The sequence below is a fragment of the Methylophilus sp. genome (assembly GCF_035460085.1).
Taxonomy (GTDB): Bacteria; Pseudomonadota; Gammaproteobacteria; order Burkholderiales; family Methylophilaceae; genus Methylophilus.
Window position 1 is genome coordinate 1 of the sequence record NZ_DATHWZ010000022.1, and the last position, 57671, is coordinate 57671.

The following is a 57671-nucleotide window of genomic DNA, read 5'->3' on the forward strand; positions in this document are numbered from 1 at the left end:
CAAAATAAGGGAGAAGGGAGCGACTGTCTGAATCCCGCGGTGGCCTGCGTTTTGTGCAGGCCGCTAGGATGAGTTTCGTGACCGCTTATTTTGACGAGCAACGCAGGATACAAGCGGAAGCTAGGGTGCCCTTTCTTTTGGTTACTTGTTCTTTGGGCAAGCAAAGAAAAGTAACTCGCCTAGGGGCGAAAAGGAATGGTGAATATATTAAGAAATGCGTATTAAGAGCTTACCGAACACGCAAAATTAGCTTTTCGATTGAAATTAAGCTAAGCATGAATCTCGCCGGGATTCTGGCCTCCGCCAGAATGACGACATTTTATGTTGGTCGAGCTGACTTAAGTCAGTCGATGCGCAGCGTGCACCATATTTGTACAAGCATTTTGTTGCGCAGGCTGTTTTGTACGAAACTCAAGCTAACCACGCCGCTGATACACCATATCACTATACTGCAACCCTTTTTCCGAAGTGTTCGCCTGTTTCGACACCAGCTCCCACTCCCCCATATCCAGTTCGGGGAAAAAAGCATCTCCCTCTACCTTCACAAACACCCGGGTAAGGTATAAACGTGTCACCTGCGGCAATCCTTGCAAATACAATTCCGCACCACCAATCAGGAACGGCTCATCATCCCCCGCACAAGCCGCCAGCGCTTCGGGTATCGAATGCACAACCTTTGCCCCATCTACCGTATATGCCAGATCACGCGTCACCACCACCGTCGTCCGTCCTGGCAGCAAACGCCCCAATGATTCAAAGGTTTTACGGCCCAAAATGATATGGTGCCCCATGGTGAGTTTCTTGAAGCGTTTCAAATCTTCCGGCAGATGCCATGGCAACTGGTTATTGAATCCGATCACACGGTTATCCGCATGCGCTACGATCAGGGAAAGTGCTTGCATAGTGTTCTTCTAAAACGCGGACAGGCGCTTGAGGTCATTAATAATGGCATGGCTATGACCATCGGGATTTACATTGCTGTAGATCTCGGCAATCGTGCCCTGCGGATCAATGACAAAAGTAGTACGTTTGGCCACCTTGATCACAACCAGGTTAAATAAAGTGCCATACGCATCGGCAACCTGTCCATTAGTGTCGGCAAGCAAGGGGAACGGTAAACGATGCTTGTGTGCAAACTCGGCATGACTTGCAGCATTATCAACACTGATCCCGACCACTTCGGCACCCAAGGCATGGATTTGCTGGATATCGTCCCTAAATTGACAGGCTTCTTTGGTACAGCCAGGCGTATCGTCTTTCGGGTAAAAATACAGCACTACCCATTTGCCTTGCCAGTCTGCCAGACGACGCGTTCCGCCCTGGGCATCCGGGAGTTTGAAATCGGGTGCTTTCATACCTACACTGAGTCGCGCTGAGGGCTGGTTATATTGACGATAGCCCCACACGGCCAGCCACAATATGAGCCCATACATGATCAGTTTGACAAGCATTTCGCATTTTTCCTTTCTAAAACAGCCTTCATGACAGATGGGTCGTTGACGCATCAAGCTGCTTATTGTACCTTAATCCGCCATTTCCTTTTTTTAAGGCTTGCCGCAAAACATTCGAAGTATTGCAGTCATCCACATGAATAATGAAGCCATAGCAAAACTGCTGAAACTGATCGCTGCCGACCCGCAAAGGTGGGAAGCGTATCAGAAACTGGCAGGCTTGATGCTGCAAAACGATGAGTTTCATGCTGCCGAGCAATACTTGCTGCAAGCCATCAGCCTGCAGCCGAAAGCGCTACAATTAAGGCTGCAGCTTGCCAACCTCCAGATGCGCACCCAGCAGTTTTCAGCTGCGCACGACTCTTACAAGCAGGCGATTAAACTCGATGCCAGGCAGGCGCAGAGCTATTACCTGGATGCACGGGCACTTAAAAACCTTGGTCGTCCACAAGAAGCGATTTTGCGTTTGCGTACCGTGACCAAGCTGGACCCGCAACACGCTCAGGCATTTACCGAATGTGTCGACTTGATGCTGCAAACACAACAGTTTGAACAGGCTGTCACCGTGCTGAAACAGGCAGTCAGCGCACATCCTGAACATGTGCATTTTCACTACCGGCTGGGTGTATTGCACCAGCAATTACATGCATCTGCCGAGGCGCTGGCATGCATGGATGCCGCTATCAGGATTCAGCCGGATTTTGCCGAAGCACACCATCAACGTGCATTGATTCTGCAATTGCAAGGACAACATGCGGAGGCTTTAAAAGCGTTTCATCATGCAATCGCCTATCAACCTAATTTACCGGTGCCGTACAATAATCGCGGTGTTGTACTTTGCCAACTTGGCAACTACCCTGAAGCCATTGCTGACTTCAGGCAGGCATTACAGCTGAACTCCGGTTATGCCTCTGCGCATTGCAACCTGGGCCTGGCCTTGTATGAAAATGGCGATACCGATGAAGCTTATCAATGCCTTGAAACCGCGTTAAAGCACGCGCCCACTCATGTCCAGGCACGCTATGTCCTGAGCATGCTAAAACTGGCGCGTGGTGAATACGAAGATGGCTGGCCCATGTATGAATCACGCTGGCAGGTATTAACAACCAGTGGATTGCCCAACCGGCAATTGTTGTGGACGGGCAATACTTCCCTGGTCGGCAAAACCATTTTGATCCTGTCAGAACAAACATTAAGCGACACCCTGCAGTTTTGTCGCTATATCGAGTTAGTGAAAGCCTTTAAGCCTAACCAGGTGATCGTCGCTGTTCCAGACACCCTGTTTAATCTTTTTAATGAACTGTGGGGCCAGGATGAGGTGATCCAGGTCATGCGGCAGGATGGCCGTGCCCTGCCGCATTTTGACGTATATTGCCCAATGCTAAGTTTGCCGATGGCGTTCCAAACGGTCCCTGAGGCGATTCCTGCTGCGCTACCCTACCTGCAGATTGCTGAGCGGCATGCGCAACCATGGCAAGACCTGCTTGGCCCTGCAAGAAGACTACGTATTGGCGTGAACTGGTGCGGTGATGCGCATAATAAATACGACCGTCAACGCAGCATTCCGCTGCATTTGATGGCGCCTTTGTTGAAAATGGAAGTCGAGTGGCACAGTTTGCAGAAAGAGTTCAGGCGAGAAGACCACATCATGCTCAAGCGTTTTCCCATGCTGGAATGCCATCACCCTTTACTGGGAGATGTTACCGATACTGCCGGGTTGATCATGCAAATGGATTTGATTATTTCGGTTGATACAGCGGTCGCGCACCTGGCTGCGGCACTAGGCAAAAAAGTGTGGTTGCTATTGCCGGCACAAGCACATTTCCGCTGGTTACAACAGCCAGAAACATGCGCATGGTATCCTGGCATGCGGCTCTTCAGGCAGGCGCCTGGCACCTCATGGGAAACTTTGATTGATACAGTGCATCAGGCCATTACCGATGTGCTTAGCCAAAGTTACCGCACGGAATAATTATTCCGCGTCAGGCACGCCAACGATGTGCATGACACGCGGCACATCCACATGCAGTAACTGTGCAATGTCCTTGTAATCATCCGGTAATGCCGCGTTATCCCATCCATCAGCAGAATGCCTGGCCAGGTTAACGGCAAATTGCACATTGCGTACACGCGGCAGGTGCGCGCGTTGCTCATCCATCAGGTCATTCAACAATGAAGGCAAGTTAAACGTCCGGACCAGTTCAGCTTGTAAATCAATGACTTTGAACCCGAGCACCTCTTGCTGGACAGCACGGCTGCGTAAGGTTCTATCGGCTAACTGGCGCTGATGGATTTCACTCATGGCATCGGGGTTAAAACACCACATCAGCATTTCAGCAAAATCATGCAGGGAGGCTGCCACACGCAATTCTTCGGCATGTAAATCCATCAAATGGGATGCAAATTCCGCAGCAAAATAACCAGCGCGATGGGCACGCACCACGAGTTTAATTAAATCGACCAGTGCGGCAACATGCTGGCTTAGCATCTCTTCCACATGCGGTACGGTAGGAATCTGCTCAAAAAAGGTGCTGGTCCCCATCATGATAATCGCTTGCTCTACCTGCACCAGGTCTTGCAATTGGTGGCGACTACGATGGTTATTGGCAAAGGTCAGCACTTTAAATGTCATCAGCGGGTCATTGATCACCACACGCGTGATATCACGCGCGCCGGTTTCATCTTCTCGCTCGCGCAGCTGTGCCAGCTCCCTGGCAGTTTGCCGCAATACCGGAATATCGGCATTGTCAAAGAAAGCCACCCAGTCGGAAATGTTCCGGTTAGCTCTTGCTTCGGTAAGTGTCACCATGTAAATGCCCCTGCTTGAGTTTTATCCGCCCGAGTATAAAACAATGCCCTTTTGCAGCATGTGTCGATGAGTCACTGAATTCATTGCCTGTTTTCATCATGCCTTAACCATTTTAACGTCGCAAAAGCCCTGTTTCTTTAGGCATAAGACACAAATGGCTATGTTAGAATGCAGTTTTTGTGACGGATTTCGGAGTCAGGCGCCTATGTCGCGACTCCAGTGTGACCAAATTTATGGCGATTACTCTGCATACCCCCGAAGATATTGAAAAAATGCGCGTAGCCGGGCGTCTGGCCTCAGAAGTCCTGGATTACATCACGCCTTTTGTCGTGGCAGGGGTTACCACCAACAAACTGGATCAGTTATGCCATGACTATATCGTCAATGTGCAACAGGCGATTCCAGCACCGCTGAATTATGCGCCGGATGGTCACACGCCTTACCCGAAATCTATTTGCACCTCGATTAACCAGCAAATCTGTCATGGTGTCCCCAGTGAGAAAGACCTGAAAAATGGGGATATCGTTAATATCGATATCACGGTGATCAAAGATGGCTACCATGGCGATACTTCGCGCATGTTTCTGGTGGGCTCTCCCTCGCCACAGGCCAAGCGTTTATGTGAAATCACCTACCAGGCCATGTGGCGTGGCATAGAAAAAGTAAAACCTGGCAATACCCTTGGTGATATAGGTTACGCGATTCAATCCTTCGCTGAAAAAAATGGCTACAGTGTTGTACGTGAGTTTTGTGGCCACGGCATAGGTAAAAAATTTCATTGCGAACCACAGGTGCTGCATTACGGGAAACCCGGCACCGGCGTCACACTTAAGCCTGGCATGATCTTCACTATTGAACCCATGATCAATGCCGGAAGACGCGAGATCAAATTCATGTCTGATGGCTGGACTGTAGTGACTAAGGACCGCAGTTTATCTGCACAATGGGAGCACACCATCGTGGTCACCGATGATGGTTTTGAAATCATGACCGTTTCCGACGGGTCTCCGCCACGCCCTGCACTGTAAAACTCAGGCCATGCCAATGATTGCCAAAGAACAGCTCAAACAATGGCGAGAGTGGTTCCTTGAGTCCAGCCAGCACATTGCGGCTGCCTACCTGGCAGCACCTAATGCAAAACACCTGTTACAGCAAACCACCCGCCATATTGACCAGTTATTAAGGGAAATCTGGTCTACGTTCCAATTACCCGATAACGTCAGTCTGGTCGCCGTCGGCGGCTATGGCCGGGGAGACATGTTCCCACATTCAGATATCGACCTGCTGATTCTAATGCCGGAAAGCAGTGATGATGCATTGCAAGCGGATATCGAATCGCTGATCGGCGCATTATGGGACATAGGCCTTAATATTGGCCACAGTGTGCGTACCCTGCCAGAATGCCTGGCAGAAGCACAGCTGGATGTCACTATCATGACCAACTTGCTGGAAGCACGCTGGCTGATCGGTCCGAAAGCCACCTTCAAAACTTTGATGCACACGCTGCATACGCAATTGGACAAGCCGCGGTTTTTTGCTGAAAAATTACGTGAGCAGCAGATCCGCCACGCAAAATTTAATGATACGGCCTACAACCTTGAACCAAACATCAAGGAAAGCCCGGGCGGCTTGCGTGATTTGCATATGATCCTGTGGATATCACAAAGCCAGGACTTGGGCCATGATTGGAAAGACCTGGTGCACACCGGTCTGCTAAGCCCTACACAGGCCCGCCAGCTGAAACGCCACGAACGCTTACTGCAAAACTTGCGTATCCGGCTGCATCTGCTTGCCAAGCGACGCGAAGACAGACTGGTATTCGATTTTCAGAATACACTGGCCGAGCAAATGGGTTATCAGACCACCCCTCAAAAACGTGCCAGTGAACAATTGATGCAAGGCTTTTACCGAAGTGCCAAAGCCATCATTATAGAAAACGAAGTGTTGCTGAAGTTGATGCATGCCAGTGTTATTCCACAGGCCGAACCAGCCACTGTGATTGATGAGGATTTCGTACTTTCGCAAGGCTTGCTCAGTGCACAGGCACCTGACCTGTTCCAGCATAAACCAGAGGCTATCCTGCGCTGTTTTCAACTTTTGCAGCAACACCCTGCCATTGCGGGATTCAGCGCGCCATTAGTCAGGGCGCTACAGGCCGCGCAACCGCTCATCGACACCAAGTTTCGTCAACGGCCCGCAAACAAAGCCCTGTTCCTGCAGATATTGCACGCCCGCGAAGGCGTACACCGTAGTTTACGACGCATGAACCGCTACGGCATCCTGGGTCGTTACATTCCGGTGTTTGGCCGTGTCATCGCGCAAATGCAGCATGACCTGTTTCATGTGTATACGGTTGACGAGCACACCATGAACGTCTTGCGCAACCTGCGCCGATTTGCCAAACCCGACCTGCGCCATGAATTTCCGCTATGCAGTCAGTTGTTTGCAGAATTCAGCCAGCCGCATTTACTTTACCTGGCAGCGATTTTTCATGACATCGCCAAAGGCCGTGGTGGTGACCATTCTTCGCTTGGCACCATCGATGCCAGACGTTTTTGCCAGAAACATGGCTTGCCCAAGGCCGACACCAACCTGGTCGCCTGGCTGGTTGAGGCTCACCTCAAGCTCTCCAGCACCGCACAGAAAAGTGATTTATCCGATCCGGATGTGATTGAAAGCTTTGCAAATCTGGTCGGTTCGGAATATCGCCTGACAGCCTTGTATTTACTCACGGTAGCCGATATCCGTGGCACCAGCCCGAATGTATGGAACGCGTGGAAAGCCAAATTGCTGGAAAGCCTTTTTTTACAGACTAGGCGCGTATTGCAGCAATCGCTGGATACTGAAGCGCAGCTAAGCCTGCGTAAACAGGAAGTATTGCAGAAACTCAGTAGCTTTAACCTTAAAGAAGATTCGGTAAAGCCTTTATGGCAAGCATTTGGTGAAAGCTATTTCAACCGCTTCGACAGTGATGAAATCGCGTGGCAAAGCCGCTTGCTTATCCCGCATCAACAGACTGAATCAGCCATTGTACGTGCGCGGCTCAGCCCCAAAGGTGATGGTATCCAGGTCATGATTTACAGTCGTGACCAAAAGGAGATTTTTGCGCGAATCTGCCACTTTTTCGACAGCATGCAATACAACATCGTGCAAGCCAGGATCTACACCACCACGCATGGCTATGCGCTCGATAATTTTATTGTACTGGAGCCTGAAACCCAGCAAATCAGCTACAACGGATTACTCAAACATATTGAGCAAGGGCTGACTGAACAGCTTTCCGGGTCAACGGCGATTCCAACGCCTATCCGCGGTCGTGTCAGCCGACAGGTAAAACATATGCCATTAACCACGCAGATCTTCATCCGCCCTGCCAGTACGCATCATGATCATCAGCAACAGTTCCAGCAACTTGATGTCATTGCCAATGACCGGCCTGGTTTACTGGCCTGCATGGCGCTGGTATTACTAAATAATGATGTCGCTTTGCATAATGCAAAAATCAATACCTTGGGCGATCGGGTGGAAGACAGTTTCCTGATTTCCACCAGTGACGGAAAACCACTCAACGAAGCACAGATCGACGCATTAAAAACGGCTTTTGGTGAACTTTGATCATCTGCGTATGATGACTCGTAGCCTCTGCGATAAGTTGACTTGATAAACTTAAATAGATCGACATAGCGCTACGTGCAGTCCTGGTAGCGAAAACCCTGGCGTTAAAGCGTTGAGTATCTATTGGCACTATCGTTTTTAGTATTTTCGATTCAAGTCTTTACGACCTCGTGAACCTCAATGCATTTTTTACACTTGTGTTCAGACGCTTAATCAAGCGCAGATGATTTAAACCGCTTGATGGCTTAGAATAGTGGCCTCACCATGTTTACTTATCCGCAACTTACCTCACTCGAACAAGCCGGTTTACCGAAACTGACTGCGCAGCCTAGCGCTATCACGAATAAGTTTGAGGATAGTACGCATCAGCTTTTTTATTGCCAGACAGCAGATGGTGAAATGGTACTGAAAGTTTGCAATCAGGCGACTATCAGAAGATCTTCCTTTTGGTCAGGTGCAAACCGTTTATTTGCGGCTGACTTTCCAAACAGCCTGGGCAATATCCATTTCACACATCATTTCCTGGAACAATCCGGCGGGCTCACCGTGCCGGATTTTGTCGCAGCAAGTGCCAACCGATACATACTCACCCGCTTTTTAAATGGTAAAGATCTAGAAACGGAAAATATCACTGATCAATGGGTGATCCAGTTAGCCGAACATATCGCAAAACTCCACCAATGCAGTTACCCTGGTTGGGGCACGCTACATGCACCCCAATTTTCTGCAGCAGATTGGGCTAGCCGCTTACATGACACACTAGTTTTTTTGGCTAAGCAACACGATACGATGATGGCTGAACCGTTACTGGCTGAGATGTCAGTGCACGCAACCAATATTCAGGAAACCGGGTTTGTGCCGGTGATGCTGGATTTACGCTGGGATCAATTCCGTTGCTTGGGCACAAATAACTTAGCGCTGATTGACCTTGATGCGTTTGTGATCGCGCCGCGCGCGCTGGATCTGGTGTTACTGGAATATGTATTAACATCCGCACAATTGGTTGTATTCAAACAGCGCTATACTCAAACACATAGTTGGCCTGAACATACCAAAAATACTCGCTGCTACCAGTTGCTGTTGTTTTTGATGAATGTGTTAGGTGAAAGTGATTTGGCAAATTGGATGCAGCGAATATAAAACTCAATTCGCTGCACCTTTAATTTACCATTCATGCATTTACCGTTTACGCAGTTTGTTGCCGGTAAAGCTTTACCCAACTGATAAAACCTACAATTGCCAGGATAGTGTTCAATACAAATAAAGCGGCCGTTGCATAATAACCTGTTTGAATATACAAAAGCGTCGCAGCGCCATCAATCACTGCCCAATAAAGCCAGTTTTCCAGTACTTTCCTGGCGATGAGCCATGTGTTCATTACAGAAAAAACTGTCGTATAAGCATCTAACACCGGACTTTGCGATTGTCCGGTTTTTTGCAAATAGGCACTTACCAAAGCACTCACTGCAATACCAACCGCAATAAAACCTATATGCCAAAGCCAAGGCCAACGGCTGATCGACAGTGTGTCAGCTTGCTTGCCATGTTCATGCCATAGCCAGAAGCCATATATCGCCATACCCATATAATAAAAATTCAGCAACGCCTGCATGGGAAGCTGGCCTTCCCAGAACAACGCGGTGTAAACCAGCGTACTGAAGAAAGCAAACGGCCAGCACCATTGCGACTCTTTTGCCGCCAGCAAAATATAGGCAACCCCCATTAAAGCGGCGGCGATTTCCCAGGGGGACATTTGCTGTAATGCAGTCAGGACATGCTGAAAACTATCTTGGTTCATGTTTAGGCAATATCAAAGAAGTGGCAAGTACGAGAAAGTACATTTAAAACGAAGCAGATTTAAACATCAACAACATCAGCCCTGTCCGTGCCGATAAATTTCATCACAAACACACTGTGCGGCAGCGCATTGAATACCGCTTCCATTTCCGCATCCAGGCAATCCATCACTTCACGGTATTCGCCAAAGACTTGCGTCGCCAGGCTGTTGCGCTTTACCACCAGGTTGGGATTGGCTTCAAGTTTATTAATAAACGCCAGAATCGGCTCTACATAGCCTTCGGTTAAGGGATACAAACTGATATCGACTGAAATACGCATTACTTCTCCTTTTAATCAAGCGGGCTCTAACAACCCTGCCAAAATATTTTTAGTAGTCATAACTCACAGTAACGCCAGCGACGCGTGGCTCCGCAAACTGGACATATTTTTCTTCTGTATAGCCATTGGCCGGATTGTTACCAAAGAAAAAACCTCGCGTGGCATAGTCTTTATCGAATAAATTTCTTACCCATAGCCGCACTTTGTAATGACCATGCTTGTAATCAGCATTGGCATTCACAATCGCATAAGCGCTAGATTTCGAATTGTTACTATCTGAAAAGTAAAAGCCGTCTTTACCCTCCACGTTGGCGCGCAGTGTCCACACATCATTCACATAATATTCAGAGCCTAAGTTAAAGGTATATTTAGGCGCATGTGCGACTTGGCGGCCATCATAGCTCACGCCATTGACCGAGTGCTTATCAAAGGTAGCATCTAGCAAACCAAGCGAACCAAGCAAACGTAAATTGTCAGTCACAAACCAATCCGCGCTCGCTTCCAGGCCTTGATGGGTCGCGCTTGAGGCATTACCAGTAAACTCAAGAAATTGCACGCCATTGGCAATAGAGTTTTCAACCTGCGCTTTTTGTCTATCGGTATAAAAAGCGGCTAATGCGGTTTTTAAGCGCTTATCGAACCAGCTAGATTTCACGCCCAGCTCTAAACTTACGTTATATTCAGTATCAAAAGCCAGTCGATTTGATGGCAGTGCCGCATTATTATTCACACCACCAGATTTATATCCACGCGATAATGTGCTGTAGATAAAGTGGTCTTGATTCGCTTGATAATTTAAGCCAATTTTCCCGCCAAACAAGCCTTCATTCTGACCAATTTTCAAGGCATCTGAATCACCATATCTGGCTTTAAAATACTCTATACGTGCACCCGTGGTCAGCGTCAGTTTATTGGTTAAATGTGTATCAAGCTGACTGTAAATAGATGTATTTTGTGTGTCGTAATCGCCATTTCTAAGCGTTGCACCAAAGATGCCGAAATCAGAGTTTTGCTTAAACTTTTCATCCTGGTCGAGGAAATACAAGCCGACTGTCCAATCGGTAGTGTCGTTAAAAATACGACCAGCCTTATCCGACAATGCCCGCAGTTCAAAAGAGTAATTTTCACGATGCCGATCAAAACGCTCAAATCCTACATAAGGGCCCAACGCAGGATTGAACTGCCCTACATACCCCCAGTCGGCATCGTAGCTATAGACAATATCACTCTTTAGGTAAGTGGCATTTGATTGAACAATCACTGCATCCGAAACTTGCCAGTTGGTGTTTAGCGCAAACGCATTGGTGAGCTGTTTATCTTGCCCGGGGTGGTCAGATAAACTGTTGCGGCTGTTATCCAATGTAAAAGCGTCATAGCCATTATCTATATTCAAATGGGTATAGCCTAAATCCACAGTAAAATCGTCAGAGGCTAGTAATCGTAATTTGCCGCGGAAAGTCAGCTCATCCTGATTTTGGGTATTGTCACGATTCAAAAAATCGTTGGTCATGTAGCCATCCGACTTGTGACTGTAAATGGAGGCGCGACCTAATAACTTATCTTCAACCAAAGTGCCACCTACCGCGACACCAAAATTTCGCGTGTTGTATTCAGCCAGGCCGGATTCAGCACGCAGGGAAAACTCTTTGGTAGGTGCTTTACTGCGCATATTGATCGTCCCGGCCAAGCCATTGGTGCCGAATTTCGTGCCTTGCGGGCCGCGCAGAATTTCAATTGAATCAATATCAAACAAAGTGGCTGCGCCTCCCGTACGGCTAAAATCCACCCCATCAATCACCAGGCCAACCGATGGATTCAGCGGCGCACTGAATTGGCTAGTTGCACCCATGCCACGAATTTGAAAAAACTGACCGCGCGAAGCACCACTGGACAAGTTCACATTCGGGGCCAAGTTCAAGACTTCTTCCAGATGCTGCGCGCCGCGTGACTCTATGGTTTCTTTGTCAATTTCTGTCAGGCTTACGGCTGTTTTCTCTGCGGTGCTGGGGCGAAAATCAGCGCTCACCACGACTTCAGGGAGCTTCACTACCTTGTCATCTTCGGCACCAAACGCAGGTGTGGTCAGTAACAGCCCAATCAGGGACAACGGTTTTGTAATCGGTTTCAAGATAATCCTTTCTATAAAATACATAAAAAGGACAGGGGAAGAGTGACAATGACGTGAGTAGACTTGTTGATGGAAACAACAAACCAAAAACATTTGCGTTGTAGGTGCTCTGCCTGTCCCTACGCCAGCATTATCTGGGTCAGGTTCATTGGGTTCCTCACTTGCGCGAGATCTCAGGCGTTGCCACCCCAAGGCGATTTGATTTTTCAATCAGGATGAGATTGTAGGTTGATATTGCTTACTTTGCTAGTTAGTGATGTTGTTTGGCGCTTAATTTATGCGCACTTTGCAAAGTTTAATGCTTTGATACACACCTGAGGCCAAAAACAAAAAACCCTGCGATGCAGGGTTTTTTTAAATTGAAAACTTGCTATTACATTCGATTAGAAATGTTTATAGTGTTTTTTCAATTGTTTAACGACTTCCCACTGGGATTTCAGGCCTTTTGGAAACTCAACATAGTCACCAGCTTTGATAGTCACTGTGTCGCCACCTTGTGGAGTCACTTTGAATTCGCCTTCTAACACGTAGGCTTTTTCAGTAGCTGTGAAATCCAGTGGGAATTTTGAAGGTGCGCAATCCCAGGTGTTCCAGCTTTTTACGCCCAGTTCTTTCAACTTCTCTTCTGACGGGTTATGGTCGATGATGATTTGTGTCATGACGTTTCCTTAAATAATGAATAAAACTGCAAATGAAAATGCCGCAATCCTGCGGCATCGATGTCTGGCGGAAGAGGTGAGATTCGAACTCACGGAGGGCGTGAACCCTCGACAGTTTTCAAGACTGTAGCATTAAACCGCTCTGCCACTCTTCCGGAAGGCAGAATTATAACAAACTATCAGTCATCTGGAAGCGTTATTCCAGGAAAAAGTACATCATTAAAGCCAAATTTTGTCATATCGCGGATTCGCATCGGGTAAAGTATGCCGAAAAGATGGTCACATTCGTGTTGCACGACCCGTGCATGGAAGCCGCTCACAGTGCGATCGATGACACTCCCTTGCGGGTCAAACCCTTTGTAACGCAAATGTTGGTACCTTGGCACCAGCCCGCGCATACCGGGAACTGATAAACACCCTTCCCAGCCCTCCTCTTCTTCATTATCCACGGGTGTGAGTTCAGGATTGATGAGGATGGTAAATGGTACTTCTTCGGCATCGGGATAACGCGGGTTTTTGCCGACGCCAAACATCACCACCTGCAAGCTCACGCCAATTTGCGGCGCGGCAATGCCCGCTCCATTCATATCGCTCATGGTGTCATGCATATCCTGTATCAATGCATGCAACGCTGGCGTGTCAAACGCTGTGACTTTTTCGGCTACTTGATACAACACCGGGTCACCCATCCTAAGTACTGGTCTAATGGCCATGATCAGAGATAAATTTACAGAAAAACAATATTATCCAGTGGTGCAATTGTGGTCGGACAGACATTGTGCAATGACACATTTCACTTTTTCCATGGTTTGCTGCAACAAAGGCATGACCTGATCAAAATGAATGGCTTGGGCACTATCACCACGGCCAGCAGCAAAATTAGCTACCGGGCAAATAGCCGCATACGCTACGCCAAGTTCGCGCGCCAGCACAGCTTCCGGCATCCCTGTCATGCCTACGATAGTCGCACCATCCCGCTCATAGCGGTCTATCTCCGCGGCAGTTTCCAGCCTGGGGCCTTGTACGCATGCATACACGCCTCCTTCCACCAATGCACAGCCGGCATCGGCCGCGGCTTTCTGGCAACGCTCGCGCATGGTTTGAGTATAAGGCTGGGTAAAATCAATGTGTCTCACCGGCAACTCGACACCATCGTGGTAGGTATTATCCCGGCCATAGGTATAATCCAGAATCTGGTGAGGTAATACGATATCCCCCGGGATGAGGTTTTGTGAAATACCACCTACCGTCGCTACCGCCAGCAAGTCGGTCACGCCTATTGAATGTAACGCCCAGATATTGGCGCGGTAATTGACTGCATGCGGGGGAATCGTATGCCCGCCACCATGACGCGCCAGGAACACCACTTCTTTGCCATTGATTTCACCAAACACCAGCGGTTGCGAAGGTTTGCCATACGGCGTGCGCACAATCAGGCGTTTTGAAATATTCAGATTGGTCAGCTCAGTCAACCCGGTGCCACCGATAATGCCTAACATCCTATCATCTCCAACATTCAATCCTCTTTACAGCCAGTTAATCTCCAAGGTGTAAGCGTATCACGTATTTATGGCATACTTAAGCCATGCAAGCCTTTTCCAAGCCAGTGACAACGCCGGCCAGCCTGCAGCTGGCACATACACATTATGAGAATTTCCCGGTAGCTTCATTGTTGCTTCCCGCACATCTGCGCTATGCGGTGAGCGTAATTTACCAGTTTGCACGTGAAGCCGATGACATTGCTGATGAAGGCGACGCCAGCCCTTCTGAGCGATTGCAGGCATTGCAATCCTATGAAGATGAATTGTTGCTGATTCAGGCGTATATCCAGGCAGAAAAACCGTTTTTCAAAACGCTGCAGCAAGTTGTTAAAACGCATCAGCTGGATGTGCAATCTTTGCTGGACCTGATCAGCGCATTCAAACAGGATGTAGTCAAAACCCGTTACGCAAACTTTGAAGAACTTCTGGATTATTGCCGACGCTCAGCCAATCCGGTCGGCAGGTTGATGTTGCAATTATATGCCGCAGATACACAACAGAATCGTCAATGGTCAGACCACATTTGCACCGCTCTGCAGTTGATTAACTTTTACCAGGACATTGCCATTGATCTGCAAAAGCATGGTCAACATGCACGTATTTATTTATGTCAGGATGAAATGCACGCAGCTGGTATTGTGGAGCAAGACTTAAAAAACCAGCGACTGGATGATATCTGGCAGGCATTCTTTTTGTACAATGTAGCCCGCGCCGAGCAATTCTTGCTCGCAGGAAAACCACTTGGGCACCAGCTGACAGGCCGCATTGGTTTCGAACTGCGCATGATAGTCGCCGGTGGCGAGCGTATGATTTATAAACTGAAGCGTTGCCATGGCGATATTTACCATCACCGCCCAACGCTGCATGCTTTTGACTGGCCGATAATTTTGCTGAAAGCCCTTTTTAAACAATGACCCCGCAACAATACTGCCAGCAGAAAACCAGACAAAGCGGCTCCAGCTTTACCCTGAGTTTTTTGTTTTTACCGAAGCACAAGCGTGAAGCGATGACAGCACTCTATGCCTTCTGCCGTGAAGTGGATGATGTGGTGGATGAATGTACGGATTACCAGATCGCACAAACCAAGCTGCAATGGTGGAAGCTGGAAATACATCGTTTATTCCATGAAACACCGCAGCACCCGGTCACCAAGGCCTTGAAGCCTGTAGTGGAAACGTTTGGACTGCAGGAAGCGCACTTCATCGAGATTATCGATGGCATGCAGATGGATACCCAGTACAACCGCTACGCCGATTTTGAGCAATTGGCTTTGTATTGTTATCGCGTTGCCAGCGTCGTTGGCTTACTCTCGGCGCAGATTTTCGGTTACAGCGATAAATCTACATTAGGCTATGCGCATGATCTGGGAATGGCTTTCCAGCTAACCAATATCATCCGCGATATCGGCGAAGATGCCCGACGTGGCAGGATCTATATACCGATTGATGCGCTGGAAAAAGCAGGTGTTTCAGAACAGCAGTTGTTGCAAAGCCAGGCATCTGCACAGACACAAACGCTATTGTTCAAACAGATTGAACGTGCAGAAATGTTTTATGACAAAGCCATCAGCCAGTTGCCTGAAGCTGATATCAAAAACCAGCTACCTGGACTGATGATGGCAGCCATTTACCGTGCATTACTGCAGGAAATCAAGCAAGACCCCAATCTGGTGCTTAGCCACAAAGTCATACTGCCACCTTTCAGGAAACTGAAACTGGCCTTGGGCGTATGGTTTAAACGCCGCTGATGCACTGGAATGCTTAACTACACACCTACTCCCCGCAATATCGCGGTTGTCGGTGCCGGGCTGGCCGGACTGGCGGCCGCACACACCTTACTGAGTTCAGGACACAAAGTATCGCTATTTGAAGCTGCCCCGCAAGCCGGTGGCCGTGCGCGTGGCGTACCACATGCTGAAACCATATTAGATAATGGCCAGCATTTATGTATAGGGGCTTATCAGGCCACACTGGCATTATTAGGTGAGGCTGGCCTGAACCCTGAGCATGTCTTTACTCGTTTGCCGCTAGCATTGCATATGCATCATGGCGCACATCGCATGTCACTCGTCACACCAAGCTGGTTACCTGCCCCCCTGCATTTACTTTGGGGATTGCTTACCGCGCGTGGATTGACTTTTAACAGTAAGTGGCGAGCCATACGCTGGATGTTGCGTTTAACACAGTCTGCATTTACCCTGGCACAAGACATCACTGTTGAAAGCCTGTTACAGCAAGGCCAGCAAACAGAAACTGCCATCAAAACCTTATGGGAGCCTTTGTGCCTGGCCGCATTGAATACCCCTATCCAAATCGCCAGTGCGCAGGTGTTTCTCAATGTACTGCGTGACAGCTTTCAACAGAAACGTTCAGACAGTGATTTTCTGATCCTGAAGTCGGATTTATCCAGCAGCCTGATTGAGCCTTTGCTAGAGAAAATTACCATCCTAGGTGGCACGGTATTACTGCGCACGCCTGTGGTGGCAGTCAAAAACGAAACCTCACATTGCGTGCTGGAAACTTCAGATGGCAAACGGTTATTCGATGATGTGATTCTAGCCGTAGGCCCGCATCAATTGAAAACCGTGACCAGTGACATTGCGGTGCCGGCATTTGACTACCAGCCTATCACCACGATATACCTGCAATATTCGACTAGCACCAGGCTGCCCTACCCGGTCATGGGATTATATGGCGGTCTGGCCCAATGGGTATTCGACAGAGGGCAATGCTGTCACCAAGCAGGCTTGCTGGCAGTAGTGATCAGTGCACATGGGCCATTAAATGGCGATAAGACAGCATTGATACGACAATGTATGAGTGAATTGAATCAGGCATTATCATCGCATGATATCCAACTTGAAGCAGTGCCCTCGTGGACGCAAGTCATTACCGAGAAGCGCGCCACATTCAGTTGCACGCCAGATCTAAATCGCCCGCAAAACAAGACATCCCAGCCGCATATCTACCTTGCGGGCGATTATACGGCCGGACCCTATCCAGCCACCATTGAGGGCGCTGTCAGAAGTGGAGTCGCGGCTGCCAATCTGATTGGGCTAGGCAGAACCCCACTTAACCAGCTTTAAGCTTGCGGATCTTTACAGCCTACTACCAAATGGTTTCTGGCCGGGACATAGATACCGTCACCCGCATCCGGATAAGTCTCACGATAGGAAAGATGCGGATCAACCTCAAAACCATGTGAGCAGTTTTCACTGGCTTTAGCCTTGCATTGCTCCAACGTGGTATTGAATTCACTACAGGTGAGTTTATAGCCCGGCCTGCCATCGCTGGTTGCGTGTGGGGTTGGCTGGTTACTTGCGCAAGCAGATAACAGCAGGGAAATCAGTATTAGCGTTTTTTTCATTGCGTCTCTCCATTTCCACCTTTATTACATCACGTCATATTATTGTCATAATAGTGTGTTATAGGCACACCTTTGTTAAGGCAATAAACGAACCATATAGTTTCATGAAGATTTTGTGAAAAAAACCGCGCCGATTTAAGGCCAAGCCTTATCCAGACTTGTATCCAGACAGCTACAAACTGCTACAAAACCGGGCGCTTTGTAACTGACCCGGCAGTCCAAATTTCTTATACTGCACTCACTGGAATCAATACGCAGTCATGAATCAATACGAAGTTTTTAAAAAATGCTCAGTTAAGAATAAACAGGATTTTATGCATAGCGGGCAGTTGCCCTGGAAATGCCTGTTGGCACAGTGAATAAAATTGAAAAAACTAAAGGCAGATAAATCGCGAAGCTAGATTAGCAAATATCAAACCCACTTCCCTGTGGCTGTTCAACCCTCTTCTGGACAACCACCACTCAAGGCAACGATGCCACTCCCTGACATCGTTGCCATTTTTTTATCCGCGCAATAAATCGATGGCTTGTTCCAGCCTGTCAATTGCATCAATATGCAAGCCGGGCACGCCACCCTTGGGCGCATTGGCCTTGGGGATAATGGCATGGGTAAAGCCGAGCTTGGCAGCTTCTTTTAAACGCTCTTGCCCGCGTTGTACTGGCCGCACTTCTCCCGCCAGCCCTACTTCACCAAACACAATTAATTTGTTTAATAATGGCTTATTTTTAAACGAAGAAACAATCGACAGTAGCACTGCCAAATCCACTGCTGGTTCGCTGATTTTCACGCCGCCTACCGCATTGATAAATACATCCTGATCAAAACACGCGACGCCGGCATGGCGATGCAATACCGCCAGCAACATGGCCAAGCGGTTTTGCTCCAATCCCACACACAGTCGCTTGGGGTTTGGAGCATGGGAGGTGTCAACCAATGCCTGTATTTCAACCAATAAGGGACGCGTACCTTCTTGCGTCACTGTAATGCAGGATCCTGGAACAGGGGTATCGTGATGTGACAAAAACAAGGCAGACGGATTACTGACTTCCCGCAAGCCTTTTTCAGTCATGGCAAACACGCCCAGCTCATTCACAGCGCCAAAGCGATTTTTAAAAGCACGTATCAGCCTGAAACTCGAATTCTGGTCGCCTTCGAAATAGAGCACGCTATCGACAATATGCTCCAGCACGCGCGGCCCGGCCAATGAACCTTCCTTAGTAACATGGCCGACCAATATCATGCTGATGCCTAATTGTTTCGCGATACGCGTTAACTGCGCGCTGCATTCACGCACCTGTGCCACCGACCCTGGCGCTGACTGCAACGCTTCAGAATACACCGTCTGGATGGAGTCAATAATCACCAGATCAGGCTGGTGCTGCTGCAATACCTGGCTGATTTTTTCCAGATTGATCTCAGCCAGCACATCGACCTGGCTGGCATCCAGCCCCAGCCGCTTTGCCCGCATGGCGATCTGCTGCGCAGACTCCTCGCCGCTGATATAAAACGATTTCAGGTTCTGTGACACCTTGCACACCGTTTGCAGCAGCAGGGTCGATTTACCGATGCCAGGGTCCCCACCAATCAGCACCACCCCACCTGCCACCAGGCCACCGCCCAATACGCGGTCAAACTCGGCAATCCCGGTCTGCTGTCGCGAGACATCCTGCGCCTCCACATCTGCCAGCTTCTGTAATTGCGCGGTAGGTGCCAGGCTGGCAAAACGGCTTTGGGTGACTGTTTCCGGTACGGTTTCCACCAGGGTATTCCAGGCATGGCAACTAGGGCATTGCCCCTGCCACTTAGGTTCTGAGGCACCACATTCGGTACAGGTATATTGTGTTTTAGCTTTTGCCATGAAAACCTTGATTTTTCTTATTGTGTGACTATGAGTGACAGCGACTGCGTTTGGAATCTAACCACAGTAAAGATCACTCGTAAATCTCAACTGGTTTCTTTCAGGAAACGGGAATAAAAACTCGCATGACCCCTTGGATGCTTCAAGTTAGCAATTAATCAATCACGTGCATAGGCACCCGTGCCGCCACTGCACACAGCAATTCATAGCCTATGGTGCCGCTGGCCTGCGCCACTGCATCAACAGGGACTAAATCGCCCCATAGCTCTACGCTGCTGCCAATCTTAGCCTCTGGAATATCGGTGATATCAGCTGCCAGCATATCCATGGAAACCCGGCCTAGGGTCCGGGTCAGCACATCATTCACGACAATAGGTGTCCCGGTTGGCGCATGGCGTGGATAGCCATCAGCATATCCGCAAGCGACAATCCCAACGCGCGTAAATTTATCAGCAGTAAATAAGCTGCCATAGCCTACACTTTCGCCCGCCTGAATTTCCTGTACGCCGATGAGTCCGGATTGCAGGCTCATGACAGGCTGCAACCCCAATGAAACAGCTGTTTTATCTGCGATTGGTGTAGCACCATAAAGCATAATACCCGGTCGTACCCAATCAGCATGGGTTTGTGGCTGCTGGACAATAGCTGCTGAGTTAGCCAGTGAGCGTTTATAAGGCTTAGTAGGCATCGCTTGCGCCACGACAGCCATGGCCTGAGTGACACCGTCTGCCAGATCCGAATTAGCAAAATGCGTCATCAGTACGATTTCACTGACATTTCCGCTGGTAGTTAATTGATCTAACACTGCTTGATAAGCAGAAGGCTGGAAACCCAGTCTATGCATGCCACTGTCTAGCTTGAGATAAACACGTAGTGGCAGATTCACTTGGTATTCAAGTAGCCATTGCAGCTGATCCTGACGAGAAATGACCATGTCCAGCCGGTAACGATCTGCCAGCGCTATTTCTTCAGAAGAAAAAACGCCTTCCAGCAATAGTATGGGATGCTGGTATCCGGCATCACGCAAGATGACAGCCTCGCTGATATTCAAGACCGCAAATGCATCGGTTTCTTTTAGCCCACGGGCGGCATTCAGCAACCCATGACCATAGGCATTCGCTTTGACCACCGAAATGACTTTGGACTGTGGTGCAAATTGCCTGACGCGTGCCAGGTTATGTGCCAATGCTTTTTCTGAAATATAAGCAACGATAGGACGCATATTGAAAAACTCGGCGCGTTAATATTCGTCTTGCATGTATGCCGCGTTGGCATAATTCTCGAAGCGTGTATGCGCACCCATAAAGGTCAGGCGCACGCGACCAATCGGGCCGTTACGTTGTTTGGCGATAATAATCTCGGCAGAGCCTTTTTCAGCGCTGTCAGGGTTGTAGTACTCATCGCGGTACACGAACATGATCAAGTCGGCATCCTGCTCAATCGCACCCGATTCGCGCAAGTCACTCATGACCGGGCGCTTATCCGGACGTTGGTCCACACTGCGGTTTAACTGTGAAATGGCAATCAGTGGCACATTCAACTCTTTTGCCAGCGATTTAAGAGAACGCGAAATTTCGGAAATTTCCGTGGCACGATTTTCACCTGAGCGGCCAGAAGGTGCTGACATCAACTGCAAATAATCGATGACGATCAGTCCCAGTTCACCCGCTTGCCTATGCAATCGCCGCGCACGTGCACGCACATCAAAACTGCTTAAGCCTGCACCTTCATCAATAAAAATCGGCGCTTCGTTGAGCTTACCCAGCGCAGTGGTCAGTTTTTCCCAATCCTCATCCTCGAGGTTACCATTACGCATTTTGTGCTGGTCCAACCGGCCGATGGAGCCGATCATACGCGTCGTTAATTGTGTGGCGCCCATCTCCATCGAGAAAATGGCCACTGCCTTGTTGGTTTCCAAAGCTACATTCTCGGCAATGTTGATCGCAAAGGCAGTTTTACCCATGGAAGGACGGCCGGCAACAATCACAAGATCGCCACCCTGCAAGCCTGAGGTCATGGAATCGAGATCACTAAAACCCGTAGGCGTACCCGTCACATCTGAGTGGTTTTCACGCGAATACAGGTAATCAATACGGTCAGCAACTTGTGGCAGCAATACCTGCATCCCCAAAAAGCCCTGGCTTTTGCGGTTGCCGCCTTCAGCAATCTGGAAAATTTTCGCTTCAGCCTCATCCAGCAATTGCTGCGCATTACGCCCATTTGGCAGATAAGCGCTTTCGGCGATGCCGGTTCCTACGGTCACCAACTGGCGCATCACGAATCGCTCATGCACGATTTCGGCATATCGGCGAATATTCGCAGCGGTTGGTGTGTTTTGGGCCAGCGCACCCAGATAGGCGACGCCACCAATCGTAGTCAGTTCAGCGGTGCTTTCAAGCGATTCGGCAACAGTCACAATATCCGCTGGCTGATTGCGTTCAATCAACCTGGCAATATGTTCATAAATCAACTTATGGTCATGCTGGTAGAAATCTTGCCCTGATAAGATATCAGCAATTTTGTCCAGCGCTTCATTGTCCAGCAACAGCCCGCCTAATACGGATTGTTCGGCTTCGATAGAATGCGGGGGAAGTTTGAGAAATTCGAGTTGTTCGTCAGCCATCTGGCGATTATACCGAAAAGTGAATCGGCATTTTCTTGTTTTGAAATTTACTCTGAGTGGGATGATAAATGCGAGTAGATTTTCTTTTTAAAAATAACGATAGTGTTTAAGTTAAGAAACGAATCTTATTCAGAAACTTTATCTTTAATTTAACTACTTTATTTTTCGTCTCTAGGCGAAAATAATCTTCCCTTAAAGACTCAAAATCAATGAGCCGCAGAAACCTTGAGTGTTATAGCGTTCACCAAAATAAAAAAGGCTACCGAAGTAGCCTTTTTCAAGTGTCACTAAATGCTTAAATTAAGCTTCAGCAACCACTGTGACATTGATATCAACAACCACATCATGATGCAGTGCAACGCTCACAACAAACTCACCCACATTTTTCAGTGGGCCGTTAGGCAAACGCACATCTGATTTCTTCACTTCATGGCCTTGTGCTTGCAAACCAGTAGCGATGTCCAGGTTGGTGACAGAGCCAAACAAACGGCCATCAACACCTGCTTTTTGTGCAATCGTTAAAGCAAAGCCAGCCAATTTTTCACCACGTGTTTGCGCAACAGCCAGGAAATCAGCTTGTTGTTTTTCCAAGTCAGCACGACGTGCAGCAAACTCAGCCTGGTTAGCTTCAGTTGCACGTTTTGCTTTACCTTGAGGAATCAGGAAGTTACGGCCGTAACCGTCTTTCACGCGAACCACATCACCCAAAGTGCCCAGGTTTGCTACTTTTTCTAATAAAATTACTTGCATGTTATTCTCCTAAGCCGCCAATTAACCTGGGTGTTTGTCTGTGTAAGGCATCAACGCTAAGAAACGTGCGAGTTTAACCGCAGTTGTCAGTTGGCGTTGGTATTTAGCCTTAGTACCAGTCATACGGGCTGGAATGATTTTGAAGTTTTCAGAAACGAAATCTTTTAACAGATCTACGTCCTTGTAATCTACGTGTTTGATGCCTTCTGCACTGAAACGGCAGTAACGGCGGCGTTTGTACATATCTCTTGCCATTTAAAACTCCTTCAATTCTTTATGCTGTATTAGCTGTATTTCTTGTATATGCATGACCACTTGTGTGCTTTTTGCGCTGCGCTGTGCGAGAAAACCTTTCACTTTGATTTGATCTCCGCTTTGCAATGTGAGGTTGGCTTTTTCACCAATCAGCACTGCCGGTAACTGGCACTGCACTTTGCGATTCAGACCTGCTTCAAGCTGCTCTGAATCATGTTGCAACTGCAAACGCAACAAGGGTAACCCTGCCGGTGTATAGCGTAACGGTTCAATTGCTTTTACCGTCGCTGCAATCACCAGCGTATTCACAACGACTTAGGCGGCTGCCTCAGTAGTGGCTGCAGGTGCGTCACCAACGATGGTTTTGGATTTTTCCTCTTTCATCATTGGGCTTGGTGCAGTAACCGCTGTTTTAGTCGAAATAGTCAGGTGACGTAATACAGCATCGTTGAATTTGAAGCCGTGTTCCAGCTCTTCAAGCAACTCTTGGCTCACTTCAATGTTCATCAGAACATAGTGTGCTTTGTGTACTTTTTGAATTGGGTAGGCAAGTTGACGACGGCCCCAGTCTTCCAGACGATGGATGTTGCCGCCATTGCCGGTGATTTGCGTACGGTAACGCTCAATCATCGCAGGCACTTGTTCACTCTGGTCAGGGTGGACAATAAATACGATTTCATAATGTCGCATGAGATCTCCTTACGGTTAAAGCCACCCTAAATGCGAATCAGGTGTGGCAAGGTTGGAAAAGCGTGCGATTATAGTCTATAAGTCCAGTTTGAATCAAGGACTTATCTTAATTAAGTACTGATATGCGGCTGGGTTCTGCCTGAAAACAAAACTCATGACATGGGGGATTTCAATGAATACAGGAATAATCTGCGTGTAGAAGTTGAAAGCCAAGCGATCTCTTGAGGTGGGATATTTAATCACCCATCGTTTTATTCTCGAGATTTTTATCTTCTTTGGGCAGGTAATAAGGATCAGCCACATAGCCCGGCCCTTTCATGATAATAATCACCACCAGACCTATGATCATGGCACCGATAAAGAACCAGAAAGTGAATAGCAAACCCAAAAACACGGAAGTGCGTTCAAGATTCTGATTAAGCAACTCACCCTGCTGCCACCATGTATATACAAGCGGACTGGCAAATACCAGCGTCCCGAGCAGCCACCACTTCGGCAATTTCTTCAATAACTGCCATTCTTTATGACTAGGGTAACGCACACCATCTGGAAGCTTATTCAACAATCCCATCTCACCACTCGCTTAACTACTTACCAGTATAGACACTTAAAACAATCATTGTTTCATTCTAATCTACAGTATCCAGTTGTGCAGCTAGCACTCATTACAAGCGCATATTAAAGAAAGCCAGAATTTCGCCGTAAAAAGACTCAGACCATGAATATTCACGGGCGAAGTTTGCCCTGAGCACAACAACTTGAGGTGGCTGCATGCTGGCACAAAAAAAACAAGCACATTGGGAAGGCGTTTTACATGCTATACAGACTTCCTATGCCATTAAACGCCATGTTGACCTGTTTAACTGGCTAAAACAGGACATTCACCCGCTGATGCGTCACGACGTACTGCTTGCCGCATGGGGAAACTTCAGCACGGGCGACTTGCATTTCGATGTCTGTTCATCATTGCCTGACGTGACCACACAATGCCTGCTGCAAGATTCAGCGATTGTCAATTACCTGATGTGCAACCTGTACAAACGCTGGATTGAAAACGAAGAAAAATGGTATGTCGTTAATCAGTTCGATGCCAGTGGCATTCATGCACAATCGCCCAACCCGTTTACCCAGCAATTGAAAAAAATGCATTCACTGATGGTGTATGGCGTGCGTGACACCCGTCGCCAGGCTGATTGCATCTATGTGTTTTTTGACCGCGCCAAAGAGTTCCATGTGCCGGACCAGTTATTAGGCATGATTATGCCGCACCTTGACGCGGCCACTCGACGCGTAGAACACCTGAAGCCGATTGTGAAGGACGAAGATTTGCTCGATAGTATGGCGCAAGGCGGATTATCAGATCGGGAGCAGGAAATTCTGCATTGGGTCCGCAGCGGTAAAACCAATCTGGAAATCGGTATGATCCTGGAAATCAGCGCCAATACGGTCAAAAATCACCTGAAAAGGATTTTCCAGAAACTGGATGTTTCTTGTCGTGCACAAGCGGTGGCCAAAACCGGTTATTCGGGGACCCCTTATAAGGCAAGCTAAGAAAGAAGTCCCGGAAATAATCTTTGCTAAGACCTAATCGCGCCCGGTAAATCGTTGAATATCACGTAACTGCCGCTTGGTTGGCCGGCCCATGCCGCGGTCACGTTCTGCAAACTGATCCGCTCCGCTTTCCTTACTTTGCTGCCGCAGGCGCTGGCTTTCATCCGTCTCGCGATAAAGCAATGCCGCTTCTGGCGCCCCACGGCGCACATTGCTCAATGCCAGCACTTCCACCTCAATCTGCAAATCTTTATTTTTAATAGAAACACGCATGCCAGGTTTCATTTCCCTGGCGTTTTTGGCACGGTCTCCATCAATCCGCACCTTGCCACCATCCACCGCATCCGCCGCCAGGCTACGCGTTTTAAAGAATCGTGCCGCCCATAACCATTTATCCAGGCGGCAGCTTTTATCATCGTCAATCTCTGACGTCGCGTGTTTGTCGTTTTTCTGATTGGGTGATCTTGCCATTATATTTATAGCGGCTTAGTGGCATCTGCCTGCTGTTGAATATAGGCCATGTGCGCCTGATTGCGTTCCAGGGTTGCCCTGAAGCTAGCCAGCATGGTTTGCGCGCGCGCCATTAAGCTATTACCGCTATAAGTCCCATCCTCTGCCTGCGTACCAGCTTCACTCTCGGTGAGATGCGCGATGCCTTCCAGTACATGATCGATGGTGATAATTTTGAACATGCCATTATTAACCGCCGTCACTACGCTTTCATCCAGGATCAAATGCCGCTGGTTACGTTTTGGGATGATCACGCCTTGCTCACCATTGAGTCCCAGCGCCTGGCACACGCGGAAATAACCTTCAATCTTCTCGTTCACACCGCCGATCGGCATCACCTCACCAAACTGGTTAAGTGCACCAGTCACCGCGATGCCCTGCTTGATCGGCAAGCCAGTCAGTGCCGACAGCAATGCGAATAACTCGGCACATGAGGCTGAATCGCCCTCCACGCCGTTGTACTCCTGCTCAAACACCAGCGATGCGTTCAAGCTTAACGGTGCCAATGCCCAGAAGCTGGCACTGAGCCAGTTTTGTAAAATATAGATGCCTTTATCATGACTGGGGCCACTCATCTCGACTTCGCGGTCAATATTAATCACACCACTACGGCCAGGGTAACAACGTGCAGTAATGCGGATCGGTGAACCAAAACTGGCGTCACCCAACTCAATATGGGTCAGGCCATTCACTTGGCCGACCACATCGCCGTGGACCTGGATCAGTAACTCGTTATCGATAATCGAATCACGGATTTGTGTTTCAAAAAACTGCTGGCGTAACAATCGTGCAGACAAAGCCTGATTAACATGCGCATCTGTCACCAAACGCGCATCTCCCGCTGCGGCAGCACTTTCATGCATCAATTGATCCAGGTGTGCAAAACGGATACTGAAGCGGCTCTGATCCTCTTCCAGCCTGTGCATAAACTGCAGCAGAATGTTGACCGCCGCGCCAGTGAAATGCGGCAAAGCTTGTTGCTGACATTTTTGTGCGATATAGCCTGCGACCCAGGCGTAGTTTTCCGGTGTCGCAGACACCCGGTCTTCAAACTCTACCTTGATCGGGAAAAAATCAAAGAAATCGGGCTGTGCTTCCAGGCAATCATAATAGTCTTCGCGGCTGGCAATCATAATCAGCTTCACGTGCACCGGTAACGCGCTTTGGCGATTACCTCCCGTACCTTGTTGCGCATGATTGGCCCAGTCTTCGATCTGTATTTCGTGATTACGCATCAGACGATACAGCTTTTCCAGCAACGCACCGCCATTACCCTCATCCTGCATCAGGTCACGCAAATGCAACATCAACATACCGCCATCCGCGTGATGCAGGCTACCGGCACGTAAGCGTAAAAACTCCGGCCATTGCGCGGCTTCACCGGCAGCGGTTTCCAGCGTGCCGAACAAGGCGGCAAAACCGGGATCCTTTTCTTCTACTATAGGTTGTTTAATGCCGGCAGTGAGGTTAGCACGCTGATCTACCAGCAAATTGACTCTAAAGCGCGACAAAAATCCTTCATTCACCAAGCCATCTGCATTACTTTCCGGCTCATTACCTAATTGTTGCCAGGCTTGCAGGTAGGCCAGTATCTCCGGCTTGATCACATTAAAGAAAGGAGATAATTTGGCGCTGCTCAGCTGCGCTCGCATGCTATCGATACGCTCCTCCAGCCACACCTCCGCTAGCGAAAGATTGGCCTGGGGAATATTTGCTTGGCCATGGCTATCCAGCCACTGCGGCATTTCTGCCATCAGTGTTTTGATGAATATATCCATCACTGTACGTAACTGCGCACCAAGCCCGGCCGGCAGCTTGATGTAATTCACAGAGGATTGCTGGCTAAAGTCATATAACGCGACCAGGTCTGTCAGAGAGGTATCAAGACCAGTGACTGCTGCCGCTTTCATGGCCGCCATTGTCAGCCCTGCACGACCAGAGCCTGGCGTACCCTGCACCAGCACATTGCAACCGGCCTGCTGCATTGATAACCCCAACATCAAGGTTTTTTTTGCTTCGGGCTGAAGTTTCCAGCCATAATCGGTGAGGCTTAAATCTGCAGCATCCAGCAGCGTTTCCGTAGACTCAAACGACATGGGTGACAGCTTGTAGGAAACGGTCAATTCATTAGAATTTAATACTTGCATCATGTAGGTGACTTTCCACTATTCTTTTGCCACTGTTGTTTTGCGTGTTCATCGGTCGCCCGGGCTTCCACCCAGTGCTCACCGAAGTCACCAATTTCTTTTTTCCAGAAAGGCGCTTCTGTTTTCAGGTAATCCATTATAAAAGCGCAGGCTTCAAATGCCGCCTGCCTATGCAGGCTGGTGGCGGCGACCAGCACAATTTGCGCTTGTGCCGCCAAGGAGCCCACACGGTGGATCAAGCGTATACCCAACAACGGCCAGCGCTGGCATGCTTGCTCGGCAATGCGTTGCAAGGCCGCTTCAGTCATACCCGGATAATGTTCAATGATCATTCTTTCCAGCTTGCCCTCGGCTGACACATCCCGCACTATGCCGATAAAATTCACCAGGGCGCCGGCCTGCGGTGTTGCCGCCTTAAGCTGTTGCAACTCTGCTCCGGTATCAAAATCTTCCGGTTGCACAGAAATCCTGAGATAAGCAGGCACGCTCAAGTTTAACCTCCGGTGACGGGCGGGAAAAAGGCGACTTCATCACCTTCATCCATCGTCGCCATATCATCAACTAACTCATGGTTGATCGCTGCACGCACCACACTACTGCCGTTAAACAGCTTCTGCCAGGTTTCACCGCGGTTAGCCAACCACGATTTTAAGGCAATGATGGTTTCTACACTGTCAGGCAGCACCACATCTTCGGAGGAGTAATTAACAACCTCTTTGATGCGTGCAAAATACAAAATGGTGATCTTCATGACGGGTTACTCTTCTCTATGTCTTCCAGTTCTTCCAGCAGTTCCAGGGTATCTATTCCTTCTTCTTGCGCAAGTTCCACTTTTTCGATCTGTGCAAAACGCCGGGTGATTTTCTGGCTGCTGATATGCACATCCTGTGCGTTTTCATGTGCCTGGCGGATATTATCAGCCAGTTTTTTCATACGTGTATCAAAGCGATTAAAGTCTTTGCTCAACTTGCCCAGTTCATCTTTGATGATATGGACCTGCTTGCGCATTTCCACGTCTTTCAGCACGGCCCGCGCGGTGTTCAATACCGCCATCAGCGTGGTCGGTGACACCAGCCAGACGCGCTTTATCATCGCGTAATCAACCACATCCCTGTGATAGGCGTGAATCTCAGCAAACACGGCCTCTGCCGGGATGAACATTACTGCACCATCCGAAGTTTCATTGGCGATGATGTATTTGTTGCTGATATCGTCGATATGTTTCCTGAGATCGGCTTTGAACTGCTTGACGGCTTGCGCCTGTACGATGTCGCCCAAAGCGTTGTCATACATGCGGTGATAATTCTCGAGCGGGAATTTACTGTCGACCGCCACTGTACCGGTCGGCTCAGGCAAGAAAAGCGCACAGTCTACGCGTGCGCCATTGCTCAGGGTATATTGCATGGCAAAACTGCTGCTCGGCAGCACATTGTGCACCAATCCTTCCAGCTGCACCTCGCCAAAAGCGCCTCGGCTACGCTTGTCACCCAACAGTTCCTGCAGACTCACCATATTGACGCTGAGACCATCAATTTTCTTTTGTGCTTCATCAATGGTGGCCAGGCGTGCCATGACGCTGACAAAGGTTTCATTGGTTTTCTTGAAACCGGCTTCCAGGCGCTCAGAGACTTTGCCGCTCATTTCTTCCAGGCGTGCATCTACGATCTTGGTCAGGGATTCCACGCTCTGCGTCAGTGTTTGTGTGGTGGTTTGCAATGACGTTTTCAAGAGGTTTTGCTGCAACATCCCCTGCTCTGACAAGCCATTGCGCAAACTCAAACTGAGTTGCTCGCTACTTTGGCTTAAATGGTCACGCTGCGCGACCTGCAAGGCTTGCATCGCTTCACGTGTTGCAGTCAGTTCGAGTGAGAGTTGTGCCCGCAAACGGTCTTGCTGGTCCGCATTCAGGCTTTGCAAACGGTCAGCCAGCAGGTTGAGTGATTGGTGCATCTCGCTCATCATCATGCGGTGTTTTTCTTCCAGTTGCTGTGCAAGCAATTGGGCCAACGCCTGCTGGGAAGCCTGTTGCTGTTTGCGTGATTGCCAGACAAGCATGCCGATAATCAGCAGCAACAGGAGTAATTGAATGATTTGAATGACCATCATGGCATTATAGCCGATGACAGTTGCGCCATATCGCCTCGCAGAAAATTACGCTGCGAGGCGTTGGCTGGTTTGTGATTTAAAAATGTACTTATAGATTTACATTAGTGCGAATGCAAGTGGGAAAACTCCTAGTGAGTGTGCGCCTGCAAGCCAGGCGCACCGTGGGCACGCGCCAGCCACTGCATTTCTGAAGGGTTATGCTCCATATCGCCCAGGTCAGCATAATCCACATGCTGGTAATTAGTCAGCGTTGTCAATGTTGCTTTAGGCGGGGCTGCGACATCAGTGGCGGCAACCGCGCCTGTCTGCAACACTTGCATCTGGATGGTGACCGTGTGTTCAGGATAATGATATTGAACGGTATACGGCAATTTCAATGCCGGCATCCATAACACTTCTGTATGCACACCGTTCCCAAGTTCACCGACATACTTTTCCAGCGTATATCCATATTTTTGTGGTTGGTCAGCAGGTACTTTTTTGAGTCTGGCCAGCTCTTCATCGGCAATCAATTGTGATTTGACCTGCCAGATCTGCGCATCGGTTTTAATCGCCAGCAGTTTCAGGTCTACATCCGAATAATCAATGGCGCGACCATCTTCATGCATCAGGTAACTGTAATTAAATTGGCCGGCAGGTTTTTTCATCCACAGGCTGCTGTTGTGCGCTGGCTCGCCATTGTGGGTCAGGTGGCGAATTTCGACCTGGTCGTCTTCCCGCATTAACCACCATTGCAGGCGCTTGGCGGACGCTTCCATACAAGGCGTCGCACACTGTGTTGTTTCGTAACGTGCATTGACGATTTCTTCAGCAATACTTGCCTTGGCAGCCATCATTAACATCGCAGCCAACCCTAGCATTTGAATCACTCTTTTCATATATTTTTCCATCAAGTGGTACAGGGCGACAGATTGCCGCCCTGCATGACGGCTCAAACTACTAGCCGTCTATTCTCAATTAATAACCGAAAGCGTCTTTCATCACCTGGTAGATGTAGCTTTGCTCTTGCACGCCGTGCACCAGGTAAGATTTAGGGCCAACCGCATAAATAGCCACTTCTTCACCGGCATGGGTTTCTGAGCTCAATGGCACCAGGGCTTCCTGGTGGAAATCAGGATCTTCGGTATCTACACCAGACATATCCACCACGCGACCGGCGGCAATCGCTTCGTTATATACCGCGTCACCTGGTGAATTGGTATGGTAGCCAGGGCCATTGGCAAAACTCACAGTGGTATAAGGTCTGCCATCAGCTGCCAGCGTTGGTGCTGTTTTACCTGGCTCAACCACTTTACCCAGGATAGGGTTGCCACGTTTCGGGTAACCACCAATGGTCAGCGTATGGCTGTGGTCAGCAGTCACGATAATCAGGGTATCGTTCAGGTTCACCTTGCTGGCCGCTTCGCGCACTGCATCAGACAATGCCACCGCATCCTTGAAGGTACGGTAAGCGTTACCCGCGTGAGAAGCGTGGTCGATACGGCCGCCTTCTACCATCAGGAAATAACCACTCTGGTTTTTCTTCAGGATATCAATCGCCTTGCCGGTCAATTCCGCCAATGAAGGCTCACCTGCGATATCGTTCGGACGATCCTGCTCGTATTCCATGTGTGATGGATTAAACAGGCCGATCACTTTATTGGTAGTCACCGGGTTCAATGCATTAAATGCGTTCTGGTCTTGAATATATACGCCACCGAATTTGCTGACATATTCTTGCGCCAGGTTACGGCCATCGGTACGACGACCTTTAGTGCCTTCGATATCTGTCACTGTATTTGGCAGGAAGTAGCTACGGCCGCCACCAAACACCACATCAATACCATCGCCGATTTTGCCGGTGCCAAAGTTGTCGATCAGCTGGGCAGCAATATCTTTGACGCCATTAGTCGCAGCAGCCGCTGAGAGGTTGGAGTTGGCTTCCCAGTCACGGTTTGAAATATGCGCATAGGTAGCCGCTGGCGTTGCGTGTGTGATACGTGCTGTCGACACCACGCCGGTCGATTTGCCGGCAGCTTCAGCCTGTTCCAGGATCGTCGTGACCTTACCAGCGTTGATTACTGCGGGGTTAGCTTCGTTTCTGGCGACAGACTGGTTGAGGGAAATAATGCCATCATTGGTTTTCACACCAGACACAATGGCTGTCATGGTAGGCGCAGAGTCAGAAGTCTGCTGGTTGGTGGAATAGGTTTTGGATAATGCAACGTAAGGGAACTCTTCGAATGCCAGCCTGTTACGCTCGCCATCGATGCCTTTTAACTGGCCTTCAAAAATACGTGCGCCAGTCACGGTGGAGATACCCATGCCATCGCCCACAAACAGGATAATGTTTTTGGCTTTTCTGGCATTTGGTACCAATTTTTTGCTGTCATTCAGGCTGGTTGCACCATCATTCAGCCAGAATTGCGCATTTTCAGCCAACGCCACATTAGAAAGTGCGAATTGTGAGCCGAGTAGCATGGCGACGATAGCAGTGCGTTTCAAGTTTAAAAAGTCCATGATTAATTCCTTTAATTAGATTTTATCGTATTTATAATTTAGTTGTGGCGGCGACGCATTACCGTGGCCATCAAGCCCAACCCTGCCAGCAACATGGCAGTTGAGTCAGCTTCAGGCACGGCAGAAATTGCATTCAGGCTGACGTTATCTACTCCAAGTTGTAACGAGCTCTGGTTAGCGACCGTGGCGAAACGCAAAACAAAACTACCGCCAGCAGCCAAGCCAGTGCTCAAATCAAAGCTGTAGTTCACATAGTTATTGGCCGCTAACACACCGTTGGCACCGCCGATATACAGGCTTTGCACGACATCAGCACTATCAATCGAGAATGGATCGGCACCCGCTTTCAATAAATCCACACGCACATGCTGGTTAGGGTTATCTGTGGCATCCACACTGTAATCCAGACCCGCTGCATTAATGTTGGTAGTGCTGTTCTGGTTATTCACAAACATCTGGAAGGTCAAGGTAGCGGAAGCAACTGCACCGGTGCTGAAGGTCTGGAATAAAGCACTGCCGGACAGGCCATTGTTATCCAGCAAACCATAGTAATTACCCTGGTAAGCGCCCACCGTAGTATTACCTGTGACTTCGGTGGTAGTGCCGGACTGCGCCAGCACGCTGCCGAAAATGCCTTGTTCAGCACTTTGCCAGCCGGTGATATCGTAGTTATCCAAGCCATGCGTTTCAAAACCGCCGTTTTGAATCAGTTCGGCTGCATTTGTTGTAGGTGATAATGCTGCCAGTACCAGCAAGCCAGTGATCGCCAAAGCATTCAGTTTCATGTTAAAAATCTCCCTTATGTGATTAACCTGCACGCGAATTCCAGCCCTGCGTGCACTTACCTGAGTATTGTTAAAAACATCTGTTGCAGAAAGGTTTCACTGCCATGAAGATTATGTGACGGGCAAGACTATAAGCCTGGTAAACGAATCTTCAGTTGGTTGAAGGTTGACTGGCGCTAAAAAGAAAAAACCCCGTAGAGACGGGGTTATAAATGACTTTAACTTGAAAACACGACACAATCACACGAAGGCATCCATCATGCTGATGATCATGAGCAGCAACAATCCAAAAAACAGAATTTTTAGATTTAAGCTCATAAACGGCCCTGTGCATTTGTGATGTTGCTAGAATAGGACGATTGCGCGCTGCTCTCAATGGCCCATTCGGGTCAACATAGTGCGGGTGCAACGACAACCATCATACAAACATTCCCCTTGTCCTGGCCGATGACCAAGGGGCTGCCGTTTCAGGGGAGCGATATGCTAAAAATTAAACTGATGCTGGGGTTCTGGCTGGCCAGCCTGACCCGCAGGCTCAAGAATAACTTTTACCTGTACCTGGCATTACTGTTCAGCGTGGTGATCTTGCTGGATGCCGGTGTATTCCATGTCGGCCTTAACATGCGCGACAAGGCATTTGACCTGATGGTGAAAAATCGCATATTCAAACCGTCAGCTGACCCTGCGATTGTGATTATCGATATCAATGAAGCCAGCCTGGAAGCCATGTCCAAGGAATATGGCCGCTGGCCGTGGCCGCGCCAGGTAATAGGCGAGTTGGTGGAGAATATCCAGCGCCAGCAACCGAAAGCCATCATCTTTGACATCGTTTTTTCGGATGCCGATGTTTATAACACAGACAGTGACAGCTATTTCAATGATGTCATCACTGCCTGTGAACACTGCTTCTTCCCTTTATTGCGCCTGGATGCCAGCCAGGACAGCAAAAGCCAGCTGACTTATGCCCAGATTCCTGGTTTGGCGCGCACCCCGGATGCAGACCCTCAAGCCACGTTTGCTGCGATTCCGCCCTACTTTAAAGGTGCATGGAAAACGCAACGCATGGGCACACATAATGTCTACCCGGATAGTGATGGCGTCGTTCGCCAATACCGCATGCGCCATCACGACAGAGGCTGGACCTTGCCCGCCCTGCCGTTAGTAGTTGCAGATGCCATGCAGTTTGAAACGGGCAATACGCCTGATGATATGTTGCTGAACTGGCGCGGCAAGCCTTTTACCTACCAGTATGTGACTTTCAGTGACATTTATGCCGATAGCACCAGCGCGCAGCCAAAACGCCCGCAGGATGAATTCAAGGATAAGATCGTCATCATAGGTTCCACTGCACCGGCGTTGTTTGATATCAAGCCTACCGCCATGGATAAGCAATTCCCAGGGGTGGAGATCTTGGCGACGGCTCTGGACAACACCCTGCACCAGGATTACCTGAAAGTCTGGCGGGGCAAGTTACCTTATATTTTGCTGAGCCTGTTATTGGTGTGGCTGACGACGCTGGCGTTTTATTTCAAGGTAGACCGCGACCGTTTCAATGGCATCTTTACCGGCAGCCAGATTGGCCTGCTGGTATTGTCATACCTTGCCATCAATTTCATCCATACCTACCTGGACCTGGCAGCGCCTATCGTATGGGCAGTGGCTTATTTTGGTATCGCCAAAATTTACGCATTGGCCACCGACCGCGCCTTACAGCGCTGGCTGGCGTTTGGCCTGACGTCGAATAGTGAAGAACTTGAAGTCTTGCTGATGCCCATCGTGATCGAAAGCCCGGAAACCTTGGGTGATGCGGTGATGAAACTGATTCGTAAGGAGATCGAATTCGCCTGCCGAGCACCCAACCAGACCGACATCATGGTGGGTACGCAAAGCGGACTCTGGGGCTTATTTGGAGATATAGTGATCGTCAGCTGGCAATACAAGCCGGAAGTCGCTTATCGCGAAGCCGCTGCAAAAGACGCCCAGCAGCTGGCCACACAATTGCCATCATTATTGAACAAGCTGGGACTGCCAAACAAGCCGACGATACGTTATGGCATGCACCAGGGCAATATCGTCAACCGTGCCGACCAATTGGCAGCGCAATGGCGGCTCCTGTTTGCACAGGCTCTGATCCAACTGGAACAGGATCATTTATCAACCATGGAGAAAGTTGAGACACCTAGATGATAAAAAGCAGCATGATAAAGAAAAGATTACTGGCGCTGTTGACCGTTTTTGCTTGTAGCAGCGCGATGGCAGCAGAGACTGGTGTGGTACTAAAGCCCGACCAATTACGTGCTGATGCCTTTAGCGATGCCAAAGTTGTTGGCAATGTGAGTAAAAATGATGCCGTAGATATTCTGAATAAAAAAGGTGCATGGTTACAGATCAAATCCTCCGGCAAAACCGGATGGGTGCGTTTGCTGACTGTGAGACGTAACAGCGCCAGCGGCAATAATATTGCCGGTGTGGTGGGTGTTGCCACTGGCCGCAGTGGGACTGGCAAAGTGGTCTCCACCACCGGTATCCGCGGGCTGAGTGCCGAAGACCTGAAAACAGCACAATTCAATGAAACAGAAACCAAAAAGCTGGAGAGTTATGCAGTCAGTGCCGATGAAGCCAAAAAATATGCTTCAAGCGGTGGTTTGAGTAGCCAGCAATATCCATATTTCCTGGGAGGCGCGCAGCCATGAATCAAATGACCCTGAAACAGGCGATGACACTGGCTGTGTGTACCAGCATAATGTGGGGAACCGCAGCAGCACTGGACCTGAAAGGTGTGCTTAAGGATGTGGTCAATGACCAGATGGGCGACACCAATAAAACCGGGCAGGCAGCACCTGCAGCCAACGCTTCGTCGCAGGATAAACTGGCCAATATCAACTGGAAAGACCCCAGCCAGGAAGATGAGATTGCTGTTGGCCGCAATGTCACCGGGACTATTCTGGGTGCCGTACCACTGGTGAACGATGCCAAATTGCAGCAATACGTCAACAAGGTTGGCCGCTGGGTTGCCAGCCAGTCAGAACGCACAAGTTTGCCATGGCACTTCGGCGTGATTGATAGCAGCGATGTGAACGCGTTTGCCGCACCAGGAGGTTATGTGCTGATCACTAAAGGCCTCTATCAACGTTTAAGTAATGAAGCGCAGCTGGCAGGTGTGTTGGGGCATGAAATCGCCCATGTAGTGCAAAGGCATCACTTGAAAGTCATGCAAAAACAAGCGCTGATGGATGCCGGCACTTCTTTTCTGAAAGAAAAGATCAGCAAAAACAAAATCACGCAGCGTGCGGTCTCTACCGGTGCTGAAATCAGTGCACGCAACCTGGATAAAAGTGCCGAATATGAAGCCGATAGTATGGGCACAGTTTTGGCCGCGCGTGCAGGTTACGATGCTTATGGACTGGCAGAAGTGTTGCAGGAGATGGAACTGTTGCCCAGTAATGATGGCAGCGTGGCGCTGCTGTTCCAGACCCATCCACACCCGGATGACAGGGTGGCGCAATTAAGTCTGGTGAGTGGTGACCAGATCGATAAAATCAGCGGCGGAAAAACGCTTGAAAACCGTTTCTATAAACTAAAGTAAGTCTTACTAAAAACACTGAGTGAATAAGGCTCGTAATCGTGAGCCTTATTCATTTTTAAAGATGCCAATCAAACCCAGCCACGCTCGCGGCATTCACTTTTAATGTAAGCGTAATACACTGGCGCTGCCACAATCCCCGGCAAACCAAAGGTTGCTTCCATCAGCAGCATCGCCACCAGTAATTCCCACGCATGCGCGCGTATCTGGCTACCGACGATGCGCGCATTTAAAAAATATTCCAGTTTGTGAATAATAATCAGGAAAAACAGCGACCCCATCGCTACCATAAATGAATGGCTGATACTCACAATCACAATCACCGTATTGGAGATCAGGTTACCAACCACCGGCAGTAAGCCGATCAGAAAAGTAATCAAGATCATGGTTTTGGTAAACGGCAGATGGATACCGCATAAAGGTAATATGATGGCCAGATATACTGCGGTCAGGCTGGCGTTCACGGCAGAAATCTTGACCTGGGCAAATACGATATTCTTGAAAGCCTGGGCGAACAGAGTGATGCGCTGCAACAAACTTTGTGCAAAAGGCCGCTGGTTGGTCTTGGTTTGCACATCATGCAAAGCCACCATCGCCCCTATCACCATGCCGATCAGGATATGTGCTAAATGATGCCCTGCTTCCTTGCCCAGCAATTGCCAGTCGGCCGAGTGTGCTCGCAGCCATTCAATGACAGTTTGTTGCAGGGTGATGGCGTCATCAGGCAGGCGGTCATTCAGCCACACCGGCAATACCTGGCGTGAATCCTCGATAATCCTGGCTAACTGGTCAAATAACATGGTCAACCCGCCAGTATCACTACGGATCAGCGTGACGATGCTCATGCCTAACGCCACCAACAAGCCGATCACGAAGGTCGCCAGCAATACCACTGCCAGCCACTTTGCATATTTGCCCGGTAACCGGCGCGCGATCAATGGCGAGATCACATGAATCAGCTCATATACCAGCAAGCCCACCAGCAACGCCGGCAACAGCTGTACTTTCAATATCAGCCACATCAATACAGCCATCAATATATAGGTTGCAATATCAAATTTTTGCGATTGGGTCACAACAGACTCCGGCTTTCATATAGTGGCTAATATCTGGCTTGCTTATATTGGTATCTAATACTTTGCTTGTAACTGCCTGGCTGCATCAATGGGTAATTTCAGCAGGAAATGCACCGCTTCATCGAACTGTTTGTCCAACACCTCGCCATGCAGTCTTTGCACTTCGCGGGTCAGTTCATCGACACGTTTGTAAGTAGTGGAAATTTTCAGGTGCACCATTTCCACAAAAGGCACACTACCAGCCTGCTCCATCGCCAGCTTGGCGGTGCCGCCGTAGGCACGCACCAGACCGCCAGTCCCAAGGTTTATGCCACCGTAATAGCGGATCACTGCCACACAGCAATTCACATAACTCTGCCCATCCAGCATTTGCTGGATCGGTTTGCCTGCTGTGCCAGCTGGCTCTCCCGCATCAGAAAATCGCGCCACTATACCTTCAGCCGTTTTCATGCGGAAGGCATATGCCAGGTGTCCGGCACCCTGGTGCTCACTGGCAAACTGGCGTAAAAATAATGCGAGTTCCCGTTCGTTTTCACACCGGCCGGCGCGGGCAATAAAGCGTGACTTATTGATGGTTTGGTCGGCCTGGCCGAGTTGGCTAAATGTCTGCATGCGGGTGTATCAGGAAAGGCCACTTATTCTACCATCAGCATCGACACTGATACGGTGGCTGGCAGGCTGTTTCGGCAAACCCGGCATCGTCATGATATCGCCGCAAATGGCCACCACAAAACCGGCACCGCGCGACAAGCGTAATTCACGTACATGCAAAGTATGGCCTTCAGGCACATTGCGCAGCTTGGCATCACTGGATAAGGAATACTGTGTTTTTGCCACGCACACTGGCAAACCACGGCTTGCTTCTGCCAATAACTGTAACTCTCTTTCCGCTTGCGTGCTAAACGTCACGTCAGTAGCACCATATAGCGATGTGGCAATGGTATGCAGCTTTTGAGCCAGCGATAAATCGTCGTCATAAAGCAGTTTTGGTGCGGCTGTTTGTTGGGTCATTTTTGCAACCGCATGTGCCAGGTCCAGCGCGCCTTGACCGCCTTGCGCCCAATGCCTGCAAATATGCAAACTGCTGCCCCAGGATTCAACAGCGGACTCTATCAACACGATCTCAGCGTCTGTATCGGGCGTAAAGTGGTTGAGCGCTACCAGCACTGGCAAGCCAAAATGCTGGCGCAGGTTGTCCACATGCTTTTTCAGGTTGGCAATGCCGATAGACAACGCGGGAATATTTTCAGTATTCAGATCAGCCACTTCTACACCGCCATGATATTTCAAGGCTCGGACGGTGGCGACCACCACCGCCATATCAGGCCGCAAACCTGACTGGCGGCATTTGATATCCATAAATTTTTCGGCGCCGAGATCAGCGCCAAAGCCCGCTTCAGTCACCACATAATCCGCCAGACGCAATGCAGTGTGCGTGGCGACCAACGTATTACAACCATGGGCAATGTTGGCGAACGGGCCGCCATGCAGCAATGCCGGCGAACCTTCCAGCGTCTGTACCAGGTTAGGCTGGAAAGCATCTTTCAACAAGGCAGTCATCGCGCCCTCTGCCTGTAAGTCACTGGCAAAAATGGGCTTACCTTTTAACGATACACCGACCTGCACACGCCCTAAGCGATGGGTTAAATCCGCCAGATCAGTGGCCAGGCAGAAAATCGCCATCACTTCACTGGCTACCGTAATATCGAAACCGGTGTCGTAGGAGGTTGGCTGATTAATGGTGATCCTGCGCAGGGCCCTGTCATTCATATCCATACAGCGACGCCAGCTTACTTGGTCAAACTGTAGTGTGTTGCCTTGGTAGATATGATTGTCGACTAAAGCAGCAAGCAGATTATTGGCAGATGTGATGGCATGAAAGTCACCGGTAAAATGCAGGTTGATGTTTTCCATGGGCACTACCTGCGCGTAACCGCCGCCGGTTGCACCGCCCTTCATGCCGAATACCGGGCCTAAAGAAGGCTCGCGCAAACAGGCAAGCGCAGGATACCCCGCCAGATTCAAGGCATCAGTCAATCCTACTGTTGTGGTAGTCTTGCCTTCGCCAGCGGGGGTAGGATTAATGGCCGTCACCAGTATCAGCTTGGCCTTTGCCGGTTGCGCATGCAGATGATTGACGGTGGCTTGCGTCAGCTTTGCCATATGCTGACCGTACAGATGCAAGTCAGACGCAGCCAGGCCCAATTGATAGGCGATATCCTGTATGGGCCGCAAACTGGCCGCTTGTGCTATTTCGATATCGCTTAACATCACTTGTTTCCTGAATGTTTGCCTAACGCTTGGACTTGCTGCCGCCCAGGATAGACCCTAATACTCCCCTGATGATGGCACGGCCCAGTTGTGATCCTATTGCTCTGGCAGCAGATTTGGCTGCAGACTCGAGCACAGAATCAGATCGGCTGGATTTGCCGCTGAGGATCCCACCTAGGTCGAATCCGGAAGAGGACGCCTGCTCAGGAGACTTTTCCGGGTTAGCCGATGCAGCCTGTTCCGCACGTTGCTTCAAGATTTCATAGGCTGATTCCCGATCAACGGATTTTTCATAGACACCAGCCACCAGTGATTGCCTCATCGCTTGGCTACGCTCAGCATCGGTGGCCGGGCCAACCCGACTTTCGGGCGGGCATATAAAGGTACGTTCTACCGGGGTAGGCGCGCCCTTCTCATCCAGAAACGAGACCAGCGCCTCACCTACCCCTAACTCGGTAATCACAGTCGCCACATTCAATTTTGGGTTTGCCCTGAAAGTTTGCGCCGCGACTTGCACCGCTTTCTGGTCACGCGGTGTAAACGCACGCAAGGCATGCTGCACGCGGTTACCCAGCTGCCCAAGCACCACATCAGGAATATCCAGCGGATTTTGCGACACAAAATAGATGCCAACACCTTTAGAGCGGACCAATCGCACGACTTGTTCGATCTTTTGCATCAACATCGCGGGCGCATCATTAAATAACAGGTGCGCCTCATCAAAGAAGAATACGAGCTTTGGTTTATCGAGATCGCCGACTTCAGGTAATTTTTCAAATAGCTCAGATAACAGCCATAACAGCAAAGTGGCATAAACGCGTGGTGCATTCAGCAATTTATCCGCCGCCAGGATATTGATATAGCCCAGGCCTTTGGCGTCGGTTTGCATCATATCCTCGAGATTAAGCGCTGGCTCCCCAAACAGCGCATCGCCACCTTCAGTTTCCAGTTGCAGTAAAGCACGCTGGATGGCACCGACACTGGCGGTGGAAATATTGCCATACTGTGTCTGGTAAGTGGCTGCATTTTCGGCACAATGCTGTGCCATGGCCCGCAGATCCTTCAAATCCAGCAGCAGCATGCCATTGTCATCAGCTACCTTGAAAATTGCATTCAGTACGCCGCTTTGCACATCATTCAGATTAAACATGCGCGACAATAATAGCGGCCCCATTTCACTCAAGGTGGTGCGAACCGGATGGCCTTTTTCTCCAAACATATCCCAGAACATGACCGGATAAGCTTTGTTGCTGTATCCAGACAACCCCAACTGCTGCACACGTGCTTCCACTTTGGCATTGCCGCCGCCTACCTGGCTCATGCCGGACAAGTCCCCTTTCACGTCAGCCATAAACACCGGCACGCCTATACGTGAAAATTGTTCGGCAAGGCTCTGCAACGTCACAGTTTTACCCGTGCCCGTCGCACCTGCGATCAAACCATGGCGATTGGCCATTTTCGGCAATATCACACTGTCGGTATCATTATTTTTGGCGATGAGCATCGGTTCAGTCATAGAAGGCACTCGTTTTGATAATTGTTTGTTTGAGTATAGGTGATGGCTTTGAAAAGTGGAAGGTAGCTGACGGCAATCTATAGAAATTCACTGACTGTCATTGAAAGCGTAGTCGCTTAAAAATCCCCACGACGGGCTTTTTCCATCAAACTGATTAAGGCATCTTCGAGTTGCTGGGCAGAAGCCTTGGCTCTGGGCGTAGGGTTTTTGATATTTTTTAAATCATGTGTCGGTCTGTCCAACCCTAGATACAAACGGCGCTTCCCTTGCGCATCCGGTTTTTCATAAATAGCCACCCGACAAGGGGCAAATACCAGGAACTCGGGGTGATCCAGGATAATTTCTGTACCCATGCTCAGGTTACAGAAGGTGCGTACCTCCTTAATACCTTGTGGGTCTTGCCCGCGCAGCTTCATATGTTCGCCTATCGGGAAATTGGCAGGGCTGACGAAATTCATGCCTTCAGAAATAGATTTCAGGCTATCTACCAAATCCTGGTAGATCACATGTTGCTCGACCGGCACTTCGTAAATAGCGTTATCCAGGTCGACATCGGGCATGCCATGCCCGATGACACGCATATGCAGGTCTTGATCGATAGCCAGTGCACATCCGCTTAGCGGTAGACACAGCCAAAACAAACAACAGATGCCGGAGATACAGTGACGCATGGTCGAATTCCTTTTTAATAGAAGCCCATTACAGCACAGCGTTTTTTACAGCCATGTGACTACGATCACGGCCAGTACCACTTATGAAGCTACAAGTCTTGATGAAAAGCACGCTGCACGGTGCGTTTGTCATACTGTGGCGACAGCATGGTAATAAAATTCAACATGTAGTCACGCAAAAATGCATCGCGACGCACACCCAGAAAAGTCGTGCTATTGGGAAATAAATGGCTGCAATCCAGGCTTCTCAGCGGAGCATCACGTACTTCGTCATAGGCCATATTCGCTATCAGGCCAATGCCTAGGCCTAGATTGACGTAGGTTTTAATCACGTCAGCATCAATCGCGGTGAATACCACATTCGGCTGCAAATCGGCGTCATGGAATACTTTGGAAACCAGCGTACCGCCGGTGAATGCAAAATCGTAGGTAATCAGCGGGTATTCCGCCAGGTCTTTCAACGTTAACCTGCCTTTTTGTAGCAATGGATGTTCTGGTGGAACGACCAGGCAGCGGTTCCATTCGTAGCATGCCAAGCACGATAAGCGTTCATCATTACTGATATTTTCAGTAGCAATACCAATATCTGCTTCACCTGAAGCCACCAGATCGGTCACTTGCGCAGGGTTACCCTGGTGAATGGCAAGTTTGACATTAGGATACTGCGCAATGAACTGTTTGACCGCTGACGGCAGGCGATACCGCGCCTGTGTGTGGGTGGTAGCGATCGTGAGTTCGCCACTGTCTTCCTGACTGTATTCGTCACCGACGCGCTTGATATTCTGCATATCCAGTATCACACGCGCCGCCAAATCGACAATCTTGCGTCCAGGTTCGGTTACCCCTATCAGGCGTTTGCCATTGCGCTGGAAAATTTGCAATCCTAATTCCTCTTCCAGCAACTGGATTTGCTTGCTGACCCCTGGCTGCGACGTATGCAGTACTTCTGACGCTGAAGAGATGTTCAGCTGCTGCCTGACAACTTCATGGATATAGCGTAATTGATGGAATTTCATTGCCAACTCAATATAACTAAAAGCTATATCATAGAACAACTGATTATTAAATCAATGATTAAAAATCTGTTACATTGCGCGCACTAAAGTTTAAAGAAGATACTCCTCATGGAATTCGGATACATACTGGCAGGCTTTGTAGTCGGCTTTTTGGTGGGCCTGACAGGCGTAGGTGGTGGTTCGTTAATGACGCCAATTCTATTACTGGTTTATCACGTGAAACCCGCCGTGGCTGTCGGCACAGATCTGCTGTATGCCTCCATCACTAAATCCGTCGGTATTTTTGCGCATGGCAAGCTAGGCAATATCAACTGGCAAATCGTGAAACGCCTGGCTATTGGTAGCGTGCCTGCTTCCATGGTGACGCTATGGGCCTTGCAAAGTATGGACTTGCAATCTGGCGAAGCTGTCTCCACCATTAAATTCTGGTTGGGCATTGCGCTGATCATCACTTCTGTTGCGGTGTTACTGCGAAACAAACTGATCTCTCTGGTTGCCAAAGATGAATGGATACCGGTGCGCTACGTGCCTGCTGCAACAGTGGTCCTCGGCATCATACTGGGCGGATTGGTGACGCTCACTTCAGTCGGTGCCGGCGCTTTGGGCGTAACAGCGCTCATCTTGCTCTACCCGAAAGAAAAGATCACCACCATTGTCGGCAGTGATATCGCGCACGCAGTGCCACTGACGCTGGTGGCCGGGGTGGGCCATGCCTCCCTGGGCACCATAGACTACAGCTTACTGGGTACATTATTGATAGGTTCAATTCCGGGTATCTACCTCGGTAGCCACATGAGTTCGCGGGTTGCCGAGCACTGGGTGCGAATTGTACTGGCTATGATATTGATTTATGTAGGCTTTAAGCTGGTTTTCCATTAAAATACTGCCTCTTCGCAGTGGCGAAAAAGTGATTTAAGCATGTACAAATACGACCCTATAGACCAACAAATCGTTAATGAACGTGTCGCGCAATACCGCGACCAGACGCGCCGCTACATCGCTGGCGAGTTGTCTGATGAAGAATACCGCCCGCTGCGATTGCAGAATGGCCTGTATATCCAGCGCCATGCGCCTATGCTGCGCATTGCAATTCCTTATGGCCTGCTTTCCAGCAAACAATTACGCAAGCTGGCCGACATTACTAAAAAATATGACCGTGGCTACGGCCACTTCAGTACCCGCCAGAACCTGCAATTGAACTGGCCGAAACTTGAAGATACGCCGGATATCCTGGCTGAACTGGCGACAGTTGAGATGCATGCCATCCAGACTTCCGGTAACTGCATCCGCAACATCACGACCGACCAGTTTGCCGGCATTGCGCCTGATGAAATTATCGACCCGCGTGCAATTGCAGAAATCATGCGTCAATGGAGCACATTCCATCCCGAATTTGCCTTGCTACCACGCAAGTTCAAGATTGCAGTCTCCGGGACCACCAAAGACCGCGCCATTGTGCAGGCACATGATATTGGCCTGGAATTCTACAAAGACAGTAACGACCAGATGGCCATTAAAGTCTGGGTGGGTGGTGGCTTGGGCCGTACGCCTATTTTAGGCATGGTGATCCGCGAACACCTTGAATGGCAGCATGTATTATCTTACTGCGAAGCCGTGATCCGTGTTTATAACATCCATGGCCGCCGCGATAACGCTTATAAAGCGCGTATCAAGATTCTGGCTAAAGCACTGGGCATCGAAGAATTCAAGCGCCAGGTGGAAGAAGAATGGGCACATTTAAAAGATGGCCCACTCACCATCACCCAGACTGAGCTGGATCGCGTGGCGAAATACTTCGAGCCTATGCCATATGAAACATTGCCTGCGCATGATGCGTCATTCGATGCGGCTGTTTCATGCAACCCGGCATTTGCAGCCTGGGTAAGACGGAATGTGCAGCCACACCGTATGCCTGGTTACCGTGCAGTCACACTCTCATTGAAACCCCATGGCAAAGCCCCGGGTGATATCACCGGTGAGCAAATGCATGCGGTAGCCGATCTCGCAGATGCTTACAGTTTTGGTGAATTACGCTCTTCTCACGAGCAAAACCTGATCCTCGCAGATGTGAAATTATCAGACCTGTTTGCCGTGTGGGAAAAATCGCGTGCAGCAGGCCTGGCTACACCGAACATCGGTTTGCTGACCGACATTATCTGCTGCCCGGGTGGCGATTTCTGCAGTCTGGCCAATGCCAAATCCATCCCGATTGCCGAAGCCATCCAGATGCAATTCGACAACCTGGATTACCTGCACGAAATCGGTGATATTGAACTGAATATTTCCGGTTGCATGAACGCCTGCGGCCATCATCATGTCGGCCATATTGGCGTGTTGGGTGTCGATAAAGACGGTTCCGAGTGGTACCAGGTCACTATCGGCGGCAAGCAAGGCAATGATGCCAGTATCGGCAGTGTGATCGGCCCCTCCTTCTCTGCTGAAGAAATGCCTGGCGTAGTGCAGAAACTGATCGAAGTATATATCCGTGAGCGTCATGAAGATGAACTCTTCATCGATACCGTTCGCCGTCTGGGAGTCGCTCCTTTTAAAGCGCATGTCTATGCAGACCAGAAAAAAGGAGCCACGGCATGAGTAACCTGATTCGCTTAAATGCTGACGGTGTTGCCGAAATAGTTGAAGATCAGTGGACGCGCGTGATTCCGCCTGCAGCTGGAGAAGAATCTATCCGTAAGCAAGCCGGTAAAGTGGTGCTGTTTAAATTGACGGGCGAAGCAAGCTATACACCCGAACAAATTGCTGACACAGTAATACCTGCCACAGGCAAGATACTGGTACCCCTGGCTATTTGGCAGACACGCAAACCTGAGTTGCAAAGCAGGTTCGCACAAAGTGAGGTTGGGATCATTCTGGCGACGCATGAGACTGCCGAAGCCTTGCAAGCCGAGTTTAACGACATCAACACCATTCCGCTGGTTGCGATCTTTGTTGAGCGCTTTGCCGACGGCCGCATCTTCACTCTGGGTAACTGGTTGCGCACGCGCTTTGGTTTCAAGAATGAGCTGCGGGCCATTGGCGATGTGTTGCGTGACCAATTGTTCTTCCATAAACGTTCCGGCTTCAACAGCTTCCTGATCCGTGCTGACCGCTCGGCACAAGAAGCCCTTGCCAGCCTGAATGACTTTAGCCAACCTTACCAGGGCGCGGTAGATGATGTCCCTGTCTGGCGGAGAGTAAATCGCACATGAGTGGTGCTGTCAGCATGCTCAAGCCGGCAAGCAAAAACCCGGCAACCAGCCCTGAACTCACGGATGCCTTAGTGGCCAGTGTTGAAGCCAAACGTGTGCAAGCCCTTGCCTTGCTTCAATCTGCTGCTGCCGAGTTTCCGGCCATCACGTTTGCCAACAGTTATGGTGCGGAAGATATGGTGCTGACCGATCTGATCGCCAAGGAAAATCTGCCTATAGAGATATTCTCACTGGATACCGGCCGCTTGCCTGCTGAAACTTACACACTGATGGGCGATGTAGAAAATAATTATTCCATCAAGCCCATGGTATTTTTTCCCAAACACGAAGCGGTTGAAAGCTATGTGCGCGGCAAAGGTATCAATGCATTCTATGAGAGTATAGATCTGCGCAAAGCCTGCTGCCATATGCGCAAGGTAGAACCTTTACAGCGCGCCCTGGCAGGCAAACAGGCATGGATAACCGGCATGCGTGCAGAGCAGGCTACCACGCGCAGTGACCTGCCGACCCGTGAATACGATGCAGGCAACAAACTGGAAAAATTCAATCCCTTGAGTGATTGGACAGAGAAAGAAATCTGGGCTTACATTCGTTTATACGGTGTACCGTATAACGCCCTGCACGACCAGTTTTACCCTAGCATCGGTTGTGCGCCTTGTACGCGCGCAGTGGCCATGGGTGAAGATATCCGTGCCGGCCGCTGGTGGTGGGAAGACCCGACCAGCAAAGAATGTGGCTTGCATGTGAAAAACACTTGATTCAACGCCCGGGCTCAGGGCAATACGATCAGACCTTGCCATTCACAATATGGAAATGTTCTGAATTGCTTTTAGCCTTATGGTGAAAATAAATCTTTTTGAAAATTATGACGACTAAACAACCTTTGTCTCACCTCGATTGGCTGGAAGCCGAAGCCATCCACATTTTACGCGAAGTGGCTGGCCAATGCGCCAACCCGGTATTATTGTTCTCGGGTGGTAAAGACTCATTATGCATACTGCGATTGGCTGAAAAAGCTTTCCGCCCCGGCCGTTTCCCTTTCCCGTTATTGCATATCGATACCGGCCACAACTACCAGGAAGTCGTGAATTTCCGTGACCAGCGCGCTGCTGAGCTGGGGGAGCGCCTGATTGTACGTTCAGTAGAAGATTCCATGAAACGCGGTACTGTCGTCTTGAAATCACCTGACGAGCCACGTAATAAACATCAATCAGTGACTTTGCTGGAAGCCATTGAAGAATTCGGGTTTGACTGCTGCATAGGCGGCGCCCGCAGGGACGAAGAAAAAGCACGTGCCAAAGAACGTATCATGAGTTTCCGAGACGAGTTCGGCCAGTGGGATCCAAAAAACCAGCGCCCGGAATTGTGGAATCTGTACAACGCACGTGTACATAAAGGTGAAAACATTCGTGCTTTCCCGATTTCGAACTGGACAGAAATGGATGTCTGGCAGTATATCGAGCGTGAAAAACTCGAATTGCCTAGCATCTACTTCGCGCATCAACGCGATATTGTGATGCGTCATGGTTCCATTTTCCCGGTGAATGTCCCCCTATCGAATGGCGGTCTGATCAACGAGCCTAAAGGCAGTGAAGAGGTGATCAATATGCAGGTACGCTTCCGTACTGTGGGCGACATCACTTGTACCGCGCCAGTCATTTCGGATGCGGATAATGTCAGCAAAATTGTGCTGGAAACCGCGACCACTACCATTACCGAGCGCGGTGCGACCCGACTGGACGATCAAACCTCCGACGCTTCGATGGAGCAGCGCAAAAAAGAAGGTTATTTCTAAAAATGCAGGCAAATTCATTTGCCAAGCATTTTTAATGATTGAGAATAGACATGACAACACAACACAATGATTCTTTACTGCGCTTTATGACCTGTGGCAGCGTGGATGACGGCAAAAGCACCCTGATTGGTCGCTTGCTGTATGACACCAAAACCATCCTGGCTGATACGCTCAGCAATATTGAACGTACATCCAGCAAACGTGGCATGGAAGCGGTGGATTTATCCCTGCTGACCGATGGCCTGCAAGCGGAGCGCGAGCAAGGGATTACCATTGACGTAGCCTACCGCTATTTCAGTACCGGCACACGTAAATACATCATTGCCGATGCGCCAGGCCATGAGCAGTACACACGCAATATGGTCACAGCCGCTTCGACTGCCAACCTGGCGATTATCCTGATTGATGCACGTAAAGGTGTGTTGACACAAACCCGTCGCCACAGCTATCTGGCGCATCTGGTCGGTCTTCCGCATATCGTGGTGGCAGTCAATAAGATGGACTTGGTGAACTATGATCAGGCTATTTATGAAAAAATCAAAGCGGATTACATTGCTTTCGCCAGCGAGATTGGTTTGGCGCAGGCGCGTGATATTAAGTTTCTTCCGATGTCCGCGCTCAATGGCGATATGCTGGTAGACCGCCTGGATAATATGAACTGGTATCAGGACGAAACACTGCTTGAGATCCTGGAACAAGCACCAGCTGCGCACAGCGATCAAGCTGAGCCGTTCCGTTTCCCGGTACAGTTTGTCTGCCGTCCACATGACTCTGCCAACCCTGAGTTGCATGATTTCCGGGGCTTTATGGGTCGCGTGGAATCAGGTGATATTGCTGTGGGTAATGCGGTCACAGTGTTGCCGAATGGCTATCAATCCAGAGTCAAAGCGATTCAAATCGGTCATGATCAATTACAGAGTGCACAAACGGAACAAAGCATCACGCTATTACTCGAAGATGAAATCGATACTTCGCGTGGCGATATGATTGTCAAAACGGCTGAAGTCATAGAGCCGGTTAAACACATTGAAGCGCATGTCTGCTGGCTTTCAGAAACGCCGCTCTCGACTGCCCGTACTTACATCATTCGCCACACTTCCAGAGAATCTAAAGCCAAGATTGGCTCGATTCAATACAAGGTAGATGTGAATACGTTGGAGCAACAATCGACTGCCGACTTAAAAATGAATGATATCGCACGTGTGAGCTTCAAGCTGGCGCAACCGTTAATGGTGGATAGTTACGAAAAAAATCGTGCCACTGGCGCGTTTATCGTGATCGACGAAAGTACCAACAATACAGTTGGCGCGGGTATGATTGTTTGATCAATCGCAACAACTCATCGTCAATTAGACTAATTTGCAATAAAATATCGTTCTGGCTGACCCTAATATTTTGGCTGAAATCATGCCGCTAAGGATTTGAAAAAATGACCTATGTAGTAACCGAAAATTGTATTCAGTGCAAATATACCGATTGCGTAGATGTGTGCCCGGTCGACTGCTTTGTTGAAGGCCCCAATTTTCTCGCCATTAACCCGGATGAGTGCATCGACTGCACCCTGTGTGTCGCGGAATGCCCGGCTGAAGCCATTTACTCGGAAGATGATGTGCCAGCCGACCAACAACACTTTATTGAACTGAATGCGCGCCTATCAACAGTATGGCCTACCATCACTGCCAGAAAAGACCCATTGCCAGAAGCAGATGCTATGAACGGCAAACCTGGTAAGACTGAATTGCTGGTTGAATAATCAAACCTGTTTCAAACAAAACCGCTCAATCGAGCGGTTTTTATTTGTTCAGGACAATATCTTGATCAACTTGCCGCGACGGACTGATCACTTGGATCCACCAACAGCAGCTTTTTAACCGGCGCGTAACTGCGGCGATGTTCTGCCGTCACACCGAATTCTGACAGGCGCTCAAGATGCAAAGCTGTGGGGTAGCCCTTATGCTGTGCAAAGCCATATTGGGGATATCGCGCATCCAGCTCCAGCAAAGACGCATCCCTGGCGGTTTTCGCAAGGATGGAAGCTGCAGAAATTGCAGTCACCTTACTATCCCCTCTGACAATGGCTTCACAGGGTAAATCAAACTGTGGCCGGCGATTACCATCTACTTGAATCAAGGTCGCATGCATATCAAAATCATTCACCATGGCAAGATATGCACGCTGCATCGCCAGCATGCTGGCTTGCAAGATATTGATTTCGTCTATCTCTTGCGCACTGACGCTGGCAATCCCCCAGGCCAGGGCATGTGCTTTTATTTCAATGGTGAGTGCATTGCGTTTGGCCTCAGATATCTTTTTAGAATCTGCCAGCCCAACAATCGGTCGTTCAGGGTTAAGGATCACAGCCGCTGCATACACCGCACCCGCTAATGGTCCCCTGCCCGCTTCATCAATACCACAGAGCCTAAACATCGTCATGCGGCAGGCAGAAATTGCTTGATGACAGCAGCCGCTTTTTGCGCACTATTCTGTTTCAGCTGCATGTGGATAGCGCGGTATTTTTCGCGCAACGTTGCCAAGCCGGTTTTATCAGCCAGCAAGTTATAAAGTGTCTGCGCAATTTGTTCCGGATTGGCGTCTTTCTGTAACAATTCCGGCACAATAAATTCACCCGCCAGAATATTAGGCAAACCGACATACGGCTGCAGCCGCATGCGTTTCAGCAGTTGCCAGCTCATATTCGACATTTTGTAAGTAATCACCATTGGTTTTTTCAACAAAGCAGCTTCAAGCGTAGCTGTGCCTGAAGCAACGACGATGGCATCAGCGGCGATCATGGCTTCATGGGCGTGGCCAAACATGATTTGCATATCAATCTTGATGTCAGGCTGTTGCGTCAATAACTGGTGCCAGGCGTTCTGGAAGATATCTCGCGTTTCACGCGTGACCAGCGGCACCAGAAACTGAACGGCATTGCCATTCTCGCGCATCAGACGTTCAAATGAAATGGCCGTTTCCAACATGAGTTCTGCATGAAAGATCACTTCTGACTGCCTGCTACCTGGCAATAGGGCAATCACCACGCTATTCTTCTTCAATTTGAGTTTTTCACGCATCTGCGGCACATCTGGTTCCATTGGTAATGCATCCGCCAAAGGGTGACCAATATAGGTCACGGGTACGCCTATTTGCTGGTACAGGGCGGGCTCAAATGGGAACAGTGCCAATATATGCGATACGGCGCGCTTAATACTGTGGATACGGTTTTTGCGCCATGCCCAGATGGAAGGACTCACATAGTGAATAGTCGCAATCCCTTTGGCCTTTAGTTTCTTCTCTAACCAGAAATTAAAATCAGGCGCATCTATGCCAATAAACACATCAGGCTTTTGTAGAAGGATTTGCCTGAGTAACTCTTTGCGCAATTTAAGCAGGCCCCAAAGATGCTTGAGCACTTCGAGATATCCCCGCACAGAAAGGCGTTCAATCGGGTAAAGAGATTTGGCGCCCAGACTCATCATTTTAGGTCCGGCAATGCCGAAAATCTGAATATCTGGATGCAGTGATTTCAACTCCTGGATAAGGTGATAACCCAGCAAGTCACCGGAGGCTTCACCCGCCACCATTGCAATTTTAGCCATAGTGTTTTGAGTTAACGCACAATGCCGCGCGTAGTTTGCGCGAGGAAACGGGTCATCAGGCCGATTTCAGGGCAGGATTTTTCCATTTCAGCCAAAGCCAGTTTGGCTTCTTCAAACGACAAGCCCTGCCGATAAAGTACCTTGTAAGCACGCTTGATCTGCTGAATCGCTTCAGGGCTATATCCACGGCGCTTCAGGCCTTCTGAGTTAATGCCATGCGGTTGCGCATCATAACCAGCCGCCGTCACATAAGGTGGAATATCCTTGAATACGACAGAACCTACCGCAGTAATGATATGTTCGCCAATCTGGCAGAACTGGTGCACCAGGGTGAACCCACCGAGGATAGCGTAATCGTAAATAGTGACGTGGCCAGCCAGGGATGAGTTATTGGCCATAATCGTATGGTTACCCACGATACAATCATGCGCGATATGCACATAGGCCATAATCCAGTTATGGTCGCCAATTTTGGTCGTGCCTTTGTCCTGGATAGTGCCGCGGTTGAAAGTACAAAATTCGCGTATGGTGTTATGGTCACCGATTTCCAGTGTCGTCGGCTCGTCCTTGAACTTCTTATCCTGTGGTTTGGCACCCAGCGAAGAAAATTGGAAAATTTCGTTTTGTTTGCCTATGGTGGTCGGACCTTCAATCACCACATGAGAGCCGATTTTGGTGGCCGCATCAATGCGCACACCGGCGCCTATGGTAGTGAATGCACCCACTTCAACCGAACTGTCAAGTTCAGCGTTGGGGTCAATAATGGCAGTAGGATGAATCAGACTTTGCATCTTTATAATGTGTGCTGCATACCGCCAGCAATACGGAGATAAGGGTTATTTTTCAATCGCTTTGAGAATACACATCATGCTGGCTTCAGCCACCACTTCGTCAGCCACTTTGGCGACTGCATTGTATTTCCAGATACCTTTTAAAATACGGTCAATTTTAACATTCAGGATAATCTGGTCACCAGGAGAAACAGGCTTTTTAAAGCGCACATTATCGATTCCGGCAAAGTAATACACAGAATCATTAGTCGGTTTGATGTTCATGGTTTTGAATGACAGGATGGCCGCTGCTTGCGCCATTGCCTCCACAATCAATACACCGGGCATCACAGGATGATAAGGGAAATGACCTGGGAAGAATGGCTCGTTCACTGAAACATTTTTCACTGCCACAATTTCTTTGCCTAGTTCCATCGATAAAACACGATCCACTAATACGAACGGGTAACGATGCGGCAAGTGTTCCAAAATCTCATGAATATCCATGCTATTCACTGCATTCTCAGCCATAAATTCTCTCAATCTTCTGTATGTTTTTTTATACTGCTTACTGCTTGCTCAAGCTGCTTGAGCTTGAGATTGGTTTGTTCTAAATGCCGGATATTCGCAGCCGTCCGCAACCAGTCTTCATGCTTCTGGAAAGGCATCAATGCAGTGTAAGTGCCCGGTTGCTGGATTGACCGCATGATCATGGAGCCTGGTGATATCGTTACGCCATCAGCAATCTGCAGATGACCCAGAATCATGGCGGCGCCGCCAATTTTACAATGTTGTCCAATCACAGCACTGCCGGCAATGCCTGTACAGCCTGCAATCACAGTATGCGCGCCAATGCGCACATTATGGGCGACCTGTATCAAATTGTCCAACTTCACGCCATCTTCGATGACTGTATCATCAAGAGCACCACGGTCAATAGTGGTATTGGCACCTATGTCCACATGATTACCTATCACAACGCGGCCTATTTGCGGTATTTTAACCCATTGCCCCTGCTCTTCGGCATAACCAAAGCCGTCATTTCCGATGATACTCCCAGAGAATAGATGACAGTCCTGACCGATGACAGTGCCATGTTTGACGACTACGCGTGGCTCAAGAATCGTGTGGGCGCCAATAGTGACATCATCCTCAATCACACAGCCCGCGCCAATACGCACGCCTGTACCCAGGGTGACCCGATCACCCACCGTCACCATCGCATCAATGGTAAGTTCGTGGGAAAGTTTAGTCTCATAGCCAATCACAGCACTGGCATGGATATGATTGCTATATTGCTTGGGCGGATTTAGCAGAGCCGATAACTTGGCAAAATAGGCATAGGGATTTTCTGTCAGTATGCACGGTAATTCAGTCAGATGCCTGTGCTCAGCACGCAAAATAACCGCTGAGGCTTGCGTCGCTTGCAAGGACTGCGTGTATTTGGTGTCATTGAAAAATGCGATTGAGCCTGCTTTTGCATGTGCCAGAGAGGACATGCGCGAGACTTTAACTGCTGTATAGACAGGCGATGACCCAGCATCGACCTCGCCTCCCAATGACGCTGCAATATCTTGCAATGAAAAAAGTTGCGTCATGGACACCTGGCCTCAGAATACTTTCTTGCTGTACCGCAGGCTATTTCTTGCCCAGCAGTTTGAGTACTTTATCGGTAATATCGATACGTTTGCTGGCGTAGGCAATGCCACTGTAAGCGACCAGATCATACCCTTCGTTTTCAGCAACGGTCTGCACGGCTTTGTTAATACGCTCCTGCAATACTGCGAGCTCTTCGTTCTTGCGCAAATTGATATCTTCACGCAATTCACGCTGCTTGCTTTGGAATTCCAAACGCATATTATTCAGTTGACGCTCTTTGACTCGACGATCGGACTCATTAATACTGGTGCGATCATGATCAAGCTGTGCTTCCAGATCGCGAATTTGCTTTTGTAGTTTTTCCAGATCCAAAGAACGTGGGCTAAACTCTTTTTCCAGCTTTTTACCTGTTTCAACCGTTTGCGGTGCTTCTTGCAGCAGTTTATCAACCTGCACATAGCCTACCTTGAAATCGGCTGATAAGGCTTGGCAGCACCACAGCATAAGGCCTAGCCACACCACCAGAATATTTCTCATGCAGCCACCCCTTTCTGCGTATGCGTTTTTGCTGATTTAACCCAGGATGCCATTAAAATTGCTGACCAAACTGGAATTGCAATGTCTGTGTATCGTCATTCTCTTTTTCTTTAAGTGGCTTGGCAAGAACCAGTTTCAATGGACCAAATGGTGACACCCAGGTCACACCCACACCGGTAGAGAATCGCAAATAGTCTGAATTGATCGAATCATTTTCGCCGAAAACACCACCGCCATCGACAAATGCACTTAACCTGAACTGGCTAGATTGCGATACGAAAGGTACCGGCATAAATAACTCAATGTTTCCTACCAGGCGCTTGGTACCACCAATTGCAAAATCAGAGCCGGAAATCGGGTTAGTATCACGGGGACCTAATGAAGAGTTAAGGAAACCACGTACACTGTTTACACCACCCGCATAGAAGTTCTTGAAGAACGGATAGTTTTTACCGCCGTAGCTTTTCGCATAACCCGCTTCACCGTTCAGCATCAAGGTAAAATCTTTACCCATGTCTTTAAACCAGCTATGTTGGTAACTGACTTTGTAGTACTGCAAGTCCAGCCCTGGCAAGGAAACATCGCCAGACAATCTTTGCAACACACCACGTCGCGGGAACAGGATATTGTCCCTCGAGTCAAAGGTCCAGCCTGCGTTCAGCACCACTGAGTTACTGCTACAACCACTACTGTTCTCACAGAATCTCAGATATTGAATCGGGCTATCAGCAGACAAATCTACATCCGTCATGTCCAGTGTGACCCCTGCGCTCAGGAAGTCCATTTCAGACAGTGGCATACCAAAGCGCATACCGACGCCGTACGACTGGCTGTTATAGGTACCCACGTTCAATGTAGAGGAATTTCTTCTGCTTGTATCTACATCGCGGCGATACACATCAAACCCGCGGCTGATGCCATCAGGTGTGAAGTAAGGGTCTGTGTATGAGAGTGAATAAACCGTGTTGTAGCTACTGGTGTTCACCTGCAAAGCCACACGGTTACCTGTACCAAGGAAGTTAGGCTGGTTGACGTTAAAGCCCAATACCACGCCATCACTACTCGACAAGCCGGCACCAAACTGGACGCTACCAGTGGCTTTTTCAGCAACCGTCACCGTCATATCGACCTGGTCGTTGATGCCTGGTACGGAAGGTGTTTCCAACTCAACGCTATCAAAGAAGTTCAAACGCTGGATACGCTCTTTAGAACGCTTGATCTTATCGCCGGCATACCAGGCTGACTCCAGCTGGCGCATCTCGCGACGGACTACGGCATCGCGTGTCCTGGTGTTGCCTTGTACATTGATACGGCGGACGTACACTTTGCGGCCGGGATCAACAAAGAAGGTAAAAGCAACAGTGTGTTCCAGTTTATTGATTTCCGGCACTGCATTCACGTTAGCGAACGCGTAGCCTTCTTCACCCAGCTTGTCATTAATGTTCTTGCTGGCATCCGTCACTTTTTGACGGTTGAATACATCGCCATCCTGGATATTGATCAGTTTCCTCAGATCCTCTTCAGGCAATAGCATCTCGCCAGCCAGCTTGGTTTTGCTGATGTTGTATTTTTCGCCTTCAGTGATATTGACGTTGATATACACATCACGTTTGTCGGGCGAAATCGATACCTGCGTTGAATCAATGGAGAATTCAAGGTAACCCTGGTTCATGTAAAAAGAACGCAAAGCCTCAAGGTCGGCGGTTAGCTTTTGCTTGGAGTACTGGTCATCCTTATTCCACCAGCTCATCCAGTTTGGCGTTGTCAGCAAAAAGTTGGCACGCAAATCTTCAGTTTTGAACAAGTGATTACCGACAATATTGATATCGCGGATTTTGGCAGCAGGGCCTTCTGTAATTTCAAAGCGGATAGAAACACGGTTACGTTCTAACGGGCTGGAAGTGGCCTTCACCTCAGCACTGTATTTACCTTGCGAGAGATATTGCCGCTTGATTTCCTGCTCTGCACGATCTAGTAAGGATTTATCAAAAATCTGGCCTTCGGCAATCCCGATTTGTTTAAGGCCTTCTTTTACTTTGTCCGTAGGGAAAGATTTGTTACCACTAAAGTCAATCTGTGAAATGGAAGGTCGTTCCTGGACGGTCACCACTAACACATCACCATCATTTTCAATACGTACATCCTTGAAAAAACCGGTGGAATACAGCGATTTAATCGCCTGTGAGGCCTTTTCATCGCTCATCACATCACCTACCTGCATAGGCAGGTAATTAAACACAGTTCCGGCTTCGGTACGTTGCAGACCTTCTACACGAATGTCAGAAATGACGAATGGCTCTGTCGCGTAGGCATTCAGATGGAAAGTGGCGGCCAACAGGCACAACAATAACTTGGAACTAGACTTTATTCTCATTAACTATGCTCTCAACCTACCAGGTAACGATTGATGTCATTAAAAAAAGCAATGAACATCAAAGCACCCAGTAACCCCAAACCAAGACGCTGGCCAATTTCCAGCACCCTGTCAGGCAAAGGTTCTCCTCGAATCAATTCCGCCATATGATACAACAAATGCCCGCCATCCAATACTGGTATCGGCAGCAGATTCATGA

General features: G+C 49.1%; 58 protein-coding genes, 1 tRNA gene and 1 riboswitch (1 of these 60 running past the window's edge). Of the genes, 18 read left to right on the top strand and 41 right to left on the bottom strand.

Features of this window, described 5'->3' with window-relative positions; genetic code table 11:
- Positions 1–416: 416 nt before the first annotated feature.
- Together VK958_RS03300 and VK958_RS03305 are read right to left on the bottom strand one after the other, a co-directional pair.
- The gene (locus VK958_RS03300) at positions 417–902 is read right to left on the bottom strand and encodes a dihydrofolate reductase (RefSeq protein WP_325239006.1); all 486 of its coding nucleotides are present in this window, start codon (positions 900–902) and stop codon (positions 417–419) included.
- 9 nt (positions 903–911) lie between these two features.
- Positions 912–1451 carry a peroxiredoxin gene (locus tag VK958_RS03305; RefSeq protein WP_325239008.1) on the bottom strand — a complete coding sequence of 180 codons (540 nt, stop codon included), beginning with the start codon at positions 1449–1451 and terminating at the stop codon, positions 912–914.
- Between the two features lie 136 nt (positions 1452–1587).
- Here VK958_RS03305 and VK958_RS03310 point away from each other — a divergent pair, with 136 nt between their 5' ends.
- On the top strand, positions 1588–3423 hold the full coding sequence (locus VK958_RS03310; protein ID WP_325239010.1) for a tetratricopeptide repeat protein: 1836 nt from the start codon (positions 1588–1590) through the stop codon (positions 3421–3423).
- Here the strand turns inward: VK958_RS03310 and VK958_RS03315 are convergent, their stop codons facing one another.
- A complete protein-coding gene (locus VK958_RS03315; RefSeq protein ID WP_325239012.1) occupies positions 3424–4260 on the bottom strand; it encodes an HDOD domain-containing protein in 837 nt (278 codons plus the stop codon).
- 233 nt (positions 4261–4493) lie between these two features.
- Between VK958_RS03315 and map the strand changes: the two genes are divergently transcribed.
- From map to VK958_RS03330, 3 genes are all read left to right on the top strand, one after another.
- The gene (map, locus tag VK958_RS03320; RefSeq protein WP_325239095.1) at positions 4494–5288 is read left to right on the top strand and encodes a type I methionyl aminopeptidase; all 795 of its coding nucleotides are present in this window, start codon (positions 4494–4496) and stop codon (positions 5286–5288) included.
- A 10-nt stretch (positions 5289–5298) separates the two neighbouring features.
- A complete protein-coding gene (locus VK958_RS03325; RefSeq protein WP_414683833.1) occupies positions 5299–7875 on the top strand; it encodes a [protein-PII] uridylyltransferase in 2577 nt (858 codons plus the stop codon).
- Between the two features lie 264 nt (positions 7876–8139).
- Positions 8140–9015, top strand: a complete 876-nt coding sequence (locus VK958_RS03330; RefSeq protein WP_325239015.1) for a phosphotransferase — start codon at positions 8140–8142, stop codon at positions 9013–9015.
- A 46-nt stretch (positions 9016–9061) separates the two neighbouring features.
- Here VK958_RS03330 and pnuC read toward each other — a convergent pair whose 3' ends face one another.
- The 7 genes from pnuC to VK958_RS03365 form a co-directional block, all read right to left on the bottom strand.
- Positions 9062–9673: a nicotinamide riboside transporter PnuC gene (gene pnuC / locus VK958_RS03335; RefSeq protein ID WP_325239017.1), complete on the bottom strand. Its 612-nt coding sequence runs from the start codon at positions 9671–9673 to the stop codon at positions 9062–9064.
- Positions 9674–9732: 59 nt separating this feature from the next.
- The gene (locus VK958_RS03340; RefSeq protein ID WP_325239018.1) at positions 9733–9993 is read right to left on the bottom strand and encodes a YkoF family thiamine/hydroxymethylpyrimidine-binding protein; all 261 of its coding nucleotides are present in this window, start codon (positions 9991–9993) and stop codon (positions 9733–9735) included.
- A gap of 49 nt (positions 9994–10042) precedes the next feature.
- Positions 10043–12121, bottom strand: a complete 2079-nt coding sequence (locus tag VK958_RS03345) for a TonB-dependent receptor (protein WP_325239019.1) — start codon at positions 12119–12121, stop codon at positions 10043–10045.
- Between the two features lie 98 nt (positions 12122–12219).
- A riboswitch (TPP riboswitch) is annotated at positions 12220–12322 on the bottom strand.
- Positions 12323–12504: 182 nt separating this feature from the next.
- A complete protein-coding gene (locus VK958_RS03350; protein WP_019881932.1) occupies positions 12505–12780 on the bottom strand; it encodes a cupin domain-containing protein in 276 nt (91 codons plus the stop codon).
- Between the two features lie 65 nt (positions 12781–12845).
- A tRNA-Ser gene (locus VK958_RS03355) sits at positions 12846–12935 on the bottom strand.
- Between the two features lie 24 nt (positions 12936–12959).
- Complete coding sequence (def, locus tag VK958_RS03360) at positions 12960–13493, bottom strand: peptide deformylase (protein WP_325239020.1); 534 nt, start codon at positions 13491–13493, stop codon at positions 12960–12962.
- A gap of 30 nt (positions 13494–13523) precedes the next feature.
- Positions 13524–14279, bottom strand: coding sequence for an S-methyl-5'-thioinosine phosphorylase (locus VK958_RS03365; RefSeq protein WP_325239021.1), 756 nt, complete (start codon positions 14277–14279; stop codon positions 13524–13526).
- 86 nt (positions 14280–14365) lie between these two features.
- Here VK958_RS03365 and hpnC point away from each other — a divergent pair, with 86 nt between their 5' ends.
- From hpnC to hpnE, 3 genes are read left to right on the top strand one after another with little or no spacing between them, the layout of a single operon-like run.
- The gene (gene hpnC, locus VK958_RS03370) at positions 14366–15235 is read left to right on the top strand and encodes a squalene synthase HpnC (RefSeq protein WP_325239022.1); all 870 of its coding nucleotides are present in this window, start codon (positions 14366–14368) and stop codon (positions 15233–15235) included.
- Complete coding sequence (gene hpnD / locus VK958_RS03375; RefSeq protein WP_325239023.1) at positions 15232–16068, top strand: presqualene diphosphate synthase HpnD; 837 nt, start codon at positions 15232–15234, stop codon at positions 16066–16068. The genes hpnC and hpnD overlap by 4 nt, the downstream gene beginning before the upstream one ends.
- A gap of 9 nt (positions 16069–16077) precedes the next feature.
- The gene (gene hpnE / locus VK958_RS03380; RefSeq protein ID WP_325239024.1) at positions 16078–17406 is read left to right on the top strand and encodes a hydroxysqualene dehydroxylase HpnE; all 1329 of its coding nucleotides are present in this window, start codon (positions 16078–16080) and stop codon (positions 17404–17406) included.
- On the opposite strand, the gene VK958_RS03385 is transcribed toward hpnE, so the two are convergent.
- The 9 genes from VK958_RS03385 to VK958_RS03425 all read right to left on the bottom strand — a co-directional run bounded on the left by VK958_RS03385 (position 17403) and on the right by VK958_RS03425 (position 24435).
- Complete coding sequence (locus tag VK958_RS03385; protein WP_325239025.1) at positions 17403–17687, bottom strand: hypothetical protein; 285 nt, start codon at positions 17685–17687, stop codon at positions 17403–17405. The genes hpnE and VK958_RS03385 overlap by 4 nt on opposite strands.
- 503 nt (positions 17688–18190) lie before the next feature.
- Positions 18191–19546 (bottom strand): DNA repair protein RadA, encoded by a 1356-nt coding sequence (gene radA, locus VK958_RS03390; RefSeq protein WP_229007563.1) that lies wholly within the window; start codon positions 19544–19546, stop codon positions 18191–18193.
- A gap of 154 nt (positions 19547–19700) precedes the next feature.
- The gene (gene alr / locus VK958_RS03395; protein ID WP_325239027.1) at positions 19701–20768 is read right to left on the bottom strand and encodes an alanine racemase; all 1068 of its coding nucleotides are present in this window, start codon (positions 20766–20768) and stop codon (positions 19701–19703) included.
- A gap of 18 nt (positions 20769–20786) precedes the next feature.
- On the bottom strand, positions 20787–22169 hold the full coding sequence (dnaB, locus tag VK958_RS03400; RefSeq protein ID WP_325239028.1) for a replicative DNA helicase: 1383 nt from the start codon (positions 22167–22169) through the stop codon (positions 20787–20789).
- Between the two features lie 300 nt (positions 22170–22469).
- Positions 22470–22919: a 50S ribosomal protein L9 gene (gene rplI / locus VK958_RS03405; protein WP_325239030.1), complete on the bottom strand. Its 450-nt coding sequence runs from the start codon at positions 22917–22919 to the stop codon at positions 22470–22472.
- 21 nt (positions 22920–22940) lie between these two features.
- Positions 22941–23174, bottom strand: coding sequence for a 30S ribosomal protein S18 (gene rpsR, locus VK958_RS03410; RefSeq protein WP_055825757.1), 234 nt, complete (start codon positions 23172–23174; stop codon positions 22941–22943).
- A complete protein-coding gene (gene priB, locus VK958_RS03415; protein WP_325239032.1) occupies positions 23175–23483 on the bottom strand; it encodes a primosomal replication protein N in 309 nt (102 codons plus the stop codon). It lies immediately after the preceding gene.
- Positions 23484–23489: 6 nt separating this feature from the next.
- Positions 23490–23864 carry a 30S ribosomal protein S6 gene (gene rpsF, locus VK958_RS03420; protein ID WP_055825765.1) on the bottom strand — a complete coding sequence of 125 codons (375 nt, stop codon included), beginning with the start codon at positions 23862–23864 and terminating at the stop codon, positions 23490–23492.
- Between the two features lie 235 nt (positions 23865–24099).
- Positions 24100–24435, bottom strand: coding sequence for a hypothetical protein (locus VK958_RS03425; RefSeq protein WP_325239033.1), 336 nt, complete (start codon positions 24433–24435; stop codon positions 24100–24102).
- Between the two features lie 200 nt (positions 24436–24635).
- On the opposite strand from VK958_RS03425, the gene epsA reads away from it, so the two are divergent.
- Positions 24636–25415 (top strand): XrtB/PEP-CTERM-associated transcriptional regulator EpsA, encoded by a 780-nt coding sequence (gene epsA, locus VK958_RS03430; protein WP_325239034.1) that lies wholly within the window; start codon positions 24636–24638, stop codon positions 25413–25415.
- Positions 25416–25448: 33 nt separating this feature from the next.
- Here the strand turns inward: epsA and VK958_RS03435 are convergent, their stop codons facing one another.
- From VK958_RS03435 to VK958_RS03470, 8 genes are all read right to left on the bottom strand, one after another.
- Entirely contained in the window at positions 25449–25886 is a 438-nt protein-coding gene (locus tag VK958_RS03435) for an RNA-binding S4 domain-containing protein (protein WP_325239036.1), read from the bottom strand.
- Positions 25887–25891: 5 nt separating this feature from the next.
- Positions 25892–28075, bottom strand: coding sequence for a Lon protease family protein (locus tag VK958_RS03440; protein ID WP_325239038.1), 2184 nt, complete (start codon positions 28073–28075; stop codon positions 25892–25894).
- Entirely contained in the window at positions 28072–28563 is a 492-nt protein-coding gene (locus VK958_RS03445; RefSeq protein WP_325239040.1) for a molybdenum cofactor biosynthesis protein MoaE, read from the bottom strand. The genes VK958_RS03440 and VK958_RS03445 overlap by 4 nt, the downstream gene beginning before the upstream one ends.
- A 2-nt stretch (positions 28564–28565) precedes the next feature.
- Positions 28566–28823 (bottom strand): molybdopterin converting factor subunit 1, encoded by a 258-nt coding sequence (gene moaD / locus VK958_RS03450; protein WP_325239042.1) that lies wholly within the window; start codon positions 28821–28823, stop codon positions 28566–28568.
- Positions 28820–30175 (bottom strand): DNA recombination protein RmuC, encoded by a 1356-nt coding sequence (locus VK958_RS03455; RefSeq protein WP_414683836.1) that lies wholly within the window; start codon positions 30173–30175, stop codon positions 28820–28822. The genes moaD and VK958_RS03455 overlap by 4 nt, the downstream gene beginning before the upstream one ends.
- 131 nt (positions 30176–30306) lie before the next feature.
- A complete protein-coding gene (locus VK958_RS03460) occupies positions 30307–31056 on the bottom strand; it encodes a hypothetical protein (RefSeq protein ID WP_325239044.1) in 750 nt (249 codons plus the stop codon).
- 79 nt (positions 31057–31135) lie between these two features.
- Positions 31136–32677, bottom strand: coding sequence for an alkaline phosphatase (locus VK958_RS03465; RefSeq protein WP_325239045.1), 1542 nt, complete (start codon positions 32675–32677; stop codon positions 31136–31138).
- A gap of 38 nt (positions 32678–32715) precedes the next feature.
- Positions 32716–33462: a PEP-CTERM sorting domain-containing protein gene (locus VK958_RS03470; RefSeq protein ID WP_325239046.1), complete on the bottom strand. Its 747-nt coding sequence runs from the start codon at positions 33460–33462 to the stop codon at positions 32716–32718.
- Positions 33463–33942: 480 nt separating this feature from the next.
- On the opposite strand from VK958_RS03470, the gene VK958_RS03475 reads away from it, so the two are divergent.
- The 3 genes from VK958_RS03475 to VK958_RS03485 are packed head-to-tail and all read left to right on the top strand — an operon-like array spanning position 33943 to position 37048.
- On the top strand, positions 33943–35649 hold the full coding sequence (locus VK958_RS03475) for a CHASE2 domain-containing protein (protein ID WP_325239047.1): 1707 nt from the start codon (positions 33943–33945) through the stop codon (positions 35647–35649).
- A gap of 11 nt (positions 35650–35660) precedes the next feature.
- Entirely contained in the window at positions 35661–36155 is a 495-nt protein-coding gene (locus VK958_RS03480) for an SH3 domain-containing protein (RefSeq protein WP_325239048.1), read from the top strand.
- Positions 36156–36160: 5 nt separating this feature from the next.
- Positions 36161–37048 (top strand): M48 family metalloprotease, encoded by an 888-nt coding sequence (locus tag VK958_RS03485; RefSeq protein WP_414683837.1) that lies wholly within the window; start codon positions 36161–36163, stop codon positions 37046–37048.
- A 68-nt stretch (positions 37049–37116) separates the two neighbouring features.
- On the opposite strand, the gene VK958_RS03490 is transcribed toward VK958_RS03485, so the two are convergent.
- The 6 genes from VK958_RS03490 to VK958_RS03515 all read right to left on the bottom strand — a co-directional run bounded on the left by VK958_RS03490 (position 37117) and on the right by VK958_RS03515 (position 43595).
- On the bottom strand, positions 37117–38121 hold the full coding sequence (locus tag VK958_RS03490) for an AI-2E family transporter (RefSeq protein ID WP_325239050.1): 1005 nt from the start codon (positions 38119–38121) through the stop codon (positions 37117–37119).
- Between the two features lie 54 nt (positions 38122–38175).
- Positions 38176–38733 (bottom strand): IMPACT family protein, encoded by a 558-nt coding sequence (locus VK958_RS03495; RefSeq protein WP_325239051.1) that lies wholly within the window; start codon positions 38731–38733, stop codon positions 38176–38178.
- 9 nt (positions 38734–38742) lie between these two features.
- Positions 38743–40392, bottom strand: a complete 1650-nt coding sequence (locus VK958_RS03500) for a formate--tetrahydrofolate ligase (protein WP_325239052.1) — start codon at positions 40390–40392, stop codon at positions 38743–38745.
- 22 nt (positions 40393–40414) lie between these two features.
- A complete protein-coding gene (locus VK958_RS03505) occupies positions 40415–41908 on the bottom strand; it encodes a helicase HerA-like domain-containing protein (protein ID WP_325239053.1) in 1494 nt (497 codons plus the stop codon).
- 116 nt (positions 41909–42024) lie between these two features.
- On the bottom strand, positions 42025–42489 hold the full coding sequence (locus VK958_RS03510; protein WP_325239096.1) for a DUF302 domain-containing protein: 465 nt from the start codon (positions 42487–42489) through the stop codon (positions 42025–42027).
- Positions 42490–42668: 179 nt separating this feature from the next.
- The gene (locus VK958_RS03515; RefSeq protein WP_325239055.1) at positions 42669–43595 is read right to left on the bottom strand and encodes a CysB family HTH-type transcriptional regulator; all 927 of its coding nucleotides are present in this window, start codon (positions 43593–43595) and stop codon (positions 42669–42671) included.
- Between the two features lie 108 nt (positions 43596–43703).
- On the opposite strand from VK958_RS03515, the gene VK958_RS03520 reads away from it, so the two are divergent.
- The 7 genes from VK958_RS03520 to fdxA all read left to right on the top strand — a co-directional run bounded on the left by VK958_RS03520 (position 43704) and on the right by fdxA (position 50349).
- On the top strand, positions 43704–44474 hold the full coding sequence (locus VK958_RS03520; protein WP_325239056.1) for a sulfite exporter TauE/SafE family protein: 771 nt from the start codon (positions 43704–43706) through the stop codon (positions 44472–44474).
- Between the two features lie 39 nt (positions 44475–44513).
- Positions 44514–46187, top strand: coding sequence for a nitrite/sulfite reductase (locus tag VK958_RS03525; protein WP_325239057.1), 1674 nt, complete (start codon positions 44514–44516; stop codon positions 46185–46187).
- A complete protein-coding gene (locus tag VK958_RS03530; RefSeq protein ID WP_325239059.1) occupies positions 46184–46801 on the top strand; it encodes a DUF934 domain-containing protein in 618 nt (205 codons plus the stop codon). The genes VK958_RS03525 and VK958_RS03530 overlap by 4 nt, the downstream gene beginning before the upstream one ends.
- On the top strand, positions 46798–47559 hold the full coding sequence (locus VK958_RS03535) for a phosphoadenylyl-sulfate reductase (RefSeq protein ID WP_325239061.1): 762 nt from the start codon (positions 46798–46800) through the stop codon (positions 47557–47559). The genes VK958_RS03530 and VK958_RS03535 overlap by 4 nt, the downstream gene beginning before the upstream one ends.
- Positions 47560–47666: 107 nt before the next feature.
- On the top strand, positions 47667–48596 hold the full coding sequence (cysD, locus tag VK958_RS03540) for a sulfate adenylyltransferase subunit CysD (protein ID WP_325239063.1): 930 nt from the start codon (positions 47667–47669) through the stop codon (positions 48594–48596).
- 50 nt (positions 48597–48646) lie between these two features.
- On the top strand, positions 48647–49921 hold the full coding sequence (gene cysN / locus VK958_RS03545) for a sulfate adenylyltransferase subunit CysN (protein ID WP_325239065.1): 1275 nt from the start codon (positions 48647–48649) through the stop codon (positions 49919–49921).
- 104 nt (positions 49922–50025) lie between these two features.
- Positions 50026–50349 (top strand): ferredoxin FdxA, encoded by a 324-nt coding sequence (gene fdxA / locus VK958_RS03550; RefSeq protein ID WP_325239066.1) that lies wholly within the window; start codon positions 50026–50028, stop codon positions 50347–50349.
- A gap of 65 nt (positions 50350–50414) precedes the next feature.
- On the opposite strand, the gene rnhB is transcribed toward fdxA, so the two are convergent.
- The 8 genes in view from rnhB to rseP are tightly spaced (at most 52 nt apart) and all read right to left on the bottom strand, a layout consistent with a single transcriptional unit that may run on beyond the window.
- Positions 50415–51029, bottom strand: coding sequence for a ribonuclease HII (gene rnhB, locus VK958_RS03555; RefSeq protein WP_325239067.1), 615 nt, complete (start codon positions 51027–51029; stop codon positions 50415–50417).
- The gene (gene lpxB / locus VK958_RS03560) at positions 51026–52192 is read right to left on the bottom strand and encodes a lipid-A-disaccharide synthase (RefSeq protein ID WP_325239069.1); all 1167 of its coding nucleotides are present in this window, start codon (positions 52190–52192) and stop codon (positions 51026–51028) included. The genes rnhB and lpxB overlap by 4 nt, the downstream gene beginning before the upstream one ends.
- 11 nt (positions 52193–52203) lie before the next feature.
- A complete protein-coding gene (lpxA, locus tag VK958_RS03565) occupies positions 52204–52983 on the bottom strand; it encodes an acyl-ACP--UDP-N-acetylglucosamine O-acyltransferase (RefSeq protein ID WP_325239070.1) in 780 nt (259 codons plus the stop codon).
- A gap of 45 nt (positions 52984–53028) precedes the next feature.
- Entirely contained in the window at positions 53029–53493 is a 465-nt protein-coding gene (gene fabZ / locus VK958_RS03570) for a 3-hydroxyacyl-ACP dehydratase FabZ (protein WP_055825847.1), read from the bottom strand.
- 8 nt (positions 53494–53501) lie between these two features.
- Positions 53502–54560 carry a UDP-3-O-(3-hydroxymyristoyl)glucosamine N-acyltransferase gene (gene lpxD, locus VK958_RS03575; protein WP_325239071.1) on the bottom strand — a complete coding sequence of 353 codons (1059 nt, stop codon included), beginning with the start codon at positions 54558–54560 and terminating at the stop codon, positions 53502–53504.
- A gap of 40 nt (positions 54561–54600) precedes the next feature.
- Positions 54601–55098: an OmpH/Skp family outer membrane protein gene (locus tag VK958_RS03580; protein ID WP_325239072.1), complete on the bottom strand. Its 498-nt coding sequence runs from the start codon at positions 55096–55098 to the stop codon at positions 54601–54603.
- A gap of 52 nt (positions 55099–55150) precedes the next feature.
- Positions 55151–57472 carry an outer membrane protein assembly factor BamA gene (gene bamA, locus VK958_RS03585; protein ID WP_325239073.1) on the bottom strand — a complete coding sequence of 774 codons (2322 nt, stop codon included), beginning with the start codon at positions 57470–57472 and terminating at the stop codon, positions 55151–55153.
- 11 nt (positions 57473–57483) lie between these two features.
- Positions 57484–57671 carry the 3' portion of an RIP metalloprotease RseP gene (rseP, locus tag VK958_RS03590; RefSeq protein WP_325239075.1) on the bottom strand. 1189 nt of this gene lie beyond the right edge of the window, so 188 of the gene's 1377 nt are visible here — the last part of the coding sequence; the start codon falls outside the window, past its right edge — the gene reads right to left on this strand; it ends in the stop codon at positions 57484–57486.

What these genes read in the sequence shown, in the direction of transcription:
- VK958_RS03325 (WP_414683833.1), top strand. Translation starts at nt 5,299, where the DNA reads ATGCCAATGATTGCCAAAGAACAGCTCAAACAATGGCGAGAGTGGTTC.
- rplI (WP_325239030.1), bottom strand. Translation starts at nt 22,919, where the DNA reads ATGCAAGTAATTTTATTAGAAAAAGTAGCAAACCTGGGCACTTTGGGT.
- VK958_RS03480 (WP_325239048.1), top strand. Translation starts at nt 35,661, where the DNA reads ATGATAAAGAAAAGATTACTGGCGCTGTTGACCGTTTTTGCTTGTAGC.
- VK958_RS03580 (WP_325239072.1), bottom strand. Translation starts at nt 55,098, where the DNA reads ATGAGAAATATTCTGGTGGTGTGGCTAGGCCTTATGCTGTGGTGCTGC.
- lpxB (WP_325239069.1), bottom strand. Translation starts at nt 52,192, where the DNA reads ATGGCTAAAATTGCAATGGTGGCGGGTGAAGCCTCCGGTGACTTGCTG.
- VK958_RS03330 (WP_325239015.1), top strand. Translation starts at nt 8,140, where the DNA reads ATGTTTACTTATCCGCAACTTACCTCACTCGAACAAGCCGGTTTACCG.
- VK958_RS03315 (WP_325239012.1), bottom strand. Translation starts at nt 4,260, where the DNA reads ATGGTGACACTTACCGAAGCAAGAGCTAACCGGAACATTTCCGACTGG.
- VK958_RS03535 (WP_325239061.1), top strand. Translation starts at nt 46,798, where the DNA reads ATGAGTGGTGCTGTCAGCATGCTCAAGCCGGCAAGCAAAAACCCGGCA.
- rpsR (WP_055825757.1), bottom strand. Translation starts at nt 23,174, where the DNA reads ATGGCAAGAGATATGTACAAACGCCGCCGTTACTGCCGTTTCAGTGCA.
- VK958_RS03520 (WP_325239056.1), top strand. Translation starts at nt 43,704, where the DNA reads ATGGAATTCGGATACATACTGGCAGGCTTTGTAGTCGGCTTTTTGGTG.
- VK958_RS03515 (WP_325239055.1), bottom strand. Translation starts at nt 43,595, where the DNA reads ATGAAATTCCATCAATTACGCTATATCCATGAAGTTGTCAGGCAGCAG.
- rnhB (WP_325239067.1), bottom strand. Translation starts at nt 51,029, where the DNA reads ATGACGATGTTTAGGCTCTGTGGTATTGATGAAGCGGGCAGGGGACCA.
- fdxA (WP_325239066.1), top strand. Translation starts at nt 50,026, where the DNA reads ATGACCTATGTAGTAACCGAAAATTGTATTCAGTGCAAATATACCGAT.
- VK958_RS03435 (WP_325239036.1), bottom strand. Translation starts at nt 25,886, where the DNA reads ATGGCAAGATCACCCAATCAGAAAAACGACAAACACGCGACGTCAGAG.
- VK958_RS03495 (WP_325239051.1), bottom strand. Translation starts at nt 38,733, where the DNA reads ATGCAGACATTTAGCCAACTCGGCCAGGCCGACCAAACCATCAATAAG.
- VK958_RS03530 (WP_325239059.1), top strand. Translation starts at nt 46,184, where the DNA reads ATGAGTAACCTGATTCGCTTAAATGCTGACGGTGTTGCCGAAATAGTT.
- map (WP_325239095.1), top strand. Translation starts at nt 4,494, where the DNA reads ATGGCGATTACTCTGCATACCCCCGAAGATATTGAAAAAATGCGCGTA.
- def (WP_325239020.1), bottom strand. Translation starts at nt 13,493, where the DNA reads ATGGCCATTAGACCAGTACTTAGGATGGGTGACCCGGTGTTGTATCAA.
- VK958_RS03455 (WP_414683836.1), bottom strand. Translation starts at nt 30,175, where the DNA reads ATGGTCATTCAAATCATTCAATTACTCCTGTTGCTGCTGATTATCGGC.
- VK958_RS03340 (WP_325239018.1), bottom strand. Translation starts at nt 9,993, where the DNA reads ATGCGTATTTCAGTCGATATCAGTTTGTATCCCTTAACCGAAGGCTAT.
- VK958_RS03440 (WP_325239038.1), bottom strand. Translation starts at nt 28,075, where the DNA reads ATGATGCAAGTATTAAATTCTAATGAATTGACCGTTTCCTACAAGCTG.
- hpnD (WP_325239023.1), top strand. Translation starts at nt 15,232, where the DNA reads ATGACCCCGCAACAATACTGCCAGCAGAAAACCAGACAAAGCGGCTCC.
- VK958_RS03365 (WP_325239021.1), bottom strand. Translation starts at nt 14,279, where the DNA reads ATGTTAGGCATTATCGGTGGCACCGGGTTGACTGAGCTGACCAATCTG.
- VK958_RS03525 (WP_325239057.1), top strand. Translation starts at nt 44,514, where the DNA reads ATGTACAAATACGACCCTATAGACCAACAAATCGTTAATGAACGTGTC.
- VK958_RS03510 (WP_325239096.1), bottom strand. Translation starts at nt 42,489, where the DNA reads ATGCGTGTCATCGGGCATGGCATGCCCGATGTCGACCTGGATAACGCT.
- lpxD (WP_325239071.1), bottom strand. Translation starts at nt 54,560, where the DNA reads ATGACGCAACTTTTTTCATTGCAAGATATTGCAGCGTCATTGGGAGGC.
- bamA (WP_325239073.1), bottom strand. Translation starts at nt 57,472, where the DNA reads ATGAGAATAAAGTCTAGTTCCAAGTTATTGTTGTGCCTGTTGGCCGCC.
- VK958_RS03500 (WP_325239052.1), bottom strand. Translation starts at nt 40,392, where the DNA reads ATGTTAAGCGATATCGAAATAGCACAAGCGGCCAGTTTGCGGCCCATA.
- rpsF (WP_055825765.1), bottom strand. Translation starts at nt 23,864, where the DNA reads ATGCGACATTATGAAATCGTATTTATTGTCCACCCTGACCAGAGTGAA.
- fabZ (WP_055825847.1), bottom strand. Translation starts at nt 53,493, where the DNA reads ATGGCTGAGAATGCAGTGAATAGCATGGATATTCATGAGATTTTGGAA.
- radA (WP_229007563.1), bottom strand. Translation starts at nt 19,546, where the DNA reads ATGGCAAAAGCTAAAACACAATATACCTGTACCGAATGTGGTGCCTCA.
- VK958_RS03385 (WP_325239025.1), bottom strand. Translation starts at nt 17,687, where the DNA reads ATGAAAAAAACGCTAATACTGATTTCCCTGCTGTTATCTGCTTGCGCA.
- VK958_RS03425 (WP_325239033.1), bottom strand. Translation starts at nt 24,435, where the DNA reads ATGGGATTGTTGAATAAGCTTCCAGATGGTGTGCGTTACCCTAGTCAT.
- VK958_RS03310 (WP_325239010.1), top strand. Translation starts at nt 1,588, where the DNA reads ATGAATAATGAAGCCATAGCAAAACTGCTGAAACTGATCGCTGCCGAC.
- cysN (WP_325239065.1), top strand. Translation starts at nt 48,647, where the DNA reads ATGACAACACAACACAATGATTCTTTACTGCGCTTTATGACCTGTGGC.
- VK958_RS03470 (WP_325239046.1), bottom strand. Translation starts at nt 33,462, where the DNA reads ATGAAACTGAATGCTTTGGCGATCACTGGCTTGCTGGTACTGGCAGCA.
- moaD (WP_325239042.1), bottom strand. Translation starts at nt 28,823, where the DNA reads ATGAAGATCACCATTTTGTATTTTGCACGCATCAAAGAGGTTGTTAAT.
- VK958_RS03505 (WP_325239053.1), bottom strand. Translation starts at nt 41,908, where the DNA reads ATGACTGAACCGATGCTCATCGCCAAAAATAATGATACCGACAGTGTG.
- dnaB (WP_325239028.1), bottom strand. Translation starts at nt 22,169, where the DNA reads ATGGCTGACGAACAACTCGAATTTCTCAAACTTCCCCCGCATTCTATC.
- hpnC (WP_325239022.1), top strand. Translation starts at nt 14,366, where the DNA reads ATGCAAGCCTTTTCCAAGCCAGTGACAACGCCGGCCAGCCTGCAGCTG.
- alr (WP_325239027.1), bottom strand. Translation starts at nt 20,768, where the DNA reads ATGCGTCCTATCGTTGCTTATATTTCAGAAAAAGCATTGGCACATAAC.
- pnuC (WP_325239017.1), bottom strand. Translation starts at nt 9,673, where the DNA reads ATGAACCAAGATAGTTTTCAGCATGTCCTGACTGCATTACAGCAAATG.
- VK958_RS03460 (WP_325239044.1), bottom strand. Translation starts at nt 31,056, where the DNA reads ATGAAAAGAGTGATTCAAATGCTAGGGTTGGCTGCGATGTTAATGATG.
- VK958_RS03305 (WP_325239008.1), bottom strand. Translation starts at nt 1,451, where the DNA reads ATGCTTGTCAAACTGATCATGTATGGGCTCATATTGTGGCTGGCCGTG.
- cysD (WP_325239063.1), top strand. Translation starts at nt 47,667, where the DNA reads ATGACGACTAAACAACCTTTGTCTCACCTCGATTGGCTGGAAGCCGAA.
- epsA (WP_325239034.1), top strand. Translation starts at nt 24,636, where the DNA reads ATGCTGGCACAAAAAAAACAAGCACATTGGGAAGGCGTTTTACATGCT.
- VK958_RS03475 (WP_325239047.1), top strand. Translation starts at nt 33,943, where the DNA reads ATGCTAAAAATTAAACTGATGCTGGGGTTCTGGCTGGCCAGCCTGACC.
- VK958_RS03485 (WP_414683837.1), top strand. Translation starts at nt 36,161, where the DNA reads ATGACCCTGAAACAGGCGATGACACTGGCTGTGTGTACCAGCATAATG.
- hpnE (WP_325239024.1), top strand. Translation starts at nt 16,078, where the DNA reads ATGCTTAACTACACACCTACTCCCCGCAATATCGCGGTTGTCGGTGCC.
- VK958_RS03465 (WP_325239045.1), bottom strand. Translation starts at nt 32,677, where the DNA reads ATGGACTTTTTAAACTTGAAACGCACTGCTATCGTCGCCATGCTACTC.
- VK958_RS03300 (WP_325239006.1), bottom strand. Translation starts at nt 902, where the DNA reads ATGCAAGCACTTTCCCTGATCGTAGCGCATGCGGATAACCGTGTGATC.
- VK958_RS03350 (WP_019881932.1), bottom strand. Translation starts at nt 12,780, where the DNA reads ATGACACAAATCATCATCGACCATAACCCGTCAGAAGAGAAGTTGAAA.
- lpxA (WP_325239070.1), bottom strand. Translation starts at nt 52,983, where the DNA reads ATGCAAAGTCTGATTCATCCTACTGCCATTATTGACCCCAACGCTGAA.